57 protein-coding genes, 2 tRNA genes and 1 other RNA gene (2 of these 60 only partly in view) are annotated in these 55075 nt (G+C 69.6%); 33 read left to right on the plus strand and 27 right to left on the minus strand.

Annotation, left to right across the window (positions count from 1 at the left end; all coding sequences use genetic code 11):
• The 4 genes from rplI to ABZ463_RS32725 all read left to right on the plus strand — a co-directional run.
• On the plus strand, nt 1–215 hold the 3' end of the coding sequence (rplI, locus tag ABZ463_RS32710) for a 50S ribosomal protein L9 (RefSeq protein ID WP_352013656.1). Its footprint begins 232 nt before the window's first position; only the last 215 of its 447 coding nucleotides appear in the window; its start codon lies beyond the left edge, outside the window; the stop codon is at nt 213–215.
• A gap of 167 nt (nt 216–382) precedes the next feature.
• Nucleotides 383–1267: an ABC transporter substrate-binding protein gene (locus tag ABZ463_RS32715; protein WP_362781997.1), complete on the plus strand. Its 885-nt coding sequence runs from the start codon at nt 383–385 to the stop codon at nt 1265–1267.
• Entirely contained in the window at nt 1267–2130 is an 864-nt protein-coding gene (locus ABZ463_RS32720) for an amino acid ABC transporter permease (protein ID WP_362781999.1), read from the plus strand. The genes ABZ463_RS32715 and ABZ463_RS32720 overlap by 1 nt, the downstream gene beginning before the upstream one ends.
• Nucleotides 2127–2879 (plus strand): amino acid ABC transporter ATP-binding protein, encoded by a 753-nt coding sequence (locus ABZ463_RS32725; RefSeq protein ID WP_362782001.1) that lies wholly within the window; start codon nt 2127–2129, stop codon nt 2877–2879. The genes ABZ463_RS32720 and ABZ463_RS32725 overlap by 4 nt, the downstream gene beginning before the upstream one ends.
• A 3-nt stretch (nt 2880–2882) precedes the next feature.
• Here ABZ463_RS32725 and ABZ463_RS32730 read toward each other — a convergent pair whose 3' ends face one another.
• A complete protein-coding gene (locus ABZ463_RS32730) occupies nt 2883–4304 on the minus strand; it encodes an amino acid permease (RefSeq protein WP_352013660.1) in 1422 nt (473 codons plus the stop codon).
• Between the two features lie 218 nt (nt 4305–4522).
• On the minus strand, nt 4523–5833 hold the full coding sequence (locus ABZ463_RS32735; protein ID WP_352013661.1) for an MATE family efflux transporter: 1311 nt from the start codon (nt 5831–5833) through the stop codon (nt 4523–4525).
• A gap of 327 nt (nt 5834–6160) precedes the next feature.
• Here ABZ463_RS32735 and ABZ463_RS32740 point away from each other — a divergent pair, with 327 nt between their 5' ends.
• Entirely contained in the window at nt 6161–9463 is a 3303-nt protein-coding gene (locus ABZ463_RS32740; protein WP_362782006.1) for a replicative DNA helicase, read from the plus strand.
• 139 nt (nt 9464–9602) lie between these two features.
• Nucleotides 9603–10178, plus strand: a complete 576-nt coding sequence (locus ABZ463_RS32745) for a YdeI/OmpD-associated family protein (protein ID WP_352013663.1) — start codon at nt 9603–9605, stop codon at nt 10176–10178.
• Nucleotides 10179–10181: 3 nt separating this feature from the next.
• Here ABZ463_RS32745 and ABZ463_RS32750 read toward each other — a convergent pair whose 3' ends face one another.
• Together ABZ463_RS32750 and ABZ463_RS32755 are read right to left on the minus strand one after the other, a co-directional pair.
• Nucleotides 10182–10919 (minus strand): phosphodiesterase, encoded by a 738-nt coding sequence (locus tag ABZ463_RS32750; RefSeq protein ID WP_352013664.1) that lies wholly within the window; start codon nt 10917–10919, stop codon nt 10182–10184.
• 19 nt (nt 10920–10938) lie between these two features.
• Nucleotides 10939–11874, minus strand: a complete 936-nt coding sequence (locus tag ABZ463_RS32755; protein WP_362782009.1) for an NADP-dependent oxidoreductase — start codon at nt 11872–11874, stop codon at nt 10939–10941.
• Between the two features lie 99 nt (nt 11875–11973).
• Between ABZ463_RS32755 and ABZ463_RS32760 the strand changes: the two genes are divergently transcribed.
• Nucleotides 11974–12378 (plus strand): helix-turn-helix domain-containing protein, encoded by a 405-nt coding sequence (locus ABZ463_RS32760; RefSeq protein WP_352013666.1) that lies wholly within the window; start codon nt 11974–11976, stop codon nt 12376–12378.
• Here ABZ463_RS32760 and ABZ463_RS32765 read toward each other — a convergent pair.
• From ABZ463_RS32765 to ABZ463_RS32780, 4 genes are all read right to left on the minus strand, one after another.
• Nucleotides 12367–13131 (minus strand): SDR family oxidoreductase, encoded by a 765-nt coding sequence (locus tag ABZ463_RS32765; RefSeq protein WP_362782013.1) that lies wholly within the window; start codon nt 13129–13131, stop codon nt 12367–12369. The genes ABZ463_RS32760 and ABZ463_RS32765 overlap by 12 nt on opposite strands.
• 21 nt (nt 13132–13152) lie before the next feature.
• Nucleotides 13153–13728, minus strand: a complete 576-nt coding sequence (locus tag ABZ463_RS32770; RefSeq protein ID WP_362782016.1) for a TetR family transcriptional regulator — start codon at nt 13726–13728, stop codon at nt 13153–13155.
• Between the two features lie 81 nt (nt 13729–13809).
• Entirely contained in the window at nt 13810–14535 is a 726-nt protein-coding gene (locus tag ABZ463_RS32775; RefSeq protein ID WP_352013727.1) for an ABC transporter permease, read from the minus strand.
• 5 nt (nt 14536–14540) lie between these two features.
• Nucleotides 14541–15440 (minus strand): ABC transporter ATP-binding protein, encoded by a 900-nt coding sequence (locus tag ABZ463_RS32780; protein WP_362782018.1) that lies wholly within the window; start codon nt 15438–15440, stop codon nt 14541–14543.
• 132 nt (nt 15441–15572) lie between these two features.
• Between ABZ463_RS32780 and ABZ463_RS32785 the strand changes: the two genes are divergently transcribed.
• Nucleotides 15573–17075, plus strand: a complete 1503-nt coding sequence (locus ABZ463_RS32785) for a histidine kinase (protein WP_352013670.1) — start codon at nt 15573–15575, stop codon at nt 17073–17075.
• Between the two features lie 10 nt (nt 17076–17085).
• Nucleotides 17086–17742 (plus strand): response regulator transcription factor, encoded by a 657-nt coding sequence (locus tag ABZ463_RS32790; RefSeq protein ID WP_352013671.1) that lies wholly within the window; start codon nt 17086–17088, stop codon nt 17740–17742.
• A gap of 240 nt (nt 17743–17982) precedes the next feature.
• On the opposite strand, the gene ABZ463_RS32795 is transcribed toward ABZ463_RS32790, so the two are convergent.
• Together ABZ463_RS32795 and ABZ463_RS32800 are read right to left on the minus strand one after the other, a co-directional pair.
• The gene (locus tag ABZ463_RS32795; protein WP_362782023.1) at nt 17983–19221 is read right to left on the minus strand and encodes a cytochrome P450; all 1239 of its coding nucleotides are present in this window, start codon (nt 19219–19221) and stop codon (nt 17983–17985) included.
• 442 nt (nt 19222–19663) lie between these two features.
• Nucleotides 19664–20122, minus strand: coding sequence for a MarR family transcriptional regulator (locus ABZ463_RS32800; protein WP_362782026.1), 459 nt, complete (start codon nt 20120–20122; stop codon nt 19664–19666).
• A gap of 120 nt (nt 20123–20242) precedes the next feature.
• Between ABZ463_RS32800 and ABZ463_RS32805 the strand changes: the two genes are divergently transcribed.
• The 5 genes from ABZ463_RS32805 (at nt 20243) to dnaN (ending at nt 25031) form a co-directional block, all read left to right on the plus strand.
• Nucleotides 20243–21253, plus strand: a complete 1011-nt coding sequence (locus ABZ463_RS32805; protein ID WP_362782029.1) for an SMP-30/gluconolactonase/LRE family protein — start codon at nt 20243–20245, stop codon at nt 21251–21253.
• An 86-nt stretch (nt 21254–21339) separates the two neighbouring features.
• Nucleotides 21340–22095: a ZIP family zinc transporter gene (locus tag ABZ463_RS32810; protein ID WP_362782032.1), complete on the plus strand. Its 756-nt coding sequence runs from the start codon at nt 21340–21342 to the stop codon at nt 22093–22095.
• A gap of 377 nt (nt 22096–22472) precedes the next feature.
• Nucleotides 22473–23054 carry a hypothetical protein gene (locus ABZ463_RS32815; protein WP_362782034.1) on the plus strand — a complete coding sequence of 194 codons (582 nt, stop codon included), beginning with the start codon at nt 22473–22475 and terminating at the stop codon, nt 23052–23054.
• Nucleotides 23055–23166: 112 nt separating this feature from the next.
• Entirely contained in the window at nt 23167–23766 is a 600-nt protein-coding gene (locus tag ABZ463_RS32820; protein ID WP_362782036.1) for a TIGR03086 family metal-binding protein, read from the plus strand.
• Between the two features lie 161 nt (nt 23767–23927).
• Nucleotides 23928–25031, plus strand: coding sequence for a DNA polymerase III subunit beta (gene dnaN / locus ABZ463_RS32825; RefSeq protein ID WP_362782039.1), 1104 nt, complete (start codon nt 23928–23930; stop codon nt 25029–25031).
• Between the two features lie 57 nt (nt 25032–25088).
• Here the strand turns inward: dnaN and ABZ463_RS32830 are convergent, their stop codons facing one another.
• The 5 genes from ABZ463_RS32830 to upp all read right to left on the minus strand — a co-directional run bounded on the left by ABZ463_RS32830 (nt 25089) and on the right by upp (nt 29207).
• A complete protein-coding gene (locus ABZ463_RS32830; protein ID WP_352013679.1) occupies nt 25089–25778 on the minus strand; it encodes a FadR/GntR family transcriptional regulator in 690 nt (229 codons plus the stop codon).
• Nucleotides 25779–25888: 110 nt separating this feature from the next.
• Nucleotides 25889–27247: a helix-turn-helix transcriptional regulator gene (locus ABZ463_RS32835; RefSeq protein ID WP_362782043.1), complete on the minus strand. Its 1359-nt coding sequence runs from the start codon at nt 27245–27247 to the stop codon at nt 25889–25891.
• A 132-nt stretch (nt 27248–27379) separates the two neighbouring features.
• On the minus strand, nt 27380–27913 hold the full coding sequence (locus ABZ463_RS32840; RefSeq protein ID WP_352013681.1) for a PH domain-containing protein: 534 nt from the start codon (nt 27911–27913) through the stop codon (nt 27380–27382).
• Between the two features lie 287 nt (nt 27914–28200).
• A complete protein-coding gene (locus tag ABZ463_RS32845) occupies nt 28201–28431 on the minus strand; it encodes a hypothetical protein (protein ID WP_352013682.1) in 231 nt (76 codons plus the stop codon).
• 137 nt (nt 28432–28568) lie between these two features.
• Nucleotides 28569–29207 (minus strand): uracil phosphoribosyltransferase, encoded by a 639-nt coding sequence (gene upp / locus ABZ463_RS32850; protein WP_352013683.1) that lies wholly within the window; start codon nt 29205–29207, stop codon nt 28569–28571.
• 191 nt (nt 29208–29398) lie between these two features.
• On the opposite strand from upp, the gene ABZ463_RS32855 reads away from it, so the two are divergent.
• The 4 genes from ABZ463_RS32855 (at nt 29399) to ABZ463_RS32870 (ending at nt 30997) form a co-directional block, all read left to right on the plus strand.
• Nucleotides 29399–29908 carry a tRNA adenosine deaminase-associated protein gene (locus ABZ463_RS32855; protein WP_352013684.1) on the plus strand — a complete coding sequence of 170 codons (510 nt, stop codon included), beginning with the start codon at nt 29399–29401 and terminating at the stop codon, nt 29906–29908.
• A 16-nt stretch (nt 29909–29924) separates the two neighbouring features.
• Nucleotides 29925–30416 (plus strand): tRNA adenosine deaminase-associated protein, encoded by a 492-nt coding sequence (locus ABZ463_RS32860; protein ID WP_352013685.1) that lies wholly within the window; start codon nt 29925–29927, stop codon nt 30414–30416.
• 23 nt (nt 30417–30439) lie between these two features.
• On the plus strand, nt 30440–30883 hold the full coding sequence (tadA, locus tag ABZ463_RS32865; protein ID WP_352013728.1) for a tRNA adenosine(34) deaminase TadA: 444 nt from the start codon (nt 30440–30442) through the stop codon (nt 30881–30883).
• A gap of 24 nt (nt 30884–30907) precedes the next feature.
• Nucleotides 30908–30997 (plus strand) — tRNA-Ser (locus ABZ463_RS32870).
• A 73-nt stretch (nt 30998–31070) separates the two neighbouring features.
• On the opposite strand, the gene ABZ463_RS32875 is transcribed toward ABZ463_RS32870, so the two are convergent.
• Together ABZ463_RS32875 and ABZ463_RS32880 are read right to left on the minus strand one after the other, a co-directional pair.
• Nucleotides 31071–31370, minus strand: coding sequence for a type II toxin-antitoxin system VapB family antitoxin (locus tag ABZ463_RS32875; protein WP_352013686.1), 300 nt, complete (start codon nt 31368–31370; stop codon nt 31071–31073).
• 59 nt (nt 31371–31429) lie between these two features.
• A complete protein-coding gene (locus tag ABZ463_RS32880; RefSeq protein WP_362782049.1) occupies nt 31430–32287 on the minus strand; it encodes a neutral zinc metallopeptidase in 858 nt (285 codons plus the stop codon).
• A 204-nt stretch (nt 32288–32491) separates the two neighbouring features.
• On the opposite strand from ABZ463_RS32880, the gene ABZ463_RS32885 reads away from it, so the two are divergent.
• A complete protein-coding gene (locus ABZ463_RS32885) occupies nt 32492–33529 on the plus strand; it encodes a trypsin-like peptidase domain-containing protein (RefSeq protein ID WP_362782052.1) in 1038 nt (345 codons plus the stop codon).
• Between the two features lie 431 nt (nt 33530–33960).
• Here the strand turns inward: ABZ463_RS32885 and ABZ463_RS32890 are convergent, their stop codons facing one another.
• Both ABZ463_RS32890 and ABZ463_RS32895 read right to left on the minus strand, forming a co-directional pair.
• A complete protein-coding gene (locus ABZ463_RS32890) occupies nt 33961–34395 on the minus strand; it encodes a PIN domain nuclease (protein WP_362782055.1) in 435 nt (144 codons plus the stop codon).
• Between the two features lie 238 nt (nt 34396–34633).
• Nucleotides 34634–34719 (minus strand) — tRNA-Ser (locus tag ABZ463_RS32895).
• Between the two features lie 108 nt (nt 34720–34827).
• Here ABZ463_RS32895 and ffs point away from each other — a divergent pair.
• Nucleotides 34828–34923: signal recognition particle sRNA small type (gene ffs / locus ABZ463_RS32900), an RNA gene on the plus strand.
• Between the two features lie 31 nt (nt 34924–34954).
• On the plus strand, nt 34955–37156 hold the full coding sequence (locus ABZ463_RS32905; protein WP_362782058.1) for a DNA polymerase III subunit gamma and tau: 2202 nt from the start codon (nt 34955–34957) through the stop codon (nt 37154–37156).
• A 13-nt stretch (nt 37157–37169) separates the two neighbouring features.
• On the opposite strand, the gene ABZ463_RS32910 is transcribed toward ABZ463_RS32905, so the two are convergent.
• Nucleotides 37170–38642: a GAF domain-containing protein gene (locus ABZ463_RS32910; protein WP_362782061.1), complete on the minus strand. Its 1473-nt coding sequence runs from the start codon at nt 38640–38642 to the stop codon at nt 37170–37172.
• Between the two features lie 351 nt (nt 38643–38993).
• Here ABZ463_RS32910 and ABZ463_RS32915 point away from each other — a divergent pair, with 351 nt between their 5' ends.
• The 5 genes from ABZ463_RS32915 to ABZ463_RS32935 all read left to right on the plus strand — a co-directional run bounded on the left by ABZ463_RS32915 (nt 38994) and on the right by ABZ463_RS32935 (nt 42904).
• Nucleotides 38994–39347 carry a YbaB/EbfC family nucleoid-associated protein gene (locus tag ABZ463_RS32915; RefSeq protein ID WP_352013692.1) on the plus strand — a complete coding sequence of 118 codons (354 nt, stop codon included), beginning with the start codon at nt 38994–38996 and terminating at the stop codon, nt 39345–39347.
• Nucleotides 39348–39351: 4 nt separating this feature from the next.
• Nucleotides 39352–39951 (plus strand): recombination mediator RecR, encoded by a 600-nt coding sequence (gene recR / locus ABZ463_RS32920; RefSeq protein WP_352013693.1) that lies wholly within the window; start codon nt 39352–39354, stop codon nt 39949–39951.
• On the plus strand, nt 39944–40474 hold the full coding sequence (locus ABZ463_RS32925) for a DUF5063 domain-containing protein (RefSeq protein WP_352013694.1): 531 nt from the start codon (nt 39944–39946) through the stop codon (nt 40472–40474). Before recR ends, ABZ463_RS32925 begins: the two co-directional genes overlap by 8 nt.
• A 91-nt stretch (nt 40475–40565) precedes the next feature.
• A complete protein-coding gene (locus ABZ463_RS32930; RefSeq protein WP_352013695.1) occupies nt 40566–41840 on the plus strand; it encodes an aspartate kinase in 1275 nt (424 codons plus the stop codon).
• Nucleotides 41837–42904 carry an aspartate-semialdehyde dehydrogenase gene (locus tag ABZ463_RS32935; RefSeq protein WP_352013696.1) on the plus strand — a complete coding sequence of 356 codons (1068 nt, stop codon included), beginning with the start codon at nt 41837–41839 and terminating at the stop codon, nt 42902–42904. Before ABZ463_RS32930 ends, ABZ463_RS32935 begins: the two co-directional genes overlap by 4 nt.
• A gap of 97 nt (nt 42905–43001) precedes the next feature.
• On the opposite strand, the gene ABZ463_RS32940 is transcribed toward ABZ463_RS32935, so the two are convergent.
• On the minus strand, nt 43002–43646 hold the full coding sequence (locus tag ABZ463_RS32940; protein WP_352013697.1) for a hypothetical protein: 645 nt from the start codon (nt 43644–43646) through the stop codon (nt 43002–43004).
• Between the two features lie 481 nt (nt 43647–44127).
• On the opposite strand from ABZ463_RS32940, the gene ABZ463_RS32945 reads away from it, so the two are divergent.
• A complete protein-coding gene (locus tag ABZ463_RS32945) occupies nt 44128–44904 on the plus strand; it encodes a hypothetical protein (RefSeq protein ID WP_362782069.1) in 777 nt (258 codons plus the stop codon).
• A 57-nt stretch (nt 44905–44961) separates the two neighbouring features.
• On the opposite strand, the gene ABZ463_RS32950 is transcribed toward ABZ463_RS32945, so the two are convergent.
• On the minus strand, nt 44962–46185 hold the full coding sequence (locus tag ABZ463_RS32950; RefSeq protein WP_362782072.1) for a hypothetical protein: 1224 nt from the start codon (nt 46183–46185) through the stop codon (nt 44962–44964).
• 216 nt (nt 46186–46401) lie between these two features.
• Here ABZ463_RS32950 and ABZ463_RS32955 point away from each other — a divergent pair, with 216 nt between their 5' ends.
• The gene (locus ABZ463_RS32955) at nt 46402–47832 is read left to right on the plus strand and encodes an amidase (protein ID WP_362782075.1); all 1431 of its coding nucleotides are present in this window, start codon (nt 46402–46404) and stop codon (nt 47830–47832) included.
• Here ABZ463_RS32955 and ABZ463_RS32960 read toward each other — a convergent pair.
• Both ABZ463_RS32960 and ABZ463_RS32965 read right to left on the minus strand, forming a co-directional pair.
• Nucleotides 47810–48577: a nucleotidyltransferase gene (locus ABZ463_RS32960; protein ID WP_352013701.1), complete on the minus strand. Its 768-nt coding sequence runs from the start codon at nt 48575–48577 to the stop codon at nt 47810–47812. The genes ABZ463_RS32955 and ABZ463_RS32960 overlap by 23 nt on opposite strands.
• A 23-nt stretch (nt 48578–48600) precedes the next feature.
• The gene (locus tag ABZ463_RS32965; protein WP_362782078.1) at nt 48601–49014 is read right to left on the minus strand and encodes a VOC family protein; all 414 of its coding nucleotides are present in this window, start codon (nt 49012–49014) and stop codon (nt 48601–48603) included.
• 129 nt (nt 49015–49143) lie between these two features.
• Here ABZ463_RS32965 and ABZ463_RS32970 point away from each other — a divergent pair, with 129 nt between their 5' ends.
• Nucleotides 49144–49500 (plus strand): YkvA family protein, encoded by a 357-nt coding sequence (locus ABZ463_RS32970; RefSeq protein WP_352013703.1) that lies wholly within the window; start codon nt 49144–49146, stop codon nt 49498–49500.
• On the opposite strand, the gene ABZ463_RS32975 is transcribed toward ABZ463_RS32970, so the two are convergent.
• The gene (locus tag ABZ463_RS32975) at nt 49497–50693 is read right to left on the minus strand and encodes an amidohydrolase family protein (RefSeq protein ID WP_352013704.1); all 1197 of its coding nucleotides are present in this window, start codon (nt 50691–50693) and stop codon (nt 49497–49499) included. The genes ABZ463_RS32970 and ABZ463_RS32975 overlap by 4 nt on opposite strands.
• Nucleotides 50694–50935: 242 nt before the next feature.
• Between ABZ463_RS32975 and ABZ463_RS32980 the strand changes: the two genes are divergently transcribed.
• Both ABZ463_RS32980 and ABZ463_RS32985 read left to right on the plus strand, forming a co-directional pair.
• A complete protein-coding gene (locus ABZ463_RS32980) occupies nt 50936–51637 on the plus strand; it encodes a hypothetical protein (protein WP_352013705.1) in 702 nt (233 codons plus the stop codon).
• Nucleotides 51638–51651: 14 nt separating this feature from the next.
• On the plus strand, nt 51652–52419 hold the full coding sequence (locus ABZ463_RS32985) for a hypothetical protein (RefSeq protein ID WP_362782082.1): 768 nt from the start codon (nt 51652–51654) through the stop codon (nt 52417–52419).
• 8 nt (nt 52420–52427) lie between these two features.
• Here the strand turns inward: ABZ463_RS32985 and ABZ463_RS32990 are convergent, their stop codons facing one another.
• On the minus strand, nt 52428–53213 hold the full coding sequence (locus tag ABZ463_RS32990) for an SURF1 family protein (protein ID WP_362782085.1): 786 nt from the start codon (nt 53211–53213) through the stop codon (nt 52428–52430).
• Between the two features lie 152 nt (nt 53214–53365).
• Here ABZ463_RS32990 and ABZ463_RS32995 point away from each other — a divergent pair, with 152 nt between their 5' ends.
• Nucleotides 53366–54037, plus strand: a complete 672-nt coding sequence (locus tag ABZ463_RS32995) for a VC0807 family protein (RefSeq protein WP_352013708.1) — start codon at nt 53366–53368, stop codon at nt 54035–54037.
• On the opposite strand, the gene ABZ463_RS33000 is transcribed toward ABZ463_RS32995, so the two are convergent.
• On the minus strand, nt 53973–54485 hold the full coding sequence (locus ABZ463_RS33000) for a helix-turn-helix domain-containing protein (protein WP_352013709.1): 513 nt from the start codon (nt 54483–54485) through the stop codon (nt 53973–53975). The two genes, ABZ463_RS32995 and ABZ463_RS33000, sit on opposite strands and share 65 nt — an antisense overlap.
• A 65-nt stretch (nt 54486–54550) precedes the next feature.
• Between ABZ463_RS33000 and ABZ463_RS33005 the strand changes: the two genes are divergently transcribed.
• On the plus strand, nt 54551–55075 hold the 5' portion of the coding sequence (locus tag ABZ463_RS33005) for a GNAT family N-acetyltransferase (protein WP_362782089.1). It continues 75 nt past the right edge of the window; the window shows 525 of its 600 coding nt (coding positions 1–525); it begins with the start codon at nt 54551–54553; the stop codon falls past the right edge of the window.

Raw genomic sequence — 55075 nt, forward strand, 5'->3', positions numbered from 1 at the left:
TGCTGAAGACGAAGGCGGGCGAGTCCGGCCGTCTCTTCGGTTCGATCACCACGAGTGACGTCGCCGAGGCCGTCAAGGCCGCCGGCGGCCCGGTGCTCGACCGCCGTCGCATCGAGATCGCCTCCGCGATCAAGAGCCTCGGCTCCCACCGGGTCAGCGTCAAGCTGCACCCGGAGGTCTCCGCAGCTCTCGACGTCGAGGTCGTCGCGGCCTGAGGCCACGCCGACACCGTACGAGATCGTCGGTGACAGGGCTCCCTTCCCGCTGGAAGGGGGCCCTCGTCCGTTTGGGAGGCGCTATTCCCGACCGATGGGGCTGGTTAACTTACCGTTACCGACAATACGTACAATTCGGGAGTTGTCGTTTCCCCTGGAGGTCCTCCATGCTTCGCCCCTCGATGCTGCTCGCACTCGGCGCCCTCGCCGCCACCGCGGTCGCCTGTGCGCCCGCGTCGGATTCGACGACCGGCACGGGCGCCGACGCCGGCAAGGCCGACGCGTCCGCACCCGCCACCTCCTGCGCCAAGGACCAGCTCGCCCTGAAGACGCCGGGCAAGCTGACCGTCGGCACCGACAAGCCGGCCTACGAGCCGTGGTTCAAGGACGACGACCCGTCCAACGGCAAGGGCTTCGAGAGCGCCGTCGTCTACGCGATCGCCAAGGAGCTCGGCTTCCAGAGCGGTGAGGTCGCCTGGTCGACGGTGAAGTTCGACTCGGCCTTCGCCCCCGGCGCCAAGCAGTTCGACTTCGACCTCAACCAGGTCTCCGTCACCCCCGACCGGGCCAAGGTCGTCGACTTCAGCGACGGCTACTACACGGTCAAGCAGGCCGTCGTCGCGCTGGCCGGTTCGAAGACGGCCGCCGCCACGGACCTGGCGGCCCTGAAGACCGCCAAGATCGGTGTGCAGGTCGGGACGACCTCGCTGCAGGCGGTCAAGGACGTCATCCAGCCCTCCGCCGAGCCGAACGTCTACAACGAGCAGATCGACGTGGTGAACGCGCTGAAGAACAAGCAGGTCGACGCCGTGGTCGTGGACCTGCCGACCGCCTTCTACGTGACCGCGGCCCAGGTCGAGAACTCCAAGCTGGTCGGCCAGTTCGGCGCCGCCTCCGGCACGCCCGAGGTCTTCGGCGCGGTCTTCGAGAAGGGCAGCCCGCTGGTGCGCTGCGTCAACGAGGCGATCGGCAGGCTGTCCGGCTCCGGTGAACTGGCCAAGATCGAGCAGGAGTGGCTCGGCTCGGCGGCGGGCGCTCCGGAGCTGAAGTAGTGACCGTCCCACCCTCGCCGGACGCCTCGGGCTGGGTGAAGAGCGCCCGGCAGGTGGAGCGCGAACGCCTGCTCAGGCGGCGTTCGGTCCGCTCGGGGTCGATCGCGACCGTCTCGACGCTCCTGGTGGTCGTCCTGCTGGTCTGGGGCGTCACCGCCTCGCCCGGCTGGGTGCGGGTCAGGGAGACGTTCTTCGACCCCGAGCAGTTCGTCAGGGCCTTCCCCGACGTGCTGAGCGGCTTCCTGCTCAACGTCAAGATCTTCCTGATCGCCGAGCCGCTGGTGCTGCTCGTCGGTCTGGCGGTCGCGCTGGTCCGCGGCCTCAGGTCGCCGGTGTTCTTCCCGTTGCGCGCCCTCGCGGTCGCCTACACCGACGTCTTCCGCGGCGTGCCGACCATCCTGGTCATCTACCTCGTCGGCTTCGGCCTGCCCGCCCTCGGTCTGCAGGGCATGCCGACGGACCTGGCGACGCTGGGCGTCATCGCGCTCACGCTGTCCTACGGCGCCTACGTCGCGGAGGTCTTCAGGGCGGGCATCGACTCCGTCCACCCCAGTCAGATCGCCGCGGCCAGGTCGCTCGGGCTGGGACACGGCGGCACCATGCGGCACGTCGTGCTGCCGCAGGCCGTACGGCGGGTGGTGCCGCCGCTGCTCAACGACTTCGTCTCGCTGCAGAAGGACACCGCGCTCGTCGCCACGATCGGTCCGCTCGAAGCGCTGCGCCAGGCCCAGATCCACGCCGCGAGCACGTTCAACTACACCCCCTACCTGGTCGGGGCGTTGCTGTTCATCCTGCTGACCATTCCGCTCGCCCGTCTCACCGACTATCTGGCGGCCAGGTCCCAGCGGCGGAGGGGCCAGTGAAGGACACGAATCTGCTGACCGTCGAGGGCCTGTGGAAGAGCTACCACGGCCACGCCGTACTGCGGGGCATCGACCTTGAGGTACGGCCTCACGAGGTGGTCTGCCTGGTCGGCGCCTCGGGGTCGGGCAAGTCCACGCTGCTGCGCTGCGTGAGCCTGCTGGACACCGTGGACGACGGCGCCATCCACCTCGACGGCAGGGACATCACCGACGTCCGCGCCGACCCGGACGCGGTGCGCAAGCGCATGGGCGTGGTCTTCCAGGCCTTCAACCTCTTCCCGCACATGACCGTGCTCGACAACATCACGCTCGCCCCCCGCAAGGTGCACGGCGTCGGCAGACGGCAGGCCGAGGAGCAGGCCCGTGAGCTGCTGGAGAGGTTCGGCCTGGCGGACAAGGCGGGGGCCTACCCCGACAGGCTCTCCGGGGGTCAGCAGCAGCGGGTGGCCATCGTCAGGGCGCTGGCCGTCAAGCCGCTGCTGATGCTGCTCGACGAGGTGACCTCCGCGCTCGATCCCGCGCTGGTCGCGGAGGTCCTTGAGGTCGTCAGGGAGCTCAAGGCGAGCGGGATGACCATGATCCTGACGACCCACGAGATGGGTTTCTGCCGGGAGATCGCCGACACCGTCTGCTTCCTCGACGGCGGCGTGCTGCTGGAGAAGGCGCCTCCCGAGGAGTTCTTCACCGACCCCAAGGAGCCGAGGACCAGGCGGTTCCTGCGCAGTGTGCTCGACGCCCGTCGCATCTGAGCCTCAGCGTCTGTGCCGTCCCCGCAGGCCGGAGCCGGCGGGGCCGCTCCCGTTCCCGGCGAGCACGCTGTTGTGCCTGCCGTACAGGAGGTAGACGAGCAGGCCGACGGCCATCCAGGCGGCGAAGTACAGCCAGGTGACGATCTGGAGGTTGACCAGCAGCCACAGGCAGGCGGCGATCGAGGCGACCGGCACGAAGGGGGAGAACGGCACGCGGAAGCCCCTGGGCAGGTCGGGCATGGTCCGCCGCATCCTGAGGACTCCCGCGGCCACGGCCACGAAGACGAACAGGGTGCCGATCACGACCAGCGGTTCGAGCGTGAGCACCGGCACGAACTCGGCCATGAGGATCGCCACGACGCCGATGAGCAGCGTCACCCGGGTCGGGCTGCGGTAACGCCGGTCGACCCTGGCCAGTGAGCGGGGGAAAAGGCCGTCCCTGGCCATGGAGAACATGACGCGGGTCAGGCCGACGAGCAGCACCAGGACGACCGTGGTGAGGCCCAGGACCGCGCCGAGGTTGATGACGTGCACCATGAAGCCCTCACCCGCCGCGCGGAAGGCGTTGGCGAGCGGCGCCTCGGTGTCGATCCTGTCGTAGGAGATCATGCCGACCATCACCAGCGCGACCGCGATGTAGACGACCGTGGTGACGATCAGGCTGCGGATGATGCCCTTGGGCACCGACAGGGGGGCGTCCTCGGCCTCCTCGGCGGCGGTGGCCACGACGTCGAAGCCGATGTAGGCGAAGGTGATGACCGCCGAGGCGGCGAAGATGCCGAACCAGCCGAACGCGCCCGGCTGGCCGAACAGCAGGCCGAGCAGCGGTGAGTGCAGGGCGTCGACGGACGGCCCGGCGGGGGCCGGGGGAACCGGGATGGCCGACAGGTTGCGCTGGTCGAAGTGGGTGACGCCGACCACGATGACGGCGCCGATGGCCAGCAGCTTGGCGGCGACGATGACGCGCAGGGCCCGCAGGCCGATCCTGGTGCCCAGTGTGATCACGACCGTCATCAGCACCAGGATGAACAGTGTGAACAGGTCGAACCCCTCGGAGCGGCCGACGAACGAGGCTAGGGGTTCGGGGAAACGCACTCCGAGGTCGGTGAGCAGCTGGGCGGCGTACAGCGACCAGACGCGGGAGACGCCCGCGCCGGCCAGCAGCAGTTCGAGCACCAGGGCCCAGCCGACCGCCCAGGCCCAGACCTCGCCGAAGATGACGTAGGTGAAGGTGTAGGCGCTGCCCGAGGTGGGCAGCGCCGAGGATAACTCGGCGAAGCAGAAGGCGACGAGCAGGCTGGTGATACCGGCGATCATGAACGAGAGGACGACGCCGGGGCCCGCCATGGTGGCCGCTTGGCGTCCGGCGAGGCTGAAGATGCCCGCACCGATCATGACGCCGACGCCCATGACCACGAGGTCCATGGGGCCGTACGCCCTGGGCAGGCCATGGCGCGCGCCGCCGGTCCATCGGTTTGTCGCTTCACTGGGGGGTAGGCGGCGGACGATCGACGAGGAGTGACCTTCGGGCACGACGTGTCCCAATCATGGAGGGTGGACAACCGTATTGCCGGACTGCTCACAGTGCCGCAGGGGGCGCCGTGGGACAAGAGTCTGCTGGTTACGTGGCGGACACCTCCCGATCACGCACCGATCACCAGCCACGCCCCGCCTCTGGCCCGCAGCCCCAGGGCGAGGAACCGGGCGCCCATCCACACTCCCAGCGCCAGCCACAGCATGACCAGACCGCCTCCCGACAGCACGACCGCCAGCGCGACCGGCAGGTAGGCCAGCGTCGTCCACAGGCCCGCCCAGGCGAGGTAGCGCTGGTCACCGGCGCCGATGAGCACCCCGTCCAGGACGAAGACCACTCCGGCGACCGGCTGCAGGAGCGCCACGACCAGCAGCGGGCCGAGCAGGTGCTCCGTGACCTGGGGGTCGGCGTCGAAGACACCCGGCACGAACGGCCTGGCGGCGAGGACCAGGAGCCCGAGCACCACGCCGGAGCCGAACCCCCACCCGACCATCCTGCGGGTCGCCTGCCGTGTCGCCTCGGCGTCCCCGGCGCCCAGGGCGTGGCCCGTGATGGCCTGCCCGGCGATGGCGATGGCGTCCAGGGCGAAGGCGAGCAGCGTCCAGATCCTGAGGGCGATCGTGTGGGCCTCGATCTGTCCCTCTCCCATGCGGGTGGCCAGCGTGGCCGCCACGGCCAGCACCACCTGCAGGCACGCCGTACGGATGATCAGGGCGACCCCGGCCGTTCCCGCCGACCTGATGCCCGCCAGGTCGGGGCGGATCGGAGCGCCGTACCGACCGAAGACGAGGGCCAGGTAGACGACGGCGCCCAGCGACTGGGCCAGCACCGTGCCCCAGGCGGAGCCCGCCACACCCCAGCCGAGACCGAGGACGAACAGGACGTTGAGCAGCGCGTTCAGCGCGAAGGAGCCGACCGAGACCAGTAACGGGGTCGTGGTGTCCTGCATGCCCCGCAGTACGCCGGTCCCGGCCAGCACCAGCAGCATGGCGGGCACGCCGAGCAGGCTGATCCGCAGGTAGGTCACCGCCTGCAGGGCCATCTCCCCCTCCGCGCCGACCAGGGAGACCAGTGAGGGCGCGAGCGGCCAGACAACGGCGATGATCGCCAGCCCGGCGGCCGCGGCCAGCCAGAGGCCGTCGCCGCCGTGCCGTACGGCCCGCGCGGTGTTGCCCGCGCCGACCTGACGGGCCACCGCGGCCGTCGTGCCGTAGGCGAGGAAGACGCACAAGGAGACCAGCGCGCCGAGCACCGTGCTCGCCACGCCGACGGCGCCGAGCGCGGGCGCGGGCAGGTGGCCGACGATGACGGTGTCGGTCAGCAGGAACAGGGGTTCGGCCACCAACGCTCCGAAGGCGGGGACCGCCAGACGCAGGATCTGCCTGTCATGGTCGCGGCCCGTCCGGGAGGTAAGCGGCATAGCTGCATTGTGTCTCTTACCGCCGAGGAGGCCGTCGGCGGGACCAACGGGACAGCCGGGGAGGCTCACGGCGTGTCGCCGCAACTTTCTTTTCTCCACAGGCAGTGGATTAAGTTTTCCCAGCTCAGCAAGGCCTTGTGGACAAACCCCACTGGTTATCCACAGGACTTTCCCCAGGCTGCCCACATGTCTGGCCGAGAACTGCACACCTTATCCACACCCCTGTCGACAGGCCGCGTTGCCACGTCGTCCGGGGGACGCGAGACTGTCAGACCGGTCGGCTAAACCTTAAGATGGCGAAACCATGTTCGAATGAGGGGGTGCGAGGTGAGCATCGCGGAGCCACCTGTCTTCGAGCCTGGATTCGAGCGCACCCCGCCGAACAACATCGAGGCCGAACAGTCCGTCCTCGGCGGCATGCTCCTGTCCAAGGACGCCATCGCCGACGTCGTCGAGATCCTCAAGTCCGACGACTTCTACCGCCCCGCCCACCAGCTCATCTACGACATCATCACCGACCTGTACGGTAGGGGCGACCCGGCCGACGCCGTCACCATCTTCGGTGAGCTGCAGAAACGCGGCGAGGTCGCCCGCGTCGGCGGCGCCGCCTACCTCCACACGCTGACCTCCGTCGTGCCGACCGCCGCCAACGCGGGCTACTACGCGCGCATCGTCCGCGAACAGGCCATCCTCAGACGCCTCATCGAGGCGGGCACCCGCATCGTCTCCTTCGGGTACGGCGGGCAGGACGAGGAGGTCGACGACCTCGTCGACCGCGCCCAGGCCGAGATCTACAAGGTCACCGAACGCCGCACCTCCGAGGACTACGTCCCCCTCGCCGAGATCATGCCGGGTGCCCTCGACGAGCTTGAGGCCATCGGCGGCAGAAGCGGCCAGATGGTCGGCGTCCCCACCGGCTTCCAGGACCTCGACGGCCTCACCAACGGCCTCCACCCCGGCCAGATGATCGTCGTGGCCGCCCGGCCCGCCATCGGCAAGGCGCTCGCCCTCGACACCCCCCTGCCGACGCCGGACGGCTGGACCACCATGGGCGAGGTCGGCCGGGGCGACCACCTCATCGGCGCGGACGGCAGGCCGACCCGGGTCGTCGCCGTGACCGACGTGCTGCACGGACGACCCTGCTACGAGGTCGAGTTCGACGACGGCACGGTGATCGTCGCCGACGCCCTGCACCAGTGGCGGACGGTCCACGCCGTGGTGACGACCGAGGAGATCGCCCGCACGCTCCGCGCCGAGGACGGCGGGCCCGCCCACGCGGTCGCGGTCGCGGCGCCGTTCGACCTTCCCGAGCGCGACCTGCCGGTGCCGCCGTACGAACTCGGGGGCGGGCGTATCCCCCCTGCCTACCTGCGGGCATCCCTGGAGCAGCGCCGCGAGCTGCTCAAGGTCCTGGCGGGCGGCGATGAGCGGGTCCGGATCCCCGCGACGGAGGGACCGCTCGCCGAGGACGTCCTCGAACTGGCCCTGAGCCTCGGCCACCGGGCGACCATGAGCGGGTCCGTGATCGACCATGTGATCGACCTCGCCACCGAGCCGGTGCGGCACGTCGTGGACGTCAGGGCGGTGCCCTCGGTGCCGGTCAGGTGCGTCGAGGTGGACAACGCCGACCACACCTACCTCGCGGGAAGGGCCTGCGTGCCCACCCACAACAGCACGCTCGGGCTGGACTTCGCCAGGTCCGCCGCGATCAGGCACGGCATGACCACCGTCGTGTTCTCGCTGGAGATGTCGCGCAACGAGATCACGATGCGTCTGCTGTCCGCAGAGGCCAAGGTGTCGCTGCAGTCGATGCGCTCGGGCACGATGACCGACGACGACTGGGCCAAACTGGCCAGGCGGATGGGCGAGGTGGCCGAGGCGCCGCTGTTCATCGACGACTCGCCCAACATGTCGATGATGGAGATCCGGGCCAAGTGCCGCCGCCTCAAACAGCGCAACGACCTGCGCTTCGTCATCATCGACTACCTGCAGCTGATGTCCTCGCCGAAGAAGACGGAGAGCCGTCAGAACGAGGTCTCGGAGATCTCCCGATCGATCAAGCTCCTCGCCAAGGAGCTTGAGGTCCCGGTCATCGCGATCTCCCAGCTGAACCGTGGTCCGGAACAGAGAACCGACAAACGCCCCATGGTCAGCGACCTTCGCGAATCCGGATGCCTGACCGCGGACACCAGGGTTCTCCGTGCCGACACCGGAGCCGAGGTCTCCCTCGGCGAACTGCTGGAACGCGACGAGCGAGACATTCCCGTCTGGTCGCTGGACGAACGACTCCGCCTCGTGCCGCGCACGATGACCCACGTGTTTCCCAGTGGGGTGAAGGAGGTTTTCCTGCTCCGCATGAAGTCGGGGCGTGAGATCAGGGCTACGGCCAACCACCCCTTCATGACCTATGATGGCTGGCTCCCGCTGGACCGGCTCGGCGAGGGGACACGGCTGGCCGTACCCCGGCATGTGCCCGCTCCCCGGCAGCTCAAAGAGTGGCCGCAGGAGAGGGTCGTGCTCCTGGCTCACATGATCGGCGACGGGTCGTTCGTCAGGTCTCAGCCGATTCGCTACGCCAGCAAAGACGAGGCGTGTCTGACGGCCGTGACCGAGGCGGCCACGCACTTCGGTGTTACGGCGGTCCGGGATGACTACGAGGCGGCCAGGGTGACCACCCTGCGGTTGCCCGCCCCCTATCGGCTGACCCACGGCAAGCGCAACCCGATCGCCGCCTGGCTGGACACTCTCGGCCTCTTCGGACTGCGCAGCCACGAGAAGTATGTTCCCGACGAGGTCTTCTCACTGGCCCGGTCTCAGACCGCCCTCTTCCTCAGGCACCTGTGGGCGACCGACGGCTGTGTCTGGTGGGACGAGAAGAACGGCCAGGCACGTGTCTACTACGCATCGACGAGCCGGCGTCTGGTGGACGACGTCGCCAGGCTCCTGCTGCGTTTCAACGTGATGACACGGATCAAGCAGGTCCGCAAGGGAAACCACCGTCCGGGCTACCAGTTGCACGTCTACGGTGCGGAGAACCAGCTCCGCTTCCTCGACGACATCGGCGTCCACGGTGAACGGGCCGACCAGGCCGCGCGCTGCGTCGCGGCATTGCGTGAGGTCACGGGTAACACGAACCTCGACACGATTCCTCGTGAGGTCTGGGATCGTGTCAAGGACGTGCTGGCGGACAAGCGGATGACCCATCGGGAGTTCTCCTCCGAGCTCGGCACGCAGTTCTGCGGTAGCGCCCTGTGGAAGCGCGCTCCCAGTCGGGAGCGTCTGGGCAGGGTCGCCATGATCCTGGACGACGCCGAACTTGAGATGCTCGCGACCAACGACGTCTTCTGGGACGAAGTGCTGTCGATCGAAAGCCAGGGGGAGGAACCTGTCTACGACGCCACGGTCCTCGGTACCCACAACTTTGTGGCGAACGGCATCAGCGTCCACAACTCCATCGAGCAAGATGCGGACATGGTCATCCTTCTGCACCGGGAGGACGCCTACGAGCGGGAGTCGCCCCGGGCGGGTGAGGCCGACCTGATCGTGGCCAAGCACCGTAACGGTCCGACCGCCACGGTCACCGTGGCCTTCCAGGGGCATTACAGCCGTTTCGTCGACATGGCGCACTGAGACGCCCGGTCCGTTGTGGACGGGAGGGGCAGGGCCGTTCCCGGGCCGGTACGTGCCCCTCGCCGGGGCCGTCCCACGGCCCTGCCGTACCCGGTTTGCGGTGGTTTCGGAGGCGGCTCCCGCGTGGTTGACTGGCGCGATGAGTGATGATCCGGAGAGTCTCTTCTTCCCTTCCGCTGAGGCGTTCGAGGAATGGCTGGCCGCCAACCACGCCTCCTCGTCAGGGCTCTGGCTCAGGGTCGCCAGGAAGGTGCCGGGGGTCGAGTCGCTGGACTACCCCCAGGCACTCGACGTGGCGCTGTGCTACGGCTGGATCGACGGGCAGAAGAAGGGCTTCGACACCACGTACTGGTTGCAGCGGTTCACCCCGCGCAGGCCGCGGAGCAGGTGGTCGAAGGTCAACCGCGACAAGGTCGCCGCACTGCTCGAACAGGGCAGGATGCAGCCCGCGGGCCTGCTGGAGGTCGAGCGCGCGAAGGAGGACGGCCGCTGGGAGGCGGCCTACGAAGGGTCGCGGACCGCGACCGTCCCCGAGGACCTGGAGCTCGCCCTGGCCGGCAACCCCGCCGCGCGGGAGTTCTTCGCGACGCTGGACAGCCGTAACCGCTACGCGGTCCTTTACCGTGTCCAGGAGGCCAAGAAGCCGGAGACCAGGGCACGCCGCATCGAGCGGTACGTCACGATGCTCGCCGAGCACAAGAAGATCTACCCCTGAGCCCTACAGGATCGGCCGGACGTGGGTGGTGAGGCGGTCGCCGTCCAGGACGTGCAGGGCGATCTGCGGAGGCAGGGAGAGGTCGAACGAGCGGCGTTCCGCGGTCTCCGTGGGCAGGAGCAGGGTGTTGATCACACCGGGGGCGACCAGCAGGGGACGACCGGCGAACCAGGTGCTCGCGGGGGTGTGTGCGTGCCCGGCCAGGACGGCGACCACCTGGGGGTGACGGCTCAGGACGGCTTCGAGCCGCTCGGGTTCGCGCAGCCGGATGTCGTCCACGTACGGGATGCCCAGCGGGACGGCCGGGTGGTGCATGCCCACGAGGGCCGGGACGTCGGGCGACTCGGCGAGCACCCCGTCGAGCCAGGCGAGGGTCTCCTCCGTCAGCAGGCCGTCGTGCCGTCCGGGAACGCTGGAGTCGCACAGGGCGACGACGAGGCCGTCGAGCCGCAGGACCTGGTTGACGGGGTCGTCGCCGTCCTGGTCGAGGAGGACCTTGCGGAAGGCGGCCCGGGAGTCGTGGTTGCCAGGGCAGATCACGGTCGGGTGGCGTGAGGTGAGCGCCCGCCTGGCGATCTCGTACTCCTCCACCGTGCCGTGGTCGGCGATGTCCCCGGTCACGATGACGGCGTCGAGCGGACCGGGCAGACCGTCCAGGTGACGCATGACGGCTCGGGTCCGTTCGACGCTGCGGGGGGAGTCATCGATGTGGATGTCGCTCACGTGGGCCAGTGTCAGCATCGTCCAAGATTGACATGCGTCAGGGGAGCAGGACGAGACGCCCCCTGAGGCCGCCCCGGCTGAGCCGTTCGTGGGCCTTCGCGGCGTCGTCGAGGGGGAGGGTGTCGGCGACCCTGAGGCTCAGCCGTCCCTCACCCGCCAGTCCGGCGAGCTCGGCGAGCCGTGCGCCGTCGGCGCGGACCCAGACGTTGGACACCCTGGTGCCGCGCAGCGGGCGGGGGACCGCGCCGTCGAGGACGGCCACGAAGGAGCCGCCGCCGCGCACGGCGGTGAGCGCAGCCGTACCGACCACGGCGGCGTCGACGGCGCCGTCGACCCCTCCGGGCACGAGTTTCCTCACGGCCGCGCCGAGTTCGGCACCGCGCGGCACGAAGAACTCGGCGCCGAGACGGCGGACGAGGTCCTCGTCCTCCTGGCCCGCGACGGCGACGACCCGCAGTCCGCGCAGTACGGCCAGCTCCACGGCGTGGCCACCGACCGCCCCCGCGGCGCCGGTGACCAGAACGCTCTGGCCTTCGGACAGTTCCAGCAGGTCGAGGGCCTGGTCGGCGGTGAGGGAGTTGAGCGGGAGCGTGGCCGCCTGTACGGCCGTGACGCCGTCGGGGATGAGGGCCAGGGCGTCGGCGTCCAGCACGACCTGTTCCGCGTAGGCGCCCAGGGGAAGGTCGAGCCGGTCGACCAGACCCACGACCCGGTCGCCGGGGGCGAACCCGGTGACGCCCGTGCCGACCTCCTCGACCACCCCGGCCAGGTCCCAGCCGATCCCGTGCACGTCGCGCCGGTCGGCGAGCCCGATTTCGACGAGGACTCCCGCCCTGGTCGCCACGTCGACGGGGTTGACGCCCGCCGCCTCGACCCGGACCCGGACCTGTCCCACGCCCGTCTCGGGGACGGGGACCTCCTCGATCCCAAGCACTTCCGGTCCGCCGAACGAACGAACGACCACAGCGCGCATCATCGCCTCCTCAGGGTTTCGATGAAGCGAACCTATGGAGTGTTACTCTCCATAAGGAAGTACGCACCCGGAAGTGCGTACCGCACCGGAAGGGGCGCCATGACCACCCGTACGGCGGCGCAGCGGCGGCAGGAGGCGAAGGTGGCCTACGACGCCTTCCTGGCCACCTGCCCGGCCAGGCAACTGCTCGACGCGATCAGCGACAAGTGGGTCAGCCTGGTCCTGAACGCGCTGTCCGGCGGACCGAGGCGCTACAGCGACCTGGACAGGATCATCGCCGGCGTCAGCCAGAAGATGCTCACCCAGACCCTTCGGAGCCTGGAGCGCGACGGCCTGGTCGAAAGGACGGTCACCCCCTCGGTCCCGGTGCGGGTCGACTACGCCCTCACCGATCTCGGCCGTGACCTCCAGGTCCTCATGCTGGCCATCAAGTCGTGGGCGGAGGGCAACATCGAGCAGGTCCGCGATGCCAGGGAGGCCTACGACGCGCGATCAGGCGGTTGAACCGCCGTCGGCGACGATGTCGGCTCCGACCACGTACCCCGCGTCGGCCGAGGCCAGCCACAGGACCGTGCCGGTCGCCTCGTCGAGGGAGCCGACGCGACCCGCGGGAACCTGGCCCTTCACACGCTCGGCCCGGTCGGCCTCAGTCTCGCCGGGCCGCATGGACATCGACGTGTCGTGACTGCCGGGGCTGAAGGCGTTGATCCGCACGCCCTGGCCGATGTACTCCAGCGCGGCGGTGCGGGTCAGCGCGGTCACCGCGGCCTTGGAGGCGGCGTAGGCGCCGAACCCGGGCAGGCGCTTGTGCGCGCCGATCTGCGAGCTGAAGTTGACGATCACTCCGCCGCCCCCGGCGACCATGGCCGGGATCTCGTGCTTCATCGACAGGAAGACGCCGGTCAGATTGACGTCGAGCACCCGGGCGAAGTCATCCTCCGGCTGGTCGGCGACCTTGCCCGTGGCCAGCACCCCGGCGTTGTTGACCGCGACGTCCAGCCTGCCGTACCGGCCGACGATCTCGCCGACCAGCGCGGCGACGGAGGCCGAGTCGGTGACGTCCGCGGTCAGCGCGGCGATCCGGCCACCGTCGGTGTCGGCGTCGGCGTCGGCCAGCTTCACGGTCTGCTCAAGGGCCTCGCGTCCACGGCCGGAGACCACCACCTGGGCGCCCTCTCTGGCGAAGCCGAGGGCGACGGCCCTGCCGATGCCCGACCCGCCCCCGGTGACCAGGACGACCTTGTCGTGGAACCTCATGTCCCCTCCATATTGGAACTATCAGTCAAGAATTTTGAGTGCCTGAGCGGCCGCGCCGCGCAGCCGTTCCGGAGCGGACCGGCCCTTGGCCGTCAACCGCAGCCCCTGAAGGAAGACCAGCAGGAACCGGGCGAGCGCCACGGGATCGCGGTCGGCGGGCAGTTCCCCCTGCGCCCGCGCCCTGATGAGCGCCGAGGTCAGCGCCGTCTCCAGGCAGGTCCAGTTGGCGTCGACGATCCCGGCGACCCGCTCGTCGCCGGGAAGGAGCTCGCCCGCCGCGTTCACGATCATGCAGCCGCGCCGGTCGCCGATCGAGTCCTCGGTGTAGAGCTCGACCAGCCCCCGTACGGCGGGCAGCGCGGCCCCGGGCTGGGACAGCAGCTCGACCGGCGAGGGGTTCCTGGAGTTCGCGTAGCGCCGCAGCGCCTTCAGGTAGAGGTCGTGCTTGCCGCCGAAGGTGGCGTACAGGCTGGCCCTGCCGATGCCCAGCCGGTCGACCAGGTCACTCATGGAGGTCGCCTCGTAGCCACGCTCCCAGAACAGCTGGAGAGCCGCCTCAAGGGCGACCTCCGGGTCGAACTCCTTCGTCCTCGCCATGGGGAGAAGGCTACGCCTATCTGGAACGAACGGTCAAATAAAAGTACGGCCCACGCCCCCGCGCGCGGGCCGTACCCCTATCTACTCCCAGCGGAACAGCCGGATCGCCAGCACCACCGTGACCAGTACGGTCCCCGCCATCACCACCAGGTGCAGCGGCTGCGGCGCGTGCCCCGCCCACGTGTCACGCAGTGCCTGGGCGAACGGCGCCAGCGGCAGGAAGTCACCGATCCGGCGCACCAGGTCGGGCAGCATCTCGCGGGGAATCCACATGCCCCCGACGAACAACAGCGGGAACATCAGCAGCGAGCCGATCCCCGACGCCGACTTCACGCTCGGCGCGACCGCCGCGATCAGCAGGCCGAGACCGAGCAGCGAGGCGGTGCCCAGCAGGAACACCCCGACGAAGGCCAGCGGGCTCCCCGGCAGGGGAACTCCGATGGTCACGTGGCCCAGCACGATCAGCAACACGGTCGACAGCACCGCGACACCGATGTTGTTGACCACCTGGGCGATCAGCAGCCGAACCGGTGGCACCGGCGTGGTGGACAACCGGCGCAGAATGCCGCTCTCCCGATAGGCCACCAGTACGGCGGGCAGTGCGGACAACGCCATCGTCACCACGGACAGGATCACCATCATGCCCGGCAACTGGGTGTCGATCACCCGCTGCCCGCCCATCTCGGCACTCGCCTCCTGGAAGGAGGGAATGCTGCCCAGCCCCAGCAGCAGTCCAAGCGGCAGCAGGATCGCGAAGATCGGCCCCGCCGGGTCACGGAGGAAGAGCTTCGCCTCCATAATGATCATCTTGTTCACGTGGAGATCTTCTTTCCGGTGAGGGCGAGGAACGCGTCGTCGAGAGTGGCCTGCTCGGCCCGCAGGTCCTTGGGGACGACCCCGGCCATGGCCAGGGCGGTCGTGACCGCCAGCAGCAGCTCACCGCTTCCCGTGACCTCGACCCTGGCGCCGTCCCGCCGTACTCCGCTGACCTGGGGCAGGTCGGCGAGCGGCGCCGTGTCGAAGAGGGCGGGGGCGCGGAAGGTGACCCGTTGGGAGTCCCTGACCCGTGCGATCAGCCCGTCGGGGCTGTCCACGGCGACCAGCCTGCCCGCGTCGATCAGCGCGAGCCGGTCACAGAGCCGTTCCGCCTCCTCCATGAAGTGGGTGACCAGCAGGATCGTCACCCCGTCCGCCCTGATCTGCTCGATGAGCTCCCAGGTGTCCCGGCGGGCCTGCGGGTCGAGGCCGGTGGTCAGCTCGTCGAGGATCGCCACCCTGGGGTTGCCGACCAGCGCCAGCGCGATGGAGAGTCGCTGCTTCTGACCGCCGGAGAGCGTGGCGTACCGCGCGTTCCGCTTCTCGGCGAGCCCGACCCGCTCGATCAGCGCGCGCCAGTCGGCGGGCTCCCGGTAGAAGGAGGCGTACAGCTCCATCGCCTCCCACACCTTGATCTTCGCGGGCATGGCGGAGCTCTGCAGCTGGACGCCGAGCCGCTCCTTGATCTCGGCACGATGAAGGCCACCCAGCACCTTCACGGTTCCGGCGTCCGGGACGCGCAGCCCCGCGACGCACTCGACGGTGGTCGACTTGCCGGCGCCGTTCGGTCCGAGGACGCCGAAGATCTCCCCCTCCTCGACGGAGAAGGACACGCCGTCGACCACGAACCGGTCGCGGTACTTCTTTCTGAGGCCGTTGACCTCGATAACCTTCATGCCGACGACGCTAGGAAACCTGGCCCGGAACGCAGAAGCCGTTTGGATACACGGCGAAGGTGGGGTTTCCTACACCCCGAAGGGGAGTTGTTGTCATTGGATGTCCGGTTCGGATCGCCGACACTCATATCCATGAGGCGACACACGGTGGCGGTCGGCAGAGCCCTGGCGATGGGGACGATGGCCCTGGCGGACCTTGTACTGCTCGTGATGAGCATGTTCGCCGGGCTGCTCACCATCGTCGGAATGATCTTCTTCTTCCCGCCCGTGATCAGGATGATCCGATGGCGTACGGCCATGGCCAGAAGACTGACGGGCAGGTGGCTCGGCACCGAGGTGCTCCCGTCGTACCTGCCGCCCCCTCCGCCGGTCAGGCCCCAGCCCGACGGCTGGTACCGCTACCAGCGCCAGCTCTACAAGACGCCGTGGTGGCCCAACTGGAACAACAGGACAAAGTGGATATTCACCGACCCCGCGACCTGGCGTGACACGGCCTGGGTGCTGCTCAACCCGATCGTCGGCGGCAGCCTGGCGGTGGTCCCCCTGTTCATGGCCGGTTACGGCCTGACCCTGCCCTGGCGCTGGGCGCCGCAGGCCGCCCCCCTCGGGCTTGTCATCGCGGCCCTCGGCGTCGCGGCGACCCCGTGGCTGCTGCGCTTCTACGGCTGGTGGAACAGGCTGCTGCTCGCGCCAACCGCCAGATCCGTGCTGGCCGGCAAGATCAGGCGGCTCAACCAGGTCAGGCTGGACACGGTCGACTCCCAGGCCGCCGAGCTACGGCGGATCGAACGCGACCTGCACGACGGCGCCCAGGCCAGGCTCGTCGCCATCGGCATGACCCTCGGCGCGGCCGAGGAACTGGTCGACAAGGACCCCCAGGCTGCCAAGGCGCTGCTGGCCAAGTCGCGCGAGGCCTCATCGACCGCCCTCACCGAACTGCGTGACCTGGTCAGGGGCATCCACCCGCCGGTCCTGGCCGAACGGGGACTCGGCGACGCCATCAGGGCGCTGGCACTGGACAGCCCGCTGAAGATCAAGGTCACCGTCGACCTCAAGTCACGTCCCGAGGCACCCGTCGAGTCCGCGGTCTACTTCTCGGTCAGCGAACTGCTCACCAACGCCGCCAGGCACGGCGGTGCGGAACGCGTCTGGATCGACATCAGCGGCCAGGGCAGGACACTGCGCGTCACCGTCACCGACGACGGCTCCGGCGGCGCCGACCCCGCACGCGGCAGCGGTCTGGACGGCATCGAACGACGCCTGGCGGCCTTCGACGGGATACTCGCCCTCAGCAGCCCGCCCGGCGGCCCCACCACCGCCACGATCGACGTGCCCTACGCGCTGGTCACACCGCAGGGGGACACCCCCTCCATGCCCCGGTGGAAGTACGCGGCCGTCGCGATCGGCTGGTGCGTCGGCTGGCTCCCCACGTTCCCCCAGGGCCTGGTCCCCGCGATCCTCAAGATCACCGGTGTTGAGGAACGAAGCTGGTTCCTCGCGCTCTACCTGCCCGAGCCGCTGCAGTGGCCGATGATCGTCTTCAACATCCTCCTCGGAATGGCCCTGTACGGCATGGCGATCGGCATCCCCACCGCTCACGCCCACAAGAACGAACTCAGGAACGGATGCATCTAAAGTGGGACCGGTGCACCCCAGAGTCGTCATCGCCGAAGACCTCTACCTGCTGAGAGACGGACTGGTCCACCTGCTCCAGGCCCACGACTTCGAGGTCGTCGCGGCCGTCGAGTCGGGTCCCGAACTGCTCACCGCCCTGACCACCCTGCGCCCCGACGTCGCCGTGGTCGACGTACGGCTCCCGCCCACGTTCACCGACGAAGGCCTGCAGGCGGCGCTGACCGCCCGCAGGGCCGTACCCGGCCTGCCGGTGCTCGTCCTGTCCCAGCACGTCGAACAGCTCTACGCCCGCGAACTCCTGGCCGACGGCTCCGGCGCCGTCGGCTACCTCCTGAAGGACCGGGTGTTCAACGCCGAACAGTTCATCGACGCCGTACGGCGGGTCGCCGCGGGCGGCACCGCCATGGACCCCGAGGTGATCGCGAAACTCCTGGCCAGTACGGCCAGGCACGAACCGCTCGGCGAACTGACCCCCCGCGAACGGGAGGTGCTCGAACTGATGGCCGAAGGCCGCTCGAACGCGGCCATCGCCCAACGGCTCTACCTCAGCGAGAGCGCGGTCGGCAAACACACCGCGGGCATCTTCACCAAACTCGGCCTGTCCCCGTCGGACGACGACAACCGGCGGGTACTGGCGGTGCTGGCTTATCTCAACGCCGCTAGGTGACATGGCGCCGCCTTCGGCGTCGCGGGTCCGGGCGCTTCGAGCCAACGCTTTCCCTCGTCGCTCATCCGCTTCGCTCCTTCGCTCCTCAGTCCAAGCGTCGGCGCGCCCGAACCGTTTCTCTTCGCGACGCCTTCGGCGTCGCGGGCTTGGGCGCCCTGAGTCGGTGCTTTCCCTCGTCGTTCGTCCGCTGCGCTCCCTCTCTCCTCAGTCCAAGCACCGACGCGCCCAAGCCGGCACTCCTCACTTCTTGGAGGGGTGGCCCAGGCGGAGGGGGAGTTCGCTCAGGCCGTTGATGACCAGGGAGGGGAGGCGGTTCGGGGTGGGGGTTTCCTGGGCCAGGGTGAGGTCGGGGAAGCGGTCGAACAGGGCGGGCAGGGCGATGACGGCCTCAAGGCGGGCCAGGGGGGCGCCGATGCAATGGTGTACGCCGACGCCGAAGGCCAGGTGTTCGGCCGGGGGTCTGGCCACGTCGAAGCGGTCGGCGTCCTCGCCGTGCTGGTGCGGGTCGTGGCCCGCGGCGAAGTAGGTCGCGAGGATGGCGTCACCCGCGGGAATGCGCACCCCGTCCACGTCGATGGGCTCCGTGGCGTACCGCAACGGGAAGTTGGCGACCGGCGGCGCCCAGCGCAGGGCCTCCTCGATCACCGCCTCCCAGGTGACCTCCCCCTCCCGGATCCGGCGTAGCTGCTCGGGGTGGGTGAGCAGGGCGTGGACCGTGCTGTCGATCAGGTCGACGGTGGTCTCGTGCCCGGCACCGAGGAGGGCCAGCAGGGTGTCGCGCAGCTCGTCGTCGCTCAGCCGGTCGTCCTCGTAACGGGCGTTGATCAGCTCCGTGGTCAGGTCGTCCCCGGGGTGCTCGCGCTTGTGGGCGATCAGGGCGGGGAAGAACGTCCTGATCCTGGCCGAGGTCTCGGCCGCCTCCTCCGCGGTCGCGGCACTGTCGATGAAGGCCGTGGAGATCCAGGCGACCTCGGGACGCATGTCGTCGGGGACGCCGAACAACTCGCAGATCACCCGCAGCGGCATCGGGTGGGCGTAGGCGACGCGCAGGTCGACGACCTGGTCGGCGGGCAGTCTGGTGAGGTCGTCGATCAGCTCGGCGGTGATCCGCTCGATGATCGGCCGCATGGCCAGGGTCCGGCGACCGGTGAAGCTGGGGGCGACGAGGTTGCGCAGTCGCCGGTGCTCCATGCCGGAGGCGTTGACCAGGTTCCGCATGCCGATCCACAGGTTGAGCCAGCCCCACTCGGGCCGTTCGTCGACCTGCGGCCACAGGCTCCAGTACCGCTGCGGGTCCTTGCTGACCCGGGGGTCGAGAATGACCTGTTTGAGCAGGTCGTGGCGGGTGATGGCCCAGACGGGCACGCCACCGGGAAGTTCGACCTTGACCACGGTGCCCAGGGCACGCAGCCGGGACACCTCACCGGGAACGTCGCTTCCGTAGGGGTCCAGGACGATGGGTGAAGAGGAAATGGCCATGCGGACGCTCCCTGGAGGTCGAGCGGATTGACGCGGGCCGGGACGAGCACACGGCGGCGGACGGGGTCGTCGCGTTCCGGAGGCCGAACCGGCGGCTCCACCGCCATGGGGGTCGCCCCTGCCACCGATGATCAGGGGCCGTAAGAACCACGGCTCCTCGTTGTCGAACATTCGCCGGAGAATACCCAAACACTAAATACGACAACGTCACAAGTCAACGATTCCTCGTCGCCGGGAGGCCACCCCAACAGCATGGAGAATCGCCGGCTCGACGCGCGATAAGGCAGGTCAGGCAGGCCGTACGGTCAAGTGGTCGGCAGGTGGAAGCCGTTGACGGCGAACCACGGGAGGAAATCCCGTACCACGGAAAAAGCCTGAACCAGAAAAGGGTGGCCACTGGAAAGAAAATGGTTCGCCCTTTTTCCGTCCGGAGGGAGTTTCGCTACGACTCGGGCTCGGGAGCCGTTCGGGCGGCCTCCAGGAACTCGACGCAGCGGCCCAGCAGGGTGATCAGCGTCTCGCGCTCCTCGGGGGTGAACTTCGCGGCGAGCCCCCGTTCGACACGCACCGCGCGGGGGTCGGCCGCGGCCAGCACCTGTTCGCCCTTCTCGGTGAGGCGGGTCTCCAGGACGTTCCTGTGCCACTCGTGCGGGGTGCGCTCGATCAGGCCGTGCTCCTGGAGGTTCTTGAGCACGGTGTTCATCGTCGGCGGGGTGACCGCGCACGCCCTGGCCAGCGCGGCGGCCGAGATGCCGGGGCTGGCGGAAAGGTGCAGCAGCGCCGCGTACTGCGACACGGTCAGCCCGGCCTGCTTCAGTGCGGCGTTCTTGGCCGCGTTGAGCGCCTGCTCAGCGCGCTTGAGGTGGGAGCCCAGGCGCTCGGAGAGCGGCAACTCGGTCATCTCCGCATGGTAACAACCCGTGAATTAAAGCGTTGACGATCATTAGAGTTCTAATTAGAGTTCGTGTCCGAACAAGCAATACGACTCTGTCAATCATGTGAAGCCGAACAGAAGGGCGCCATGTCTTCGCCTCGTCTGATCGTGGCCGCCGCGGCCACGACCCTCACCGCGCTGCTCTCCCTCACCCCCGCGCTGCCCGCCTCCGGTGCGCCGACCACGACAAACCAGATCACGCGGGCACGGATCTCCACCGCGTACGAACTTCCCGGCGACCGGGTCTACCCCGAGGGCGTCGCCGTGGATCCGCGCACCGGCGACCTCTACGCCGGCTCCTACACCGACGGCACGGTCTTCAAGATGACACCGGGGCACCGGGTGGCCCAGGTCTTCCTGCCCGCGGGCGCCGACGGGCGTGACACCGCCAACGGACTCAAGGTCGACCGGGCGGGACGGCTGTGGGTCACCGACTCGACGACCGGGGTCTCGGTCTACGACACGCGCACCCGACGCCTGCTGGCGAGCTTCGACGTCCCCGGGCAGGCCCCGGACGACCCGGCCTTCGTCAACGACCTCGCCATCGCCCCGGACGGCAGCGCCTACCTCACCGACAGCGTCCGCTCCGTGGTCTACCGCGTCACGCCGCGTCAGGTGGCGGCCGGAGGCAGGACGACGCTCACCGTCCGCTTCGACCTGGGCGAAGACCTCGACCCCCACGGGCCCGGCGCGTTCACCCTCAACGGGATCGTCGCCGACCCCTCGGGGCACTACCTGCTGACCGCCGACATGACCGGTGGCGACCTGTACCGCCTCGACATCGCCTCAGGAGCGATCCGCAGGGTGACACTGACCGGAGGCGACACGCTGCACGCCGACGGGCTCGAACTGCGGGGCGGCAGGCTCTGGGTGGTCCACAACACCGAGAACACCATCAGTCGCTGGAAGGTGACACGGGACGGCGCCGCGGCCAGGGTCGAGAGGCGGCTGACCGACGAGGCCCTCCAACTCCCGACGACATTGGCGTTCGGGAACGGCACGCTCTACGTGGTCCGCTCCCAGTTCGACAAGGGCGGCCCGCTCGGCTCGGGAACCCCGCGAACCCCCTTCACCATCGCCTCGGTACGGGGCATCTGACCACGCTCCCCCACCTCGCGAGAATATGGGACATTCATTACCCGTTCCTGAGAAATGTCGCCCGACGCGGGATGGGGGAGACGGCCGTGCCGCAGTGGCTTCAGGCAGGTCTGTGGGGAACCGCCGCCGGGGGAGCCCTCGTCGTGGGGGCGGCGGTCGCCTGGCTGGTACGGGTCCCGGCCGTGATCATCGCCGGGATCATGGCCTTCGGCGCGGGCGTGCTGATCTCGGCGTTGTCCTTCGAGCTCGTCGACGAGGCCGAACGCTCAGGAGGGCTCCTCCCCACGGCGGCCGGCTTCCTCGCCGGCGCCTGCGCCTACGTCGCGGCCAACACCCTCCTCGCCCGGTACGGCGCCCGCCACCGCAAACGCTCCGGCGACAGGCAGCCGTCCGAGGGCGACATTCAGGGCAGCGGTACGGCCATCGCCGTCGGCGCCCTGCTCGACGGAGTCCCCGAGTCGGTCGTGCTCGGCCTGTCACTGCTCGACGGCCGGGGCGTCGGGATCGCGGTCCTGGGGGCCGTCTTCATCTCCAACGTTCCCGAGGGGCTCTCCAGCGCGGCGGGCATGAAGCAGGCCGGGCGCGGCGCGCCGTACGTCTTCGGGGTCTGGGGCGGCATCGCCCTGGTGAGCGGGCTGGCGGCCCTCGTCGGCCACCTCACCCTCCAGGACGCCTCACCCGCGACCGTCTCGGTGATCACCGCCGTGGCCGCAGGGGCGATCCTCACCATGGTCGCCGACACGATGATCCCCGAGGCCTTCGAACGCGCCCATCTCTTCACCGGCCTCATCGCCACCCTGGGCTTCCTGGCGTCCTTCACCGTCGAACGCCTCGGCGCGTAGCCGGTCCGGAGCCACAGACGTCCACCCGGGTCCGTGCGCGCTCAGCCTTACGCGAGGGGTGAGTCTGAGCGCGCACGGACCCCGTGTCCGCGTTCGGCGTTCCCCTGCTCGGCCCGCGCCTACAGCCTGATCAGGAACACCGTGTTCTCCCGCCGCTGTGATCACCCACGGAGGGGTCCCGGGATAACCCCCGGGACGGATCGCCGCTCGTCCGGCAGAGGGACGATCCGTCGGTACGGCGACGGCCACCATGAGATCGCCATCCCGGCGACGCCTCCCACCCGGCGTCCACGGACGACATCCGGGGATGGCGCGAGCCGTCAACACACGCGCTCTTGGCACAGCACCGAACCCTGTCGGAACGAAAGCCGGAGAACATGAACGTGTACAAGAAGGCTTTGCCCGCCGCGCTCGCGGCGGCCGCGCTGGCCACCCTGACCGCGGCTCCCGCGTCCGCGGCGTCGACCACCCTGGACGTGACGGTCAAGGTCCAGCTCAGCCACACCTCGACCGTGAAGGAGTCGGCCGGGGTGTGGTTCACCTGTCCCGGCAACGAGGTGATGACCGGCCGTTCCCACTCCGGGGACGAGAACGGCTCCACCACCTACTACTGCAGCACGATCACCATCAACGACCAGCCGGTCCAGAACGTGGTGAAGGGACTGTGGAGCGCGGGCCTGAAGGAGAGCCGGTCGTCCTACACCGCGCCGAACGACCAGGCCGTCATCGGCAGGTGGCACTCGGGCGACGAGAACGGTTCCACGAAGTACCTCGCGGCCATGTTCTTCTGGCAGGGCAGGCAGGTGCGCTTCTCCTCCCCCGCGTGGAGCGGCGACCTCAAGGAGAGCAGGCACTCGTGGCGGGCGAACGCGGGCCAGGTCATGACCGGCCGGTACCACTGGGGTGACGAGAACGGCACCACGAGATACCAGTACGCCACGGTGACGATCGTCGACTGACGATCCGGTTCCGGCGGTACCCACCGAGCCCCCTCGGTGGGTACCGCCGATCCACCATGGGTGGGACGGCCGTGATGATGGATGCTGTGATCAACACATCTGAGGGGGCTTCGTGAGCATTCAGGAGTTCGACCGGCGAGCGGTGCGGGACAGCGTGGACGTGGTCGCCGCGGTGACGATCGACGATCTCGACAGGCCGACACCGTGCGCGGGATGGACGGTGGCCGACCTGCTCGCCCACATGACCGTCCAGCACCACGGGTTCGCCGCCGCGGCCAGGGGCACCGGAGCCGACCTGGAGGTCTGGAAGGTCAGGCCGCTCGGTGACGACGCCGTCCAGCTCTACACCAAGGCGGCGGAGGACGTGCTGGCGGCGTTCGCCGAGGGCGGCGTGCTCGAACGGGGGTTCACGCTGCCCGAGTTCGCCCCCCGGGGACCGGTATTTCCTGCCCGGCAGGCCATCGGCTTCCACTTCATCGACTACCTGGTGCACGCCTGGGACGTGGCCCGCTCGATCGGCGCCGACTATCGGCCCGACCCGGAGCTTGTCGAGGCCGCCTGGCCGATCGCCCTGGCCGTCCCCGACGACGAACGGCGCACCAGGCCGGGAGCCGCCTTCCAGCCGGGCCTGCCCGTCGACGACGAAACGCCGGGCTTCGACCGCGTCCTCGCCGTACTCGGACGCACCCCCGGCTGGACCCCCTCGGCGTGAGACCGGGAGCCTGGGACGTTCCGCCGCGCGGGAACGCAGCGTGACCACCGGCCGACTGAGTGATATGTCAGTATCAGTGCTTTGTCGGTAGGACCGGCTACCGTTCTCCGGAGTACGGCCACCGCATGTGGTGGTGCCGTTCGGGACGAAGGGATGCTCAGGTGAAGTTCCGGGTCAACCGTGATGTCCTGGCCGACGCCGTGGTCTGGGCCGCTCGTGCCCTGCCGACCCGCCCGGCCGTTCCCGTGCTCTCCGGTCTGCTGCTTGAGGCCGACGCCGAGGACCTGGTGTTGTCGGCCTTCGACTACGACGTCTCCGCCCGCGCCACGATCGAGGCCGAGGTCGCCGAGCCCGGCAGGGTGCTCATCCCGGGCCGCATCCTCGCCGAGATCACCCGGAGCCTGCCCGCCCAGCCGGTCGAGATCGCCACCGACGGGTCCGAAGCGGTGCTGACCTGCGGAAGCGCCGAGTTCGGCCTGCTCACCATGCCCGTTGAGGACTTCCCGTCGCTGCCCAAGGCCCCGCCGAAGATCGGGGCGGTCGGCGGCGGGGTCTTCGCGAGCGCGGTCGGCCAGGTGGCGCCCGCCGCCAGCCGTGACGAGACCCTCCCCATGCTGACCGGCGTCCGCTTCGACATCGCGGGCGAACGCGTGACCATGGCCGCCACCGACCGCTACCGCATCGCCGCCAGGGAGTTCGACTGGCGCCCCGAGCAGCCGGGCGCCACGGCCGCGGCCATGGTCCCGGCCCGGGTGCTCGTCGAGGTGGCCAGGTCGTTGCGCGGCGGAGAGGTCTCGATCGGCCTGGGTGAGGGAGTCGCCGGGTTCGAGAGCGTCGGCAGGAGCACCACGGTCCGCCTGCTCGACGAGCAGTTCATCGACTACCGGGCACGGCTGACCGACGAGTGGCCGATCAGGGCGGACGTGCGGGCCGCCCCGTTCGTCGAGGCGATCAAGCGGGTCGCGCTGGTCGCCGAGCGCAACACCGCGATCAGGCTCACCTTCGGCCAGGGACAGGTGCTCATCCAGGCGGGCGGCGGCGACATCGGCCGGGGCACCGAGGTGCTGGAGGCCGAGCTGTTCGGCGAGGAGATCCAGATCGCCTTCCAGTCGCACTTCCTGCTGGACGGCCTGAGCGGCGTCGAGACCGAGTTCGTACGGCTCAACATGCAGACGCCCAGCCGGCCCGCCCTCATCACCGAGGTGCCCGGAGACGCCGAGCCGGCCTTCCGCTATCTCGTGATGTCCCTGCGCCTGGCCGCCTGAGGCCCCGACCGAACAGGAAGCACCCGGCACGGCGGCGTCCGCCGCGCCGGGTGAGAGTCAGCTGGTGAGTTCCTGGGCCTCGGTCAGAGCGATCAGGATGTGTTCCATGCATGCGTGACCGGCGCGCTCGGCGGCGGCGGCGTCGCCCGCCATGATGGCGCGGGCGATGGCGTCGTGCGGGATGTAGGTGCTGTTGAGCGAGGTGCCCGCGGCGGTGATGCTGGCCCGCAGCGCGGCGGAGAAGTCCTGGTAGAGGTCGATCATGACCCGGTTGTGGGTCGCCTGGACGACGGCGACGTGGAAGGCGAGGTCGGCCTCGACGAAGGCGGTCGGCTCGCCCGACTCCCAAGCCTGCTCCCGCTCGGCGAGCGCGGCCTCGATGTGGGCGATGTCGGCCTCGGTCCGCCGCGTCGCGGCCAGCTTGGCGGCCTCGACCTCAAGCGCGCGCCGTACCTCCAGGATCTCCAGCTGTTCGGCGGCGCGTAGCCGTCGCAGCATGGCGCCGGAGAGTTCGCTCGTGGCGCGGACGTAGGTTCCGTCGCCCTGGCGGCATTCGAGCAGGCCTGCGTGGGTGAGTGCCCTTACCGCCTCACGCACGGTGTTGCGTCCGACCCCGAGCTGCTCCGCGAGCACGGTCTCGGTGGGAATCTTCGTGTGCATCTTCCAGGAGTTCGACGTGATCTGCTCTTTGAGCTGGTCGATCACCTGGTCAACGAGAGACGCCCGCTGCGCCGTACGCAGACTCACAGTCCGCCTCCTCCGGAGAAGCCAATCATCCTATGATTCAATGACTGGTAGACCCTAGTTATTCCGGAGGCAGAAAAACAAATCCGGAACGCCGGAGGAGGCGGATTGCTTTATCGAACCAGTGTCGAATCGACCGTCATTCCCACCATCGCGTCGCGGACTCCCGCTGCCTCAAGAGCCTTACGATACGCGCTGGTCTGCTCTTCTCCCGCGCCGACCCTGCCGTAGAGGTCGCCCAGCTCACGCCAGGCACGCGCGGCCTCACGGTCGGGATTGGACCGCTCCGAACGCAGGGCGTGAAGAAGCTCCCCCGCGGTGTTCAGCCGTGACAGAACCTCACCCTCCCCCCGCGAGAGCGCGGCCTGGGCAAGGACCAGGTGCGCGGCGGCGGCGGTGGGGCTGGCCTGGCCGGACAGCGTGTCGAGGGCGGACGAGGCCAGGTTGACCGCGCCGTCCGGGTTACCGCTCCCGAGCTGGAGGCGGGCCAGGACCACGAGGCTTCCCGCGTACTCGTTGACCTTCTCGTCGAACGTGGCGAAGACCCCGCTGGCAGCGGTGGCCAACTCGTAGACCTCCTCGGAGAGGGAGGCGCTTCCGAGAGAGACCGTGAGTCTCGCCCATTCCAGTGCGATCCCGGCCAGCCTGAAGGCCATCCGGGCGGGTCGGCCGGTCGCGATGGCGTCGTCGGCCAGGCGTACCGCCAGTGCCGAGTCCTCACCCTCCGCCGCGGCGACGCTCGCCTGCCAGAGGGAGTGGATCTCGGCGGTGCGGTTGACCACCGAGGGAACGCCGTTGACCGCCAGGATGTGCCTGACATACGACAGGCCCGGAGACTGGGGCCTGGCAGCCTCGGTCTCCACCAGCGCGGCGGCCAGTTCGATCGCGATCTCGCCCTGCGTCAACGCCAGGTGGTTGACCTGGCTGAGGGCGTAGATGGCCAGATCATGCGCGCGAAGCGTGTCGCCCGCGCGCTGGTAGCAGCGGCTCAGCGCGACCGTCAGAGGAAGGTCTGCCAGCCGTTCGGGGTGCGCGGCGGCCTCGCGGCGGAGCCGCTCGAACGCCTCTACCGCTGGTCCGACTCGGTCCTGGGCCTCCAGCGAGCGAGCCCGCCCCAGCCGCGCGTGCGCGGCCAGCATGGCGTTCTCCTCGCCGGCGACCTTGACGATCTCGCCGAACCGTTCCGCGGCGACCCCGGGGTCGCCGTGCTGCAGCTCAAGCTCCGCGTGACGCAGGCCAAGCTCGGTGTCGATCCGTTGGCGCGGCTCGATCCCGTGCAGCAAGAACTCGGTAGTGCACCCCAGCCGTTCGGCGAGAAGCCGCGCGACCACGGGGGTCGGCGTGCGCTTGCCGGACTCGATGAGGGAGACATAACTGTCGGAGAGGTCAGGCCCTGCCAGCTGGGCCTGAGACATGCGCCTACTCAGCCGCAGTCCGCGGACGCGGTCACCGATGGTTCCCTGACTCGGCATCTGATCTCTCAGGGCGGGGGATGGTCAATGTTCCCGCCATGATTGCACGAAGCAGTCGAATCGGTAACCCCACGTGAAGAGAATCCACCTGCGGACTCTTCGGGCCCCTATGTCATACGGGACATAGGGGCACTAATCATCCGAATCGTTGCCGCCGGGGAAGAGCATCTGACACACCTCTAGGTAGATGGTCTCCGGATAGGGGATGAAGTTGATCCTTGAGAGGGCCTGGTCCTGACCCGCCGACTCCAGGACGAACTCGCCGTATCCCAGCATGCGACCGAGCAGTGAGCGCTGGAAACTCATGTCGGTCACCTTGCCGAGGGGCATCATGTCGACCTTGCGTGTGATCAGGCCCGTGGTGAGCAGCACACGCTTGGAGGTGACGATGAAATGCTCAACCGACCATTCCGCCACTTTCCACACAAAACGGATCAAAAGGAGGAGCCAAGCCCACCAGACGATCACCAGGGCGGTGCCTCCGGAGCTCTGTCCCCCGAACCACCTGCTGAGCAGGCCGGCCAGGATCAGGCCACCGAAGACCTCGGCGATGGGGCGCAGCAGTACGGCCGGGTGAAGCCGCACCATGATTACTTGTTGCTCGTGGGGGAGTAGGTAGCGGTTGACCGACGCGGGAGCCGAGTCCCCGTGGGTCACCAGCCTCATGACAGATGGGATACGAATTGGGCCAGAGAATTGGCCGCGTTGAACATGGTGTCCATGGCGCCCCTAACTGTGTTCGCTGCGTCACCCGGTCTTGTGAAGAGGTAGAACGCCACAAAAGCAATGGCGCTGTATGTCAGAACCTTCTTGACCTGCACTGCGGCCTCCTACGACCACTCACCCACTGCACCCGCCGTATACATTACCCATGCCATTCGCGAGGTAAAGCGTCTTCCCTGACAGGGTCACGATCTCAGCGACGGGACCCGATCAGGGCGGTGTGACATTCGTCACCCACCCTCGCTCGCGGCCAGTGCGAGGACCTCCAGGTGCTTGCGGGCGATCCGCTCGACCAGCACCGGGTGGGCCTGGCCGGTCACCTCCAGCGCGCCGTAGTGCGCGGCCTGGATGCAGCGGGTCACCGTGGCCGCCGGATGGACCTCGGAGAACTCGCTCCGCAACGCGGCACTGACGTGCTCGTAGGGGTCCGGCTCCTGATCCTGGATGGTCCGCTCGCTCATGTTTCTCCCTGATGTGTGCCCGCGGCCTCCCCTGGCCGGGGACACGGAAGAGGCATCCTCGCTACTGCTCGTACCCATTCAAGCACGTTGGGTAACGAAGGGGAGGGTTAACGCCTCCCCCCACACCAGGGAGATCCTCAGACCACGCCGTAGAGGCGGTCCCCCGCGTCCCCGAGGCCGGGGACGATGTAGCCGTGCTCGTTCAGCCGTTCGTCGAGCGCGGCGGTCACCAGGCGGATCGGCCTGTCGCTGCCGGCGAACGCCTCGTCCATGTGGGCGATGCCCTCGGGGGCGGCCAGCAGGCACAGCGCGGTCACGTCGTCGGCGCCGCGGTCGAACAGGAACCGGATCGCCGCGGCCAGGGTGCCACCCGTGGCCAGCATCGGGTCGACCACGTACACCTGACGCCCGGACAGGTCGTCGGGCAGCCGCGTCGCGTAGGTCTCGGCCTTGAGCGTCTCCTCGTTGCGGATCATCCCCAGGAAGCCGACCTCGGCCGTCGGCAGCAGCCGGGTCATACCGTCCAGCATGCCCAGGCCCGCACGCAGGATCGGCACCACCAGCGGGTACGGCTGCGCCAGCCGTACGCCCTTGGCCTTGGCGACCGGGGTCTCGACGGTGACACCGGTGACGCGGACGTGCCGGGTCGCCTCGTAGGCCAGCAGCGTCACCAGCTCGTCGGCCAGGCGCCGGAAGGTGGGCGAGTCCGTACGCGCGTCCCTGAGAGCGGTCAGCTTGTGCGCGACCAGCGGGTGCTCGACGACGAGGGTCTCCATGGACGTCAACGCTATCCGGACGGCCGTGCGGGGGACAGCGGCGGGACCCACGTCCCGGACGACGGGCGCTCGCCTGGACGACATCGCCCGCTCACCCGGATTTGGATCACAATTTGGCCCCGGAGGCGTACGGCGACGCGGTGCTTCTGAAAGCATTGACGTCCGTAGCGAGCGCACCGGTGGGGATGAGCATGTCAGACGAAGACCCTCTGGACTTTGCCATCGTCGTCTATCGCGAGGACGACGGCTGGGAGGCGGAGCTGCTTCCCGTGGCGCTCACCTCCGACCTCCAGGGTCTCGTCCACGCCCTACGCCAGCAGCCGAGCATCAACGGGACGATTGGCCTGGTCGCCGTTGGGGATGAGTTCTTCGTGGCGTTACGAGTGTTCGGTGAGCATGTGGAGGTCTTCCTCTCCGACATCGCCGCGTCCTGGGACTTCCCCCTGGCGCGGCAGGCGCTGGAATACCTCGACGTGCCGGTGCCCGACGAGGACGAACTGGACGCGATCCTCCAGGACGAGGAGACGGCCCTGCCCGCCGGAGATCTGTCGATCTTCGCCGACCTGGGGCTCGACGAGATGGAGCTCGGCATCCTCTCCGGGGACATCGACCTCCTTCCCGAGGACGTGCTGTCCAGCATCGCCGCCCGTCTGGGATTCTCCGAGCCCTTCGAACGCGCGATCGACTCTGTGTTCGGCTGACCCCGGGAGACCGGCCATGTCCTCCAGGCAATCCACTGGCAGTGTGTTCTCCGCGGCGTTCGTCCGCACCGAGGACGGATGGAACGGCGCCGAGATCGACCTCGGCGCCGCGGAGATAGCCGACGACCTGGGCGACGCCGTACAGGAGCATCTGGGGCTCAACGGTGACGAGCTGGCCCTGCTGTGCGTCGAGGTCGAGGACGAGTGGTTCGCCATCGTCCGCTACGAGGGAGACCGGGAACCGCGCACCTTCCTGTCCGACGCCCAGGCGGGGTTGACCGACGGGCTCGGCGAGCTCTTCACCGAGCTGGCCGGCGTCGCCCCGGACAAGGAGACCCCCGACCTCGGCGTACGGCCCGCGGGCGACTTCGAGCTGCTGAGCGACCTGGGCATGAGCCCGGAGGAGCTCGTCGAGCTGAGCATGGAGGAGGGCGCGCTCCCCGCGGACACGCTCTCGGTGATCGCCGAGCGGCTGGCCTTCGCGGACGAGCTCGACCGGCTCCGGTGAACCCCGAGGCGTACGCCGCCGGGATGCGGCTGGCCCTTGAGCAGGCCGCCGAGGCGGGCGCCAGGGGGGAGGTGCCGATCGGCGCGGTCGTCCTCGACCCCGAGGGGGCCGTGCTGGCCGGGGCGGGCAACGACCGTGAGTCGCTGGCGGACCCGACCGCGCACGCCGAGGTCCTGGCCCTGCGGCGGGCCGCCCTTTCGCGTGGTGAGTGGCGGCTGACCGGCTGCACGCTGGTCGTGACCCTTGAACCGTGCACGATGTGCGCCGGAGCCGCCGTGCTGGCCAGGGTCGACCGGGTCGTCTACGGCGCCGTCGATCCCAAGGGGGGTGCCGCGGGCTCGCTGTGGGACGTGCTGAGGGACCGCCGCCTCAACCACAGGCCCGAGGTCGTCATGGGGGTGCTGGCCGACGAGTGCGCCACGGTCCTCACCGACTTCTTCACCTCTCGCCGGATGCGCGAGCAATAGCGGATATCCGGTAAGCTGCTCGGCGGTGGAGTCGCCTAGTGGCCGAGGGCGCACGCCTCGAAAGCGTGTGATGGGGCAACCTATCCGTGGGTTCAAATCCCACCTCCACCGCCACAGCAACGAAAGGGCCCCCGGTTCGCCGGGGGCCCTTCGTCGTGCCAGGGGTTCCTCAGTCCTCGGGGCGCTCTCAGTCCTCGGGGAGTTCGAGGACGCGGGCGTGCAGAATCGAGCGCTGGTGCAGCGCCGAGCGCAGGGCACGGTGCAGGCCGTCCTCCAGATAGAGGTCGCCGCGCCACTGGACCACGTGCGGGAACAGGTCGCCGTAGAAGGTGGAGTCCTTGGCGAGCAGCGAGTGCAGGTCGAGCACCGTCTTCGTGGTGATCAACGTGTCGAGGCGGACCTGCCGCGGCGGTATCTGCGCCCACTCGCGATGCGAGAGACCGTGCTCGGGGTAGGGCCGTCCATCACCGACCAGCTTGAAGATCACAGTACGTAGTTTATGAGAGATTCGGATTCTTTGCCTGCTTGCCCAGGTCGGCGACGGCCTCAGAGGCTCCCTGAGAACGTGTCACACCGGTTGGGATCCCCGCTCTCGTAGCCGGTGGTGAACCACCTGACACGCTGTGCCGACGTGCCATGGGTGAAGGCGTCCGGGTTCACCCGGCCCTGGGTGCGCTCCTGGATGCTGTCATCCCCCACGGCCGAGGCGGCGCTCAGCGCCTGCTGGATGTCCTGCTGGGTGAAGGGCTTGTCGAACAGGCCGGTCTCGTAGGCGTTCTTCGCCCACACGCCCGAGTAGCAGTCGGCCTGCAGCTCAAGCCTGACCGAGCCGCTCCGCGGTCCCTGCCGGTCTCCCTGGGCCATGGAGCTGGTGCCCAGGAGGTTCTGCACGTGGTGACCGTACTCGTGCCCGATCACATACGCCTGGGCGAACGGACCGCCCTCCGCGCCGAAACGGGTGCGGAGCTCGTCGAAGAAGCTCAGGTCGAGATAGACCTTCTGGTCGGCAGGGCAGTAGAACGGGCCGACCGAGGCGTCGGCCGCGCCGCAGGCGGTGTTCACCTGGCCGGAGAACATCACGGTCTTGGCGGGCCGGTAACCCTGCACGACGGTCGGCCAGTAGTCCTGGATGCTGTTGACCACGCCGACCACCCGGCACTCCTCGTTCTGGTCGGCGTCCTGCCCTGTCCTGCACTTGGCCGCCAGGTCGGTTCCCGGCCCCACGGGGGCGGGCTCGTTCCCGCCGACGATGTCCCCGGGGTTGAGCCCGAACAGCAGGGCCACGATGAGCGCGAGGATTCCGGCGGCGCCCCCGCCGACCGCGAGTCCTCCTCCGGGCATCCTCCTGCGGCCACCGCTTTCCACCTGTGAGCTGTCCAGCCGGGCGTCGTCTCTGAAATCCATCGCAGACGTCCCTTCGATCCGCTTGGACCCCCACTGCCCTCCCAGGGGCCGACCATGCCCACCGGTTCGCCGGGTACGGCGCAGCGCCTCATCGGCGTCGACTTGCACGAAATATATCCCCCACCTGCAGCTTTTCACCGCCAACAAGGGAAATATCGTCACATGCGGCAGATGCGGATGGTAGTCATCAATGCGCTCTTTGTGATGACCGTACTCCTCGGCAACGATCTGGGCGCCGACCCGGAGACACCGGACAAGGCGGACCTCGAAACCGGGTCCTCCGTGGCCGTCCCCGTGGCGAGAGGCCCGCTGACACTTGAGGCCGACTACCGAAGGGGCATCGCCAGGGTGCTGCCGTCCGTCGTGCAGATCACCTCGCGGTCGGGAGAGGAGATCAGCGAGGGCTCGGGCATCGTCTACGACGACCTCGGGCACATCGTGACCAACGCCCACGTGGTCGGTGACGCCGAACGCTTCGAGGTCATGCTCGCCACCGGTGGCGCCCCCCGTACGGCCCGGCTCGTCGGGGTCTACAAGGCCGGGGACCTGGCCGTCATCAGGGTGGACGACCCGTCGGGCCTCGTCCCCACCGGCTTCGGCGACTCCGACCGGCTCGCCATCGGCCAGATCGTGCTGGCCATGGGCAACCCGTTCGGCCTGTCGGGCAGCGTGACCGACGGCATCGTCTCCGGGCTGAACCGGACCGTCCAGTTCGCGGCCGAGGGGCACGAGACCGTCGCTCCGGCGGCCGGCGGCCTCATCCAGACCTCCGCCGCGATCAACCCGGGCAACAGCGGAGGCGCCCTGGTCGACCTCGCCGGACAGGTCGTCGGCGTGCTGGTCGCCGACCTGGTGAACGCGGACACGGGCAGTGTGCTCCCCGGTATCGGCTTCGCCATCCCGGCCAACACGGTCACCCGCGTCGTCCGCCGGCTCGTCGAGAAGGGCGAGGTGACCGAAACCGGCCGGGCGGACCTGGGAGTCACGGCGCAGACCGTGGTCGACAGACACGGCAGACCGAGCGGTGTCGGCGTCGTGCGGACGGCCCAGGGGACGCGGACGGCGCTCAGGCCGGGCAACGTGATCGTCGCACTCGACGACACCCCGGTCCTGACCGCGCAGGACCTCGCCAGAGCCCTCGCCGCCCACAAACCAGGCGACTCGGCCAAGGTGGAACTTCTCCACCCCGACGGCTCGACCACCACCACGACCGTACGGCTCGGCACCACCGGAGGCGGCTGACCGGTCCTTTCGATGAAGCCGAGGCTTGGGGGCGAGACCAGGCGATCGCGATGCCCGGCAGGAGCGAACAGGCGGATCTCCAAGCAGCGGCACAGGTGCTCACGTGCGTCACCGCCCTGGTGGACGCCGTGTCACCGGCCCGCACAAGCACGGTGGCGTCCGCCGGGTAGGGGCCGCCCCCTCCGCGCGTGACCCTCTACGCCACCGTGAGACAGCTCTCCGGCTGACGCGTGATCCCGGTCACCGCGTACGCCGCGTTCGGGCGGAGGCGTTCCGAACCACCTCCGCCGATCACCACTACGGCGTCCGCAAGACGGTCTCGCTTCCTCCGGCCAGAGGCCGGTAGGCGTGACGTCGATTCGGGGCGATGCTTGGATCCCTTCCCTGCGGGGGTTGGGCGACGGGGGACTCAGCCCGCATGCCTGTGAGGGTTACTTGTCCGGCTCGGGGCCGTACCACTGGAGTGCTTGACCGGTGACCCGGGCGATGCACTCGAAGTCTCGGTCTCGGTCTCGGTCTCGGTGGAGGAGCGTAAGCCCTTGAAGTTCCGCTGTGGCGGCGATGACGAGGTCGACAGGGCCTGCGCTGCGATGTCGCCCTCGCCGGGTGAGGGTTTCCTGAACTTTCCAGGCGCGGTCGTAGGCGCGGTCGTCGATGGGGGTCCAGCCGAACAGAAGCCGTAGATCTTCGACGCCTTGCTCGCGATCCGTAATGGATCGGGCACTGGAGAGGAACTCAAGTTCGGTGATGGGGCAGACTGCGATGAGTCCTGCGACGGCAGATTGATCCCAGCCGTACCGGTCCGCGTCGGGGCGCAGGAAACGGGCAAGGGCACTGGTGTCGATCAGAAACTGAGCCGCATTCATCGACGGTAATTGCTCTTCTCTTCGAAGAGTTCCAGGTCGAAGCCTCCTTCTGAGGCGTCGGAACGGAGCCGAGCGAGCGCGAGCGCTCGGCGCCGGTGCTCCAGCACCTCACGGGTGGCCCCGTGCCATCGCCGGTAAGCGCGCATGCTTCGAAGTGGGCGTGTCGACCGAGGCCGGACAGCACGAAGGGCCCGGGTGGATAGTCCGGGCCCTTCGTGTCTTGCTGCTCAACCAAGCGCGGAGGATAGGAGATTCGAACTCCTGAGGGGTTGCCCCCAACACGCTTTCCAAGCGTGCGCCCTAGGCCAACTAGGCGAATCCTCCGTGGAGTAGCTTACCGAACTTTCAGGACTGCGTTGACCACATATTCGAGGCATCTTCGTTGGCGGCCGTTCACTACTCCGAGCACTCGCGACAGAGGCTAGACTGTGCCAGGACCCCTCGCGCGGCGTCATCCTGTGAACCTCCCCAGGGCCGGAAGGCAGCAAGGATAAGCAGGCTCTGGCGGGTGTGCGAGGGGTCTCTTCGTTTCAGACTCCCTCGCAGGTGGGATCGTCGCATGAGTCTTGCGCTGTACCGCAAGTACCGGCCCGGGACCTTCGCCGAGGTCAAGGGGCAGGAGCACGTCACCGAGCCGTTGCGGCAGGCGCTGCGGAGCGGCCGGATCAACCACGCCTATCTGTTCAGCGGGCCCAGGGGATGCGGCAAGACGTCAAGCGCCCGCATCCTGGCCCGTTCGCTGAACTGCGAGAAGGGGCCGACCCCCGACCCCTGCGGCGAGTGCGAGTCGTGTGTGGCCCTGGCGCCGACCGGGCCCGGCCACCTGGACGTCATCGAGATCGACGCCGCCTCGCACGGTGGTGTCGACGACGCCCGCGACCTGCGGGAACGGGCTTTCTTCGCCCCCGTCTCGGCGCGCTTCAAGATCTACATCATCGACGAGGCGCACATGGTGACCCGCGAGGGGTTCAACGCGCTGCTCAAGCTCGTCGAGGAGCCCCCGCCGCACCTGAAGTTCGTCTTCGCGACCACCGAGCCGGAGAAGGTCATCGGGACGATCAAGTCCCGCACCCACCACTATCCCTTCCGGCTGATTCCGCCCGCCGCGCTGCGCACGCTCATGGAGGAGATCCTCACCTCGGAGAACGTGCCGTTCGAACCCGCCGCGCTGCCGCTGGTGGTCAGGGCGGGCGCCGGGTCGGCCCGTGACTCGCTGTCGATCCTGGACCAGCTCTTCGCCGGGTCGGACGAGGCCGGCATCACCTACGCCCGCGCGGTCTCCCTGCTCGGTTACACCGACGGCGACCTGCTCGACGACATGGTCTCCGCTTTCGCCACCCGCGACGGGGCGAAGGTCTTCCAGGCCGTGAACCGGGTGGTCGAGGGCGGTCACGACCCCCGCAGGTTCGCGATGGACCTGCTTGAGCGCTTCCGCGACCTGGTGATCCTGGCGAACGTGCCCGAGGCCGCGACCAGCGGGCTGCTCGACCGTCCCGGTGACGAGCTGGAACGGCTCCAGCAGCAGGCGGCCTCGATGGGCCCGGCCGAGCTGACCCGCGCGGCGGAGATCTTCAACGAGGGCCTGACCGAGATGCGCGGCGCGGCCTCGCCCCGGCTGCTGCTTGAGTTGATGTGCGCCAGGACCCTGCTGCCCGGGGTGGCCAGGGACGAGGCGGCGCTGCTGACCCGGCTTGAGCGGCTTGAGCGGGGCGGGGTCACGGTGGTCCAGGCGGCGGCCCCTGGAGTGGCCCCTGCAGTGGCTCCGACGGTGGCCCCGGCAGTGATCCCGGCGGTGGCCCAGGCGCCTCCCGCTCAGGCTCCCATGGCCGCCCAGGCTCCGGCCCCCACGCAGACCCCCGTACAGCCCGCCGCGCCCGCGGCCGCCGTACCGGTTCGGGCCAAGGACGACGACTGGCCGGCTCCCACGCGGCCGGGAGGGCAGGCGCCCGCCCCCGCCGCGGACCAGCCCCAGGCCCAGGCTCCTGCGGTCCCAGGAGTGTCAGGGGGTGACGCGGGAGCGGTACAGCAGGCATGGCCGCAGGTGCTCGCGGCCCTCAAACGGCGCAGCATCGTCGTCTGGGCGAACGTCAACACCAACGCCCAGGTCGTCGGGGTCGAGGGCAAGGTCGTCACGCTGGGCTTCGCCCAGGTGGGCGCGATGCGTAACTTCACCGGCGGCGGCAAGGACGTGGTGGTCGCGGGGGCGCTGCAGGACGTGCTCGGCGGCACCTGGAAGGTGGAGGCCGTCGTCGGCGGTTCGCCCATGCCGTCCGGCGCCCGGCAGCAGACGCCGCCTCCTCCTCCGCCACGCGCCGAGCCCGTCCAGAGCCCCGCGCAGAGTCCCTCGCAGGGGCCCGTCACGAGGCCGACCGCGGAGCCCCAGGCGGAGGCGCCGCCACAGGCGGTTTCGCCTCCCCGTGAGGCCCAGCGAGCCCCTCAGACCCCGCAGACGCAGCCTCGCCAGAGCCCGCAGGCCACCGACGAGTCCTGGCCCGACGCACCGCTCCCCGAGGACCCGGGTTCACCTCCGCCGCCGAGTCCCGGTCTGGCCGCCGCGCGTTCCGCCGCCAGGACGGCCGCCCATACGGTCGCCCAGACGGGGCCGAGGGGGGCGGGGACCAAGTCGGCGTGGCCGGAGACCGTGCCCGGCAGGTCGTCCGGCTCCGACGACGCCGGTTCGTCCGACGACGCGCTGACCGGCATGGCCCTCCTCCAGCGTGAGCTGGGCGGCCAGATCATCGAGGAGATCGGCCACGCCTGACGGTCCTGCGGGATCAGGGCGAGTCCAGGGCCGACAGGCGGATCGCGGCGGTCACGGCGCGGTGGTCGCTCCGGGGAAGCACGGCGACGAGTCGTTCCAGGACGTGGGCGTCGCCCCTGGCTCCCTCGGTCTCCGCGTAGGCCCACAGGTCGTCGGGGGACCCCCGGGTCAGGAGGCGGGCGCGGACCCGGCCTTCGAGCTCCTCGCGTTCGTCGCGCACCGCGGGGGCGTCGGAGCGGGGCAGCAGCGGCCCGCCGTACGCGCCGGCGATCGCGGTGGTGTCCTCACCGGCGAGCAGGCGTCGCAGGGTGAGGAAGTCGGCCCGCACCACACAGGTCAGCCGGTACGGCCGCGCCGCGACCACGGGGCCGAGCTGCAGGCGCAGGCGGTGGATCTCGGCGCGGGCGGTCACCGGGTTTCCCGCGTCGCCGTACAGGTGGAGGGAGAGCTGTTCGGCCGTGACGCCCTTGGGGTTGAGGGCCAGCACCGTGAGGATCTCGGCGTGACGGGGGGACAGCGGCACGTGGGCGCCGTCGAGATCGGCCGCGGGATGCCGCGTCCCGAGGAAGGACAGGGTCAGCACGGGCGTGTCCGCCGTGCCGAGGACACGCAGCAGGAAGCCGTCGCGGACGGGGGTCAGCAGCGCGGTCTCGCCGTCGGGCAGCACGACCCGGTCGCCGGAGGCGGGCAGCCGTACGCGGTCACCCCATCGCAGGGAGCGGTCGGAGGCGACGACACGGCCCGTGGCGGTGACCAGGGCGCCGGGTTCGCCGCGCAACGCCAGCAGGTGCTCGTCGTTGCGGGCGCGGAACAGGTCGTCGCGCTCGCGCATGCGCAGCGCCAGGTGGCTCTCCGCCAGTCTGGCCGTGGTCTCGACGAGGGCGACGGTCGCCGGATGCAGGGCGTCCATGGTGCCGCTGATGTCGACGCAGCCGATCACCTCGCCGCTGTCCGGGTCGTTGATCGGCGCCGCCGAGCACGACCAGGGGTGCAGTGCCCTGACCAGGTGCTCGGCGGAGAAGACGTGGACGGGGCCCCGGGTGGCGAGCGCGGTGCCCATGCCGTTCGTCCCGATCACCTCCTCGCCCCAGTGGAAGCCGTCGGCGAGCCCGACTTCGTCGGCCATGCCCATCACCCGGTGGTCTCCGTCGCGCCAGAGCACCCGGCCCTTCTCGTCGGTGACCATCAGGATGTGCGCGCTCGCCGAGGCGGCCTCCAGGAGGGTTCCGGCGACGAGCGGCAGCAGGGCGCCGACGGGATGGTGGGAACGGACGTCCTCGACGTCCTCCCGTTCGAAGGCGGGCGGGGCCGCGCTCGCCTCGGGATCGACGCCCGCGTCCATGGATCTGCGCCACGAGGCGGAGATCAGGCCGCGTAACGCCCCGTCAGGAGGTTGGGCACCGTTCAGCACGGACTCGTGCAGACGGCGCAGTCGTAACGAGTGGACGTTCAAATCCGGGACGGCTTCCCGGCGGCTGCCGGACATATGGCTCCCCAGGAATCAGACCGATTGCCGAAGCATCGGTTGTCGGGACGGGTGCACGCAACCGGTTCGGCGAAAAGGGAGTGCGAAGGGTGATTGAACGATCGCAACGTGTGTGCAACCTGGAATCGGTTACCTTCGCAGCGCACGCCGTCGTGTGCGGCCGCTCCGGCGCGTGCGCCGTCGGGTCCCGGACGTCGTGGAGGGGGGCCGGGACCCGACAGGATCGTCGTGAACCGGCGGACCGGGTTTAGTCACCACATGGGGGGAACACGGGCATGGGCCAGTACAACACCCGCCTCTGACCCCGTAGGCTCGTGACGACTGACGTCACGGACGAGGAGCACAACGACGGTGAACCCAGGGGATGTCAACCTGCAGCAGCTGCTGGAGCAGGCACAGCTCATGCAGCAGCAGCTTGTGAGCGCTCAACAGGAGCTGAACGACGCCCAGGTCGAGGGCTCGGCGGGCGGCGGGCTGGTCGTCGCCACGGTCAACGGCGGCGGCGAGCTGCTCGAACTGAGGATCAGCGCCGAGGCCGTCGACCCCGGCGACCCCCAGGACACGGCCGACACCATCGCCGACCTGGTCATCGCGGCGATCAGGGACGCGGTCCGCGCCGCGGCCGACCTCCAGCAGGAGAAGCTCGGCCCGCTCGCACAGGGACTTGGGGGCGGCAGCGGCCTCGGTCAGCTGCCCGGGTTCTGAAGCCATGTACGAGGGGGTCGTCCAGAACCTGATCGACGAGCTGGGCATGCTGCCCGGAGTCGGCCCGAAGAGCGCCCAGCGGATCGCCTTCCATCTGCTGTCCGCCGAGCCCGCCGACGTGAAGCGGCTCGCCCACGCCCTGCTTGAGGTCAAGGACAAGGTCCGTTTCTGCCGGACCTGCGGGAACGTCGCCGCCGACGAGGAGTGCCGGATCTGCCGCGACGCCCGGCGCGATCCCCACGTGATCTGCGTGGTCGAGGAGTCCAAGGACGTCGTGGCGATCGAGAAGACCCGTGAGTTCCGCGGGCGTTACCACGTGCTCGGCGGCGCGATCAGCCCGATCGACGGGGTCGGCCCCGACGACCTGCGCATCCGCGAGCTGATGACGAGACTGGCCGACGGCCAGGTCACCGAGCTGATCCTCGCCACCGACCCCAACCTTGAGGGGGAGGCGACGGCGACCTATCTCGCCCGTCTGGTGAAGCCGATGGGGCTGAGAGTCACACGACTGGCCAGCGGGCTGCCCGTGGGCGGTGACCTCGAATACGCCGACGAGGTCACCCTGGGCCGCGCGTTCGAGGGAAGGAGGCTGCTGGATGTCTGACGCATGGGGTGCTCTGGCGGAACGGGTCGCCGGGCACGCGGAGAACTACATCGACGGTCTGACCAGGCTGGCGAACGGTGAGGGCGGCGACGCCATCCTGTCGTTGCTGCTGGTCGAGGTCGCGCAGGTCAGCTCGGCGGGCGCGCAGCTCGGCGCCAGCCAGGACGTGATCCTGTCCGGCAACTGGGAGCCGCACCTGAGCGAGGACCCGGACGTCGACGCGGTCCGTACGGCCCTGGCCGAGCGGCTCGGCCCGGTCGACGACTACGCCGAGGTCTTCGACCCGTACAAGGACACCGCGGTCACGCCGTACCGGCTGTCGGACGACCTGACGGCGGTGGCCGCCGACCTTCTTCACGGGCTCAGGCACTACCAGGCGGGGCGTCCCCTTGAGGCGCTGTGGTGGTGGCAGTACTCCTACTTCAACACCTGGGGCAACCACGCCGGGGCCGCGCTGCGCGCCCTTCAGGCACTCGTCGCCCATACTCGGCTGGACGTGGCCGAAGAGCGCACAACCGTGTGATTGTCCACATAGTGGGCCAAACCAGAAGTGCGCTACCCGGGCGACAGTAGACTGAGAGCTCCACAGCCCTAGATTGCTTCGGAGACATCTCGTGGCGCTCGTTGTTCAGAAGTACGGTGGTTCGTCCGTCGCCGACGCGTCCTGCATCAAGCGGGTCGCCCAGCGGATCGTCGCGACGAAAAAAGCCGGCAACGACGTCGTGGTGATCGTCTCGGCGATGGGCGACACCACCGACGAGCTGCTCGACCTCGCCCAGCAGGTCTCGCCGCTGCCGCCGGTGCGCGAACTCGACATGCTCCTCACCTCGGGTGAGCGCATCTCGATGGCGCTGCTGGCCATGGCGATCGCGAACCTGGGCCAGGAGGCCCGCTCGTTCACCGGCTCCCAGGCCGGGGTGATCACCGACTCCTCGCACGGCCGCGCCCGCATCATCGACGTGACGCCGGGCCGCATCAGCGAGGCGATCGGCGCCGGTCAGGTGGCGATCGTGGCCGGGTTCCAGGGGGTCTCCCAGGACACCAAGGACATCACCACCCTCGGCAGGGGCGGTTCCGACACGACGGCCGTGGCGCTCGCCGCCGCTCTCGAAGCCGACGTGTGCGAGATCTACACCGACGTGGACGGGGTCTTCACCGCGGACCCGCGCATCGTCCCGGTCGCCCGCAAGATCCCCAAGGTCTCCTACGAGGAGATGATGGAGATGGCGGCCTGCGGCGCGAAGATCCTGCACCTGCGCTGCGTCGAGTACGCCCGCCGCTTCAACCTGCCGATTCACGTAAGAAGCTCGTTCAGCACCAAGGAAGGCACGTGGGTCATCTCCGACCCCGACAGTGAAGGAACACAGATGGAGCAGCCGATCATCTCCGGCGTCGCGCACGACCGGAGCGAGGCCAAGATCACCGTTGTCGGGGTGCCCGACAAGGTCGGCGAGGCTGCCACGATCTTCAAAACGCTGGCCGACGCCGAAGTCAACATCGACATGATCGTGCAGAACGTGTCGGCGGCGGCGACCGGTCGGACGGACATCTCCTTCACGCTGCCCGCGAGCGACGGCTCGACGGCGCTGACCGCACTGAAGAAGATCCAGCAGAACATCGGCTTCGAGTCGCTGCTGTTCGACGACCAGATCGGCAAGGTGTCGCTGATCGGCGCGGGCATGCGCTCGCACCCCGGCGTCACCGCGACGTTCTTCGCCGCCCTCGCCGACGCGGGGGTGAACATCGAGATGATCTCCACCTCGGAGATCCGCATCTCGGTGATCGTCGGGCAGGACGAGGTGGACTCGGCGGTCAGCGCCGCCCACCGCGCGTTCAATCTCGACGCCGACCAGGTTGAAGCTGTGATCTACGGAGGTACCGGCCGATGAGCCGCAAGCCCACCCTCGCTCTGATCGGCGCGACCGGTGCCGTCGGCACCGTCATGCGCGACATCATCTCCAACCGGGAGGACATCTACGGCGAGATCAAGCTCGTCGCGTCCGCCCGGTCCGCGGGCAAGGTCCTGCGGGTCCGCGGTGAGGACCTGGTCGTCCAGGAGCTGACCGCCGAGGTCTTCGACGGCGTCGACATCGCGATCTTCGACGTGCCCGACGAGGTCTCCGCCGTGTGGGTGCCGATCGCCGCCGAGCGCGGCGCGGTCGCCATCGACAAGTCCGGCACCTTCCGGATGAACCCCGAGGTGCCGCTGGTGGTGCCCGAGGTCAACCCGCAGGCGGCGCGCAACCGCCCGCTGGGCATCATCTCGACCCCCAACTGCACCACGCTGTCGATGATGGCCGCGATGGGCGCCCTGCACACCGAGTACGGCCTGCGCGAGCTGGTCGTCTCCTCCTACCAGGCGGTCTCCGGCGCGGGTGTCGCCGGTTCGGGACGCCTCTACGACGAGGTCGAGGCGCTCGCCGGCGACCGGACGGTCGGCCAGAGCGCCGGTGACGTGCGCAAGGCCCTGCAGAACAAGCTCGGTGACGGCGAGTCTCCCTTCCCCGCGCCGATCGCGTTCAACGTCGTGCCGTGGGCGGGTTCGCTCAAGGACGGCGGCTGGGCCTCGGAGGAGATCAAGCTCCGCAACGAGTCCAGGAAGATCCTCGGCATCGACGACCTGAAGGTCTCCGCGACCTGCGTCCGTGTCCCGGTGATCACGACCCACTCGCTGGCCGTGCACGCGACCTTCGAGCGGGAGATCACCGTCGCCGACGCGCACCGCATCCTGGAGGCGGCGCCGACGGTGGTCGTCATGGACGACCCGGCCAACGGAGTCTTCCCGACCCCGGCCGACGTCGTCGGCACCGACCCCACCTACGTGGGCCGGGTTCGCCAGGCGCTCGACTTCCCCAACACCCTCGACCTGTTCGTCTGCGGCGACAACCTCCGTAAGGGCGCCGCCCTGAACGCGGCGGAGATCGCCGAGCTGGTCGTGGCCGAGCTCTTCTAGCACGTCGTCGTCACCGGGCGGGTCGTCTCATGGACGGCCCGCCCGGTGCGGTTTCCCGGGCATCCGGTTTCCCGGGTGACAGCGGCGTTCCCGGGCGTCAGCGGAAGAGGATGTCCCAGTGGTCGGACTCCCTGGCGTAGACGGTCTGTGAGTCCCCGTAGAGCGGGGCGCCGTCACCCCTGACCCGCTGGTAGGGATACTTGCTCTTGATGTAGCGGCTGACGCACCGGTTGGGCTTGATGTCCAGCTTGTAGCCCTCGTAGTGGCTGTACAGGCCGGGGGCGTGGCCGACCTCGGTGCCTCCGGTGATCACGATGGGGCACCCGCTCTCGCGCTTCAGGCCGATCACCCTGTTCACCGTGTCCGTCCTGACGGCCTCAAGTGAGGTGCACCGCCCGTTGTCTCGGCTGGCGCACCGGCCTGAGGACTTCCGGCCGAGACCGGCCCGCTTCAGCAACTGGGCGGCCTGTGTGTGGGCGAGCCGTACCGAGGGCAGGCGGTGGGCCGTCTGGGCGCTGGTCCGCGCCTGGCTCTTTCTGACCGGGGCCTTGGCCTCGGGCTGCCGGGCCTCACTCAGCCCTTCCCGTTCCCACAGTCCCGTGCCGAGGTCGGCGGGCTCGCGCAGGGCTACGGCCTTCAGGTACAGGTCACGGGTGTAGCGCCTGGCGGCCTCCAGAGCGTTGATGTCGTAGCGGCCGGTGCTCGGCACCCGTGCGGACGCGTCGGACGAGTCCGCGATCATGACGGCGACCGGCGAACTGGCGGCCCCGGTCTCGGCGTTTCCGTCCGAGGCCAGGGCGATGAACGATATCTGCAGAGCCAGAAGTGCTCCCGCCGTAAGCCGGGCCGCTCTCCGTCTACAGGGACGTTTCCCCATTTTCTATCCCTTGTCGCGGAAGCCCTTCCACAAGAAGGATCAATCCCACGCCGAACCGGTGGTGACCCCCGAACATCGCGAAATTTGCCCCGTGCTGGCGATCACCGTGCCCCCCGCTGAACAGGCCTTACGCCAACAAACGCGACAAAGTAGCCGGTTTCCGCAGGGTGTGCCGTACGGCCTCGGGGAGAGAAGATCGCCGAAACGGACGGGGAAAGTGTGCCCGCCGTACCGGGTCATCCGGGATCGCCGATTTCGTGAGTGAACTGTGGCGGAACCGTAGGCATCTGTGTAATGAAAAGATTACCCTAAGTAGTTACATTCATGGTTGATCCGAGGGAGTCCCATGGGCTGGATAAGCGTGCTGGTGGTAGTCGCCGTCGCGATCACGCTGATCGCGCTTCTCGTCCTCAGGAGGAGGGGGCACGAGGGAGAGGACAACGGCTCGGCGTCGATCGACTTCGCGGCCAACCTCGCCCTCGCCATCTACCTGCTGGTCCTGGCCTACGCCGTCGTGCTGTGCCGGGACGCCATCTCCACCTCGCAGACCGACGTCCAGGCGGAGACGGAGGCCCTCAGCGAGCTGTACTGGTCGGTCGCGCCCATCCCCGAGGCGGGGCCCATCCGGGCCCAGATCAGGGACTACTCCGCCAAGAGCGTCTCCCTCGACTGGCCGCTCATGGCCCACGGTGAGATGTCCCCGGTCCCCACGAAGCTGCTTGAGAACATGCGTGCCGAGGTGCTCAGACTCAAGCCGGCCGACGACGCGGGCAAGACCCTCCAGCAGGACGCCCTCAGCCACATCTCCGACGTCTTCCACTCCCGCGCCGTACGGGCCGACGACGCCAACACCGGTCTTGAGAGCATCTTCGTGATCTCCATGCTCATCTCCGGGCTGCTGGTCGTCGTGCTTCCCTGGACGGTCGGGAACCGGCCGACGGGCGCCTCGGTGGTCGGTGACCTGGTCAGGGTGACCGTGGTCGTCGTCGGGGTCGGCTTCATCATGCTGACCGGTCGCCCGTTCAACGGCCTGGGCTCGGTCGGGCCCGACGACTTCGTTGCCGTGCAGCAGCAGTACGACCAGATCGACGCCCAGTTCCCCGCGAAGCTGCCCGAGGGCTGAACGGGGCACACGTAGGAGGCCCGGTTGGCGACCGATCGCCAACCGGGCCTCACGCGTTTATCTGCGCGGCCTGCGCTTGAGCAGGGCGACCGCGGTGACCGAGATGACGCCGGTGAAGAGCACCAGGATGACCAGCCTGCGGTCGGTTCCCTGACGCCGTTCGGCGAAGCGGTCCTGGATGCGCTGCCGTCGCATCCCGAGGACCGAACTCTCCGGGCTCGGCGACACCGTGGGAGGCGGCGTCGGCGGAGTCGGGGTGGGTGTCGGCGGTGCCGGGACGACGGCGACGGGCGAGACCTGGACGGGTCTCGGCGGTGGCGGTGGCGCGGGTGGCTCCGGAGTGGTGGGCGGCGTCGGAGCGGGTGGCTCCGGGGTCGTGGGCGGGGTCGGGGTGGGGGCAGGCGGCTCAGGCGTCTGGGGAGGCGTCGGAGCCGGGGTCTGCGTGGGCGGGGGTGTCGGGGTGGGCGTGGGGGTCGGTGTGGGCGGAGGAGTCGGGGGCGGGGACGTCGGGGTGGGGGTCGGTGCGGGCGGCGGAGTCGGCGTGGGGGCCGGGGGCTCGACCGTCGGGGTGGGGTGGGGAGCGTGACAGGACTCCCCACCGAGCAGCAGCGAGACGATGGGCAGGCAGATGACGGGTCTCACGGCCTTGGTGAGCGGCTCGCAGTGCGGGACCAGGCCGAGCAGCGACCCCAGCAGGCCGTGCCCGCAGGACGGCGGCCCGACCCTGACCCCGGACCCGGCCTCCTCGTCGGCGGCCTCGCCCTGGCCCGTGCCTTGGGTTCCGTCCTGGGCCCCGTCCTGGGCCCCGTCCTGGGCTTCGTCCTGAGCCCCGTCTTGGGTCTCGTCTTGAGCCTCGTCCTGGGTCCCGTCCTGGGCCTCGCTCTGGGCTCCACCTTGGGTTTTGACCGGGGCATCTTGGGCTTTGGCCGGGGCCTCCGGGGAGGTCTTGGGCGGAGCCTCGGCCGGGGTGTCGGCAGAGGCGTCACTCCCGCCCGTGGGGCCGGGCCTGTCGGGAAGGTCGGCTTCGGGCTTCACCCGGGCCTGCGCCGTGACCGACATGGCCGGGGGCCCGGTCCGGGATGCCTGATGAGTCTGGGGCGTCCCCTCGGTTTGAGGCGGGGAGGCCTCGGGGGTGGTGTCCTGACCCGCGTCGTACGGCGGGGCGCACTCGGGCGTCCCGTTCCGGGTGGCCGTCAGACATTGGCCGGGAAAGTCCTGGACACCGGCGAACGCCGCGGCGGCTCCCCCCGTCACCGGGGCGGCCACACAGGTCGCCAGCACCGCCGTACCCAGAAGTGCGTGTCGTCGTTTTCCGCGCCGGTTTTTCGTCACATAAACGTTCTAACATTTAACAGAGTGTCACGGTAGGGTAATGAAACCCTTGCGAAGATCCACCCACGGAACCACGTTTCCCACCTGGATCGGGAAGGATGTGGCCACGGCCTCGAAGGGCCCCGAGAGCCTTTCGAAGGGGTGCGTTCGGCAAGGAGTGAGGCGTTGGACGAACTGTTCGACCTCGACGCGGTCGGCCAGGCGGAGGCGGTGCGCGCCGGTGACGTCTCGCCGAGAGAGCTCGCCGAGGCGGCGATCGCGAGGATCGAGGCGCACGACGGGGAGATCAACGCGGTCGTCCACCGCAGGTTCGAGCGGGCGCTCGCGGAGGCCGACAGGCTCACCGGGGACGCCCCCTTCCTGGGGGTGCCGACCCTGCTGAAGGACCTGGGCTGGAGCATGGCGGGTGAGCCGTACCGGGCGGGCTCCCGGGTGCTCGACGGCGTCGAGGTGGCGCGGGACGGCTACGCGCCGGCCAAGCTGCGCGCGGCGGGGTTCGTGGTCCTCGGCCGGACGAACACCCCCGAGTTCGGCACCGCGATCACCACGGAGCCCAGGACCTTCGGGCCGACGCGTAACCCCCATGACGTCCGCTACAGCCCCGGCGGGTCGAGCGGCGGGTCGGCCGCGGCGGTCGCCTCGGGCATGGTCCCGGTGGCCGCGGGCAGCGACGGCGGCGGGTCGATCCGCATCCCGGCGAGCCTGTGCGGGCTGGTCGGCCTCAAGCCGAGCCGGGGGCGGGTGAGCTACGGGCCGGCCGTCGGCGAGGCCTGGGCGGGCTTCTCCACGCCGGGCATGCTCTGCCGTACGGTCAGGGACAGCGCGGCGACCCTCGACGTGATCGCCGGGGCGATGCCGGGTGACCCGTACGGCGCGCCCGCCTGGCCCCGGAGCCTGGCTCAGGAGGTCGGGGCCGACCCCGGACGGCTGCGGATCGGCTTCCTCACCGAGCACCCGGGGCGCCCCGGCGAGACCGACCCCGACCTGACGGCCGCCGTGTTCGGCGCGGCCCGGCTCCTTGAGTCGCTCGGTCACGGCGTCGAGTCCGGCGGCCCCGAGGCGCTCACGGAGAAGGACTTCGCGCTGCACTTCGGCACGGTCGTCGCGGCCCACCTGGCCGCCGACCTTGAGGACTTCGGACGCTGGCGCGGCAGGCCCGTCGATCTCGACGAGCTTGAGGAGCGCAACCGCATCCTCGGGGCGACCGGGCGAAGGCTCAGCGCGGTCGACTACGTGGCCTCACGCGACTGGATCGACGGGTTCCGCCGCAGGATGGCCACCTGGTGGGAGTCCTTCGACCTGCTGCTCACCCCGTCCCTGGGGGCGGCGCCGTTCCCCATCGGCTGGCTCGCCTCCGACGACGTCAGCATGGCGCGGGGCCGGATGAACCAGGCCGTGGCGTTCAGCTCGCCGGTCAACGCCACCGGCCAGCCCGCGATCTCCCTGCCGCTTCACCGGACCTCGGGGGGGATGCCGGTCGGCGTCCAGCTGGTCGCGGCGGCGGGCCGGGAGGACCTGCTGATCCGGGTCGCCTCCCAGATCGAGGCCGCGGCCCCCTTCGAGCACACCGCGATCAGGCACGCGACCTCCCGCTGACCGCGTCGATCTCCGAGGCGAGGAAGGCGACGGTCAGCTCCGCCCTGAGTGTGGGCCATCCGTCGTCCTGGACCGGGCCGGGCCGGGCGTAGCGCCGCCGTTCGATGTCGTCGACGACCCGTGTGGGGGCGCCCATCTCCCTCAGTACGGCCAGCGCCCGGTGTTTGGTGACGAGTCTCCCCTCCCTGAGGGTCACCGTGGCCCGGGCCAGGGTGAGCATGGCCGCGTCCACCCAGATGTCACGGAGCCACAGGTCGGGGCGGTCGAGCAGCGGGCGCCAGAACTCCCGCAGGTCCCAGGCCACGAACCCGGCGAGCTCCTCGTCGGTCACCGGCGGCAGGAGGGTCGCGGGGGGCGGGCCGTACAGGACCAGGCCGAACTCGTGGAGCTCGCGCCTGGTCACCGGGGTGATCGGCCGGTGGGTGACCTCCTCGTGCGCCCAGGCGAGGTGGGGCCGTGCGGGGTCGTCCAGTTCGGTCGTGACGACGTAGCCGCAGTGCAGCTTCGCCGCGAGCGGTACGGCGGCGCCGAGGCGTTCGTGCATCAGGGTGAGGCCGGACTTCTCCTCGGGGGAGCAGGGGCGGCTGAGGACCGCCACGAGATCGAGGTCGCTGCGGCCCGGCTGGTAGTCGCCCGCGGCCAGGGAGCCGTGCGCCCAGACCGCGAGCAGCGGGACCATGGGGACGAGGCCGGTGACGAAGCGGTCGACGAGGGCGGCGGTGGGGGCGTGTTCGGTCACGGTCATCCCTTTCCCCGGCCGCCCGTGCGTCAGCCCTGGCTTCGGTTCTGGCTGAGGAAGACTTCGAGCTGGATGCCGTCGGGGTCCCGGAAGGCGAGCAGGGCGAAGCCCGCCTCGGGGATGTCCTGGACGCCGGAGTGGGTGACCCCGGCCTCGGTGAGGCGGGTGGCCCAGGCGTCGAGCTCCTGCCGGGTGTCCACGGTGAACGCCAGGTGGTCGAGGCCGGTCCTGCGCTCGTTGAACTCCGCGTCGCCGTCCTCGTGCTTGTGCCTGGTCAGCCCGATGACGACCCCGCTGGGGTGCCGCATGAGCTGCCGTTCGAAGCCCGCGTTGTTCCAGGGGAACAGGGGTGCGAAGTCCAGGACGTCGCCGTACCACCGCACGGAGGCGTCGAGGTCGCGCACGTTCAGCGCGATGTGGTGAACCCCGGAGAAAGCCGTCATCTGTCTCACCTTTCACGTGATGGACATAACCCTAGATTCCTCGGGAACCGTCCACGAGGAGTACGCGTTATATCTTGAGGCGACGGGGTAGAAGGCCGTCGACGAGCGTGCCCCCCGAGGAGGGTTCCCATGGCGAAGGCAGCGCGTGCGGCACAGGCATGGCGGGTCTACAAGCAGGTGTCCCAGCCGGGTTCACCGGGACTCATCACCAGACTGCGCACCGTTCCGAGGATGGTCGGCGCGGTGACGCGGGGCCGGTACCCCGGCATGAGCAAGAGCAGGCTGGCCATGCTCGGCCTGGGCGTGGTCTACATCCTCTCGCCGATCGACGTCATCCCCGACTTCCTGGCGCTCGTCGGGGTGGCCGACGACTTCGGTGTCCTGCTGTGGCTCACGGCCTCTCTGCTCGGCGAGAGCGGACGCTATCTCGACTGGGAGCGCAGGAACATCCAGGCGAGCGTCTTCCCTCCCGAGCACGGGCGTTAGAGCTGTTCCATCCTGAGCCAGGCCCGTGACGGCAGCGGGTGGCCGAACAGGCGGGCGGCGTTGCCGTAGGCGACCCTGGCGATGTCGGCCGGGGGCAGGTTGCCAAGGTTCGTCGCCACGGTCTGCTGGGTGTCGGGCCAGGTGGAGTCGGAGTGCGGGTAGCCGCTCTCCAGCAGCACGTGTTCGAGGCCGACCGCGAAGCGCACCCCGGACAGGGCGTGGTCGTTGAGCGTGCCGAAGAAGAAGTTGCGCCGCAGGACCTCGCTGGGCTTGAGCCCGCCCTCCCAGGCGGCCTCCCCGGCGACCGGGTGGTCGAGCGCGTAGTCGGCGCGCTCGGCGAGCATCGGCAGCCAGCCGACCCCGCCCTCCACGATGAGGATCCGCAGCGCCGGGAAGCGCAGTGGGATGCCCGACCAGAGCCAGTCGGCGCAGGCGAACATGGCGCTCGCGGGCATCAGCGTGGTGATCGCCTCGATCGGTGTGTCGGTCGAGGGGACGGGGGTCCAGGAGGCGGAGCCGGTGTGCAGGCACACGACGGTGCCGGTCTCCTCGCAGGCCTGGAAGAACGGGTCCCAGTGGTCGGTGTGGATGGACGGCAGCCGCAGCCGGGTGGGGAACTCGGGGAAGAGCACGGCCTTGAACCCCCTGGCCGCGTTGTCCCTGATCTCCTTGGCCGCGACCTCGGGGTCGGTCAGCCAGGGCAGTTGCAGGGCGATGATCCGCTCGGGGTAGGTGCCGGCCCAGACGTCCACGTGCCAGTCGTTCCACGCCCGCGTGATCGCGAGGCCGAGCTCCTGGTCGCGGGTCTTGGCGAAGACCATCCCCGACTGCCCGGCGAGCATGCCGGGAAAGCACAGCGCCGCCCAGACACCCGCGCGGTCCATGTCCTCGACCCGCGCGTGGATGTCGTGGCAGCCGGGCCGCATGTGCTCGAAACGCACCGGGTCGAGCGTCCACTGCTCACGGGGCAGCCCCGCGCCCACGTCGAGACCCGCACACGGGTAGGTCGCGCCGCCGTACCGCCAGACCTGGTGCCCGGAGTCGGTCTCGACCACCTTGGGGGCGAGATCGGCGTATTTCTCGGGGAGCCGGTCGAGGAACATGTCGGGTGGCTCGATGAGGTGGTCGTCAGCGGAAATGATCACATAGTCCCGCCGCCGTGGCTCGGGGTCGGGCAGCAGCGGCGTAGTCACGCGGTAAACCGTACGTCGCTGACGTCACACTGAACAACCTGCGAGATATCCGCTTGGTATCTGTGTCTCATCCCGTCTACCCCTGTGTGTCCGGTAACCGGCGGAAGGCCCACAGGAGGGTGTCCGGAGGGGTGCGTCCTGGTTTCTCGCGTTCGTGTGTGTCGCGATGGGAATGCGGTCGTGTGCCCTTGTAGGGAGCCCCTAATCTATCCGGCGGCGGACATCTCGCGATGGGGGCGGACATGCAGATCCCGAAGGGCATCCCGTACGGCGCGCGGATCGCCCTGTTGTCCGTCCTGGCGCTGTCCACGATCGTGGTCCACCTGAACCAGGACCCTCGGTTGCGCGAGGCCGAGGAACTCATCTCCGACCTGCGGGCCGGTACGGTGACCAAGGTCGTCTACGACCGGGACTGGCCCGCGTACGGCACGCTGACCTGGTCGAACGGTCCCCTTTCGTGGAACGAGGCCTACTTCGACCCACCGGACGACGTGTGGGACCCGGTGACCACGAGGCTGGTGCCGAGCGAGCTCCGGCGGGTCCAGACGGCCTTCCTGGCCCGGGTCGGGGAGGCGGCGGGCCCGTCGGTCGAGATCGGGCAGGCCCGGGGACCCCAGCGGTTCGGGCTGGCCGGGATGTTCATGGGCTCGCCCGCCTACGCCCGCTGGTGGGAGCCGTTCGCCCCGGTCGCGGTCGCCGCCGAGGTGATCGCCTGGCTGCTGATGCTCACCCGGCGGGACAACCGCTACGCCGGTCGCTGGGCGTGGACGTGGATGTTCCTGGTCGGGGGGTCGTGGCTCTACGTGCTGCTTGAGCCGTACCCGCTGTGGCGTGGGTCGTCCGAGGTGCCGTCCGAGCGGGTCAGGCTCAACGGGACGCAGGGGTTCGCCCTCGCCGTGGCCGTCTTCTTCGGCATAGGGATGATCAGCGCCTGGACGTCATGAGGTAGTAAAGAAGCATGACCTCTGAAGTGGGGGACTTATCGCCCCGATGGCGTGAGGCGCGCTGGGGATGGTGGCTCGCCGGGACGGTCGTCAGGGTCGTGTTGCTGTTGGTCCTGTTGTTCGGCGCCCTGCTCGTGGTGGCGGCCGCGGCGCCGACGGGGAGGACGCTTTCCGACTTCCGTGCGGCCCTGAAGGCGGACAGGGTCACGGTCGTCGTCTACCGGGCGTCCCGGCAGGGGACCGAGATCTCTTCGGAGGCCCCTGACTCGTCGGACTCGCCGGAGGTGGTGTACGCGCTGAGGTGGGCCGAGGGGCCACTGGTCTGGCACCGGATCGACCAGGGACCGGTGTCGGACGGCAAGGGCGCCTACACCTTCGACCGGTTCGGCGCCGACATCGGCGACTCCGAGGTCAGGCTGGTCCAGGAGAGCGTTCGACAACCCTCCTGGTGGTACGCCACCTGGCCCTTCGACATCCCCCCGATGCTGGGGATGTGGTGGATCGGGGCCGCCTGGGTGGCGACCCTCGTGATCATGCTCGGCTCGACCCCCAGGCTGGGCAACAGGTGGGCGTGGTTCTGGTTGTTCGGCGTCGGCCAGATCGGCGCGTTCGCCTTCCTCCTGCTCGAACCCCGGCCGCTGTGGCACCGGCACGGGCGGCGCCCACCCGAGCGAGGACGGATGCGGGGCGGTACCGGCTGCCTGCTGTCGATCGTGACGTCCGTGGTCGCCGTGGGCGTCGCCGCGGCCGTCGGCGGCCTTCTGAACCTGCTGTTCCCCTGATGACCGTTCTAGGCGTCGACCGTCTCCTTCTCGCCCTTGGCCGCCTCGGCTCGCAGGTCCGCGGCCTCCCGGCGGATCAACAGGATCCAGCCGCCGATCGCGATGCCGATGAACAGCCACCACTGCACGCCGTACGCCAGGTTGAGGCCGCCGCCTCCGCCGACGTCCGGCGCGGGCACCGGGGCGGGCGCGGCCTGGGCCTGCGGCTGCTGGCCGGTCAGCTCGACGTATCCGTCGAGCAGCTTGTACGGCAGGCCCCGCCCGACCGACTCGGTGTTGATCAGCAGGACCTGGCCGGGAGGAAGGCCGGGCCGGTTCCTGATGCCGGTCGTCTCCTCGGTCTCGCTGGGCTGCAGCCGCCCGGTGACGGTCACCTCGCCGGTGCTCGGCGGCGGGACCTCGGGAGGCGCGTCCGCCGTCGCGCCCGCCTTGACCCAGCCCCGGTTGACCAGGACGCCGACGCCGTCGGCCGTCCGCAGCGGGGTGAGCACGTAGAAGCCGACCCTGGTGTCCTGGACGCGTCTGCGGACCAGCAACTGGGCGCCCGCGTCGAACGTGCCGGTGACCGTCACGGGACGGTACCTGTCGTGTGCCCGCATCGGGGCGCCGGGAGCCACGAGGCCTTCGAGGGGGACGGGGGCCGCGGACATGTTGGCGGTGGTCTGGTGGCTGCTGCTCGACCGTTCCTCGTAACGTCCGAACTGCCATCGGCCAAGGAACACGAAGGCGGGGATGACCAGCAGAACCACCACGTGGAGCGCCAGCCATCGGGGAGTCAGAAGGAACCGGTACACGCTCCCAAGGGTAGGCACCGTACCCACCGCTCTCTCCTTCGGCCGGTGCCGGATGTCCGGGAAAGGCTGTCGGACACTCCGGACATCGCGTACGGTCGGATGGATCCGCCCCCCTCGGACCGTTCCATCTCCCCCTCCGGAGCCCGCGCACGATGACCTTGGTCCTGTCGCCCCCCGCGGCTCCGGTCGCACTGCCCCGCCTCGGGGCGCTGCTGCGGCACGCCGCCCCAAGGGTGCTGGAGGGCATGATCCTGCCGGTCGCCGTCTTCTACGCGGGCCTGATGTTCTTCGGTCTGTACGGCGCGCTCGCGGTCGCGGTGGCGTGGGTCTACGGCGGCATCGTCTGGCGGCTGGTCAGGCGTGAGCCGGTGCCGGGGACCGTGCTGCTGGCGGCGGGGACGATCACGGTCAGGGCGGTGCTGGCCGCGGCCACCGGCAGCCCGGTGCTGTTCTTCCTGCAGCCCTGCCTGGGGGTGCTCTGCGCGAGCCTGGGCTTCCTGCTCACCGCCCCGACGCGCAGGCCGCTCGTCCAGCGGGTGGCGACCGACCTGGTCCCGCTGCCCGAGCACCTGCTCGAACATCCCCGGATGCGCCGCTTCTTCGTGTGGCAGTCGCTGCTGTGGGGCGGCGCGCAGCTCCTCAACGCCTCACTCAGCGTGTGGCTGCTGCTCACCCAGACGCTGGAGACCTATCTCGTGGTGCGGACCTCGCTGGTGGCCGTGCTGCTCGGCGGGGCGGGGCTGGTCTCCGTGCTCGGCCTCAGGCGTTGCCTGCGGGCACTGGACCACGGGTACGGCACGCTCCAGGACCGGGCGACGCCGTGATGTCCCTCGGGCCGGAGATCTCGTGCCCGTCCGCGCAGCGGAAGTGCTGTTCGATCGCGGCACCGCAGTCACGGTGGGTGAGCAGCATCGGGGGCCCCTCGGGGTCGGCGAGATAGCGGTCGCCCCACTGCATCAGGGCGACCAGAGCCGGGTAGAGGTCACGGCCCATCTGGGTCAGTCGATATTCGTCGCGTCTGCGCTGACCGGGCTCGCGGTAGGGGACCTTGCGCAGCAGCCCCTCCTCGACCAGGCGCGTCAGCCGGGCGCTGAGGATCTGTTTCGGGGCCCCGGTGAAGGCCTGCATCTCGGCGAACCTGCGCACCCCGAGAAAGGCCTCCCTGAGCACCAGGAGCGTCCACTTCTCGCCCACGATCGTCAGCGCCCGCTCGATGGAGCAGTTGTCGGGGCGCGGGAGCGCGTCGCTCATGACCGCATCGTAGGTCGTCACGGCGTCACCTCCAACGCAGCTAAGTCTACTTGACATACTCAGCTGCCGGGCGGAAGTCTAGGTTCATGTTGCGAACTCAGGGGGTGCTCGCAGGAACCGTCGTCGAGATCAGGTCCGCCGGGCCGGGCGACGAGGAGCGGATTCGCCACTTCCTCGCGGAACTGTCGCCAAGGACACGGCACCTGCGCTTCCTCACCGCCGTGGACGAGGACATGGCGGGCAGGCTGCTGGCGGAGACCGGCCGGGGGGACGTGCTGCTCGCCGTCGCGGGGGAGAAGGTCGTCGGGCATGCCGTGGGGGCCAGGGCCGGCGCCGAGGTGGAGATCGCGGTGGTCGTCGCCGACGCCTGGCAGGGAAGGGGCATCGGCTCCCGCCTGGTCCGCAGGCTGCTGCGCCGCGCCTCGGTCAACGGAGCCAGGACCGTGAACATGGACGTCCTCGGCGACAACCACCGGGTTCTGGCGATGGTCCGGGGCCTGTGGCCGGGGGCCGTCACCCGGACCTCCCAGGGGAGTGTGGAGGTGAACGCGCCGGTCGAACCGGCCCTCGGAGGGGGCGTCGCGCCGGGTGGTGGCGGCGAACGGAGCGTT

Origin of the sequence: Streptosporangium sp. NPDC020145 (assembly GCF_040631275.1) — a bacterium.
GTDB lineage: Bacteria > Actinomycetota > Actinomycetes > Streptosporangiales > Streptosporangiaceae > Streptosporangium.

Coding starts and splice junctions, on each gene's coding strand:
- ABZ463_RS32715 (WP_362781997.1), top strand. CDS start 383: ATGCTTCGCCCCTCGATGCTGCTCGCACTCGGCGCCCTCGCCGCCACC.
- ABZ463_RS32730 (WP_352013660.1), bottom strand. CDS start 4,304: ATGGACCTCGTGGTCATGGGCGTCGGCGTCATGATCGGTGCGGGCATC.
- ABZ463_RS32735 (WP_352013661.1), bottom strand. CDS start 5,833: ATGCCGCTTACCTCCCGGACGGGCCGCGACCATGACAGGCAGATCCTG.
- ABZ463_RS32745 (WP_352013663.1), top strand. CDS start 9,603: ATGAGTGATGATCCGGAGAGTCTCTTCTTCCCTTCCGCTGAGGCGTTC.
- ABZ463_RS32750 (WP_352013664.1), bottom strand. CDS start 10,919: ATGCTGACACTGGCCCACGTGAGCGACATCCACATCGATGACTCCCCC.
- ABZ463_RS32755 (WP_362782009.1), bottom strand. CDS start 11,874: ATGCGCGCTGTGGTCGTTCGTTCGTTCGGCGGACCGGAAGTGCTTGGG.
- ABZ463_RS32760 (WP_352013666.1), top strand. CDS start 11,974: ATGACCACCCGTACGGCGGCGCAGCGGCGGCAGGAGGCGAAGGTGGCC.
- ABZ463_RS32765 (WP_362782013.1), bottom strand. CDS start 13,131: ATGAGGTTCCACGACAAGGTCGTCCTGGTCACCGGGGGCGGGTCGGGC.
- ABZ463_RS32770 (WP_362782016.1), bottom strand. CDS start 13,728: ATGGCGAGGACGAAGGAGTTCGACCCGGAGGTCGCCCTTGAGGCGGCT.
- ABZ463_RS32775 (WP_352013727.1), bottom strand. CDS start 14,535: ATGATCATTATGGAGGCGAAGCTCTTCCTCCGTGACCCGGCGGGGCCG.
- ABZ463_RS32780 (WP_362782018.1), bottom strand. CDS start 15,440: ATGAAGGTTATCGAGGTCAACGGCCTCAGAAAGAAGTACCGCGACCGG.
- ABZ463_RS32785 (WP_352013670.1), top strand. CDS start 15,573: ATGAGGCGACACACGGTGGCGGTCGGCAGAGCCCTGGCGATGGGGACG.
- ABZ463_RS32795 (WP_362782023.1), bottom strand. CDS start 19,221: ATGGCCATTTCCTCTTCACCCATCGTCCTGGACCCCTACGGAAGCGAC.
- ABZ463_RS32800 (WP_362782026.1), bottom strand. CDS start 20,122: ATGACCGAGTTGCCGCTCTCCGAGCGCCTGGGCTCCCACCTCAAGCGC.
- ABZ463_RS32805 (WP_362782029.1), top strand. CDS start 20,243: ATGTCTTCGCCTCGTCTGATCGTGGCCGCCGCGGCCACGACCCTCACC.
- ABZ463_RS32815 (WP_362782034.1), top strand. CDS start 22,473: ATGAACGTGTACAAGAAGGCTTTGCCCGCCGCGCTCGCGGCGGCCGCG.
- ABZ463_RS32835 (WP_362782043.1), bottom strand. CDS start 27,247: ATGCCGAGTCAGGGAACCATCGGTGACCGCGTCCGCGGACTGCGGCTG.
- ABZ463_RS32840 (WP_352013681.1), bottom strand. CDS start 27,913: ATGAGGCTGGTGACCCACGGGGACTCGGCTCCCGCGTCGGTCAACCGC.
- ABZ463_RS32845 (WP_352013682.1), bottom strand. CDS start 28,431: ATGAGCGAGCGGACCATCCAGGATCAGGAGCCGGACCCCTACGAGCAC.
- upp (WP_352013683.1), bottom strand. CDS start 29,207: ATGGAGACCCTCGTCGTCGAGCACCCGCTGGTCGCGCACAAGCTGACC.
- ABZ463_RS32855 (WP_352013684.1), top strand. CDS start 29,399: ATGTCAGACGAAGACCCTCTGGACTTTGCCATCGTCGTCTATCGCGAG.
- ABZ463_RS32860 (WP_352013685.1), top strand. CDS start 29,925: ATGTCCTCCAGGCAATCCACTGGCAGTGTGTTCTCCGCGGCGTTCGTC.
- tadA (WP_352013728.1), top strand. CDS start 30,440: ATGCGGCTGGCCCTTGAGCAGGCCGCCGAGGCGGGCGCCAGGGGGGAG.
- ABZ463_RS32880 (WP_362782049.1), bottom strand. CDS start 32,287: ATGGATTTCAGAGACGACGCCCGGCTGGACAGCTCACAGGTGGAAAGC.
- ABZ463_RS32885 (WP_362782052.1), top strand. CDS start 32,492: ATGACCGTACTCCTCGGCAACGATCTGGGCGCCGACCCGGAGACACCG.
- ABZ463_RS32890 (WP_362782055.1), bottom strand. CDS start 34,395: ATGAATGCGGCTCAGTTTCTGATCGACACCAGTGCCCTTGCCCGTTTC.
- ABZ463_RS32905 (WP_362782058.1), top strand. CDS start 34,955: ATGAGTCTTGCGCTGTACCGCAAGTACCGGCCCGGGACCTTCGCCGAG.
- ABZ463_RS32910 (WP_362782061.1), bottom strand. CDS start 38,642: ATGTCCGGCAGCCGCCGGGAAGCCGTCCCGGATTTGAACGTCCACTCG.
- recR (WP_352013693.1), top strand. CDS start 39,352: ATGTACGAGGGGGTCGTCCAGAACCTGATCGACGAGCTGGGCATGCTG.
- ABZ463_RS32925 (WP_352013694.1), top strand. CDS start 39,944: ATGTCTGACGCATGGGGTGCTCTGGCGGAACGGGTCGCCGGGCACGCG.
- ABZ463_RS32935 (WP_352013696.1), top strand. CDS start 41,837: ATGAGCCGCAAGCCCACCCTCGCTCTGATCGGCGCGACCGGTGCCGTC.
- ABZ463_RS32940 (WP_352013697.1), bottom strand. CDS start 43,646: ATGATCGCGGACTCGTCCGACGCGTCCGCACGGGTGCCGAGCACCGGC.
- ABZ463_RS32945 (WP_362782069.1), top strand. CDS start 44,128: ATGGGCTGGATAAGCGTGCTGGTGGTAGTCGCCGTCGCGATCACGCTG.
- ABZ463_RS32960 (WP_352013701.1), bottom strand. CDS start 48,577: ATGACCGTGACCGAACACGCCCCCACCGCCGCCCTCGTCGACCGCTTC.
- ABZ463_RS32965 (WP_362782078.1), bottom strand. CDS start 49,014: ATGACGGCTTTCTCCGGGGTTCACCACATCGCGCTGAACGTGCGCGAC.
- ABZ463_RS32970 (WP_352013703.1), top strand. CDS start 49,144: ATGGCGAAGGCAGCGCGTGCGGCACAGGCATGGCGGGTCTACAAGCAG.
- ABZ463_RS32980 (WP_352013705.1), top strand. CDS start 50,936: ATGCAGATCCCGAAGGGCATCCCGTACGGCGCGCGGATCGCCCTGTTG.
- ABZ463_RS32985 (WP_362782082.1), top strand. CDS start 51,652: ATGACCTCTGAAGTGGGGGACTTATCGCCCCGATGGCGTGAGGCGCGC.
- ABZ463_RS32995 (WP_352013708.1), top strand. CDS start 53,366: ATGACCTTGGTCCTGTCGCCCCCCGCGGCTCCGGTCGCACTGCCCCGC.